At 37.9% G+C, this 57,671-nt stretch carries 61 protein-coding genes, 1 tRNA gene and 2 pseudogenes (2 of these 64 cut by a window edge); 23 read left to right on the plus strand and 41 right to left on the minus strand.

Going from position 1 to position 57,671, the window contains the following annotated elements; translation table 11 throughout:
* Window positions 1-384 carry the 5' end (the start) of a DUF3336 domain-containing protein gene (locus tag IO68_RS17555; protein WP_023012346.1) on the minus strand. The gene continues 1,125 nt to the left of window position 1, outside the view, so only the first 384 of its 1,509 coding nucleotides appear in the window; it begins with the start codon at window positions 382-384; the stop codon falls past the left edge of the window.
* Window positions 385-562: 178 nt separating this feature from the next.
* On the opposite strand from IO68_RS17555, the gene IO68_RS17560 reads away from it, so the two are divergent.
* Both IO68_RS17560 and IO68_RS17565 read left to right on the plus strand, forming a co-directional pair.
* A complete protein-coding gene (locus tag IO68_RS17560; protein ID WP_023012347.1) occupies window positions 563-1,453 on the plus strand; it encodes an ATP-binding protein in 891 nt (296 codons plus the stop codon).
* 99 nt (window positions 1,454-1,552) lie between these two features.
* Window positions 1,553-2,653 (plus strand): DUF6670 family protein, encoded by a 1,101-nt coding sequence (locus IO68_RS17565; RefSeq protein WP_023012348.1) that lies wholly within the window; start codon window positions 1,553-1,555, stop codon window positions 2,651-2,653.
* 67 nt (window positions 2,654-2,720) lie between these two features.
* Here IO68_RS17565 and IO68_RS17570 read toward each other — a convergent pair whose 3' ends face one another.
* Window positions 2,721-3,272 (minus strand): TetR/AcrR family transcriptional regulator, encoded by a 552-nt coding sequence (locus tag IO68_RS17570; RefSeq protein WP_023012349.1) that lies wholly within the window; start codon window positions 3,270-3,272, stop codon window positions 2,721-2,723.
* 92 nt (window positions 3,273-3,364) lie between these two features.
* Between IO68_RS17570 and IO68_RS17575 the strand changes: the two genes are divergently transcribed.
* The 4 genes from IO68_RS17575 (at window position 3,365) to IO68_RS17590 (ending at window position 5,973) form a co-directional block, all read left to right on the plus strand.
* A complete protein-coding gene (locus tag IO68_RS17575) occupies window positions 3,365-3,904 on the plus strand; it encodes an HPP family protein (RefSeq protein ID WP_023012350.1) in 540 nt (179 codons plus the stop codon).
* A gap of 145 nt (window positions 3,905-4,049) precedes the next feature.
* The gene (locus IO68_RS17580) at window positions 4,050-4,628 is read left to right on the plus strand and encodes a TetR/AcrR family transcriptional regulator (protein ID WP_023012351.1); all 579 of its coding nucleotides are present in this window, start codon (window positions 4,050-4,052) and stop codon (window positions 4,626-4,628) included.
* Window positions 4,625-5,539, plus strand: a complete 915-nt coding sequence (locus IO68_RS17585; protein ID WP_023012352.1) for a DMT family transporter — start codon at window positions 4,625-4,627, stop codon at window positions 5,537-5,539. The genes IO68_RS17580 and IO68_RS17585 overlap by 4 nt, the downstream gene beginning before the upstream one ends.
* Before the next feature lie 26 nt (window positions 5,540-5,565).
* Window positions 5,566-5,973, plus strand: a complete 408-nt coding sequence (locus tag IO68_RS17590; protein WP_023012353.1) for a hypothetical protein — start codon at window positions 5,566-5,568, stop codon at window positions 5,971-5,973.
* A gap of 82 nt (window positions 5,974-6,055) precedes the next feature.
* Here IO68_RS17590 and IO68_RS17595 read toward each other — a convergent pair whose 3' ends face one another.
* The 4 genes from IO68_RS17595 to tsaD are packed head-to-tail and all read right to left on the minus strand — an operon-like array spanning window position 6,056 to window position 8,813.
* Window positions 6,056-6,556, minus strand: a complete 501-nt coding sequence (locus tag IO68_RS17595; protein ID WP_023012354.1) for a hypothetical protein — start codon at window positions 6,554-6,556, stop codon at window positions 6,056-6,058.
* A gap of 40 nt (window positions 6,557-6,596) precedes the next feature.
* Window positions 6,597-7,352: a tRNA(His) guanylyltransferase Thg1 family protein gene (locus IO68_RS17600; protein WP_023012355.1), complete on the minus strand. Its 756-nt coding sequence runs from the start codon at window positions 7,350-7,352 to the stop codon at window positions 6,597-6,599.
* 2 nt (window positions 7,353-7,354) lie between these two features.
* Window positions 7,355-7,804: an AAA family ATPase gene (locus IO68_RS17605; protein ID WP_004880593.1), complete on the minus strand. Its 450-nt coding sequence runs from the start codon at window positions 7,802-7,804 to the stop codon at window positions 7,355-7,357.
* 1 nt (window position 7,805) lies between these two features.
* The gene (gene tsaD, locus IO68_RS17610) at window positions 7,806-8,813 is read right to left on the minus strand and encodes a tRNA (adenosine(37)-N6)-threonylcarbamoyltransferase complex transferase subunit TsaD (protein ID WP_023012356.1); all 1,008 of its coding nucleotides are present in this window, start codon (window positions 8,811-8,813) and stop codon (window positions 7,806-7,808) included.
* A gap of 145 nt (window positions 8,814-8,958) precedes the next feature.
* Between tsaD and rpsU the strand changes: the two genes are divergently transcribed.
* Complete coding sequence (gene rpsU, locus IO68_RS17615; protein ID WP_004652785.1) at window positions 8,959-9,174, plus strand: 30S ribosomal protein S21; 216 nt, start codon at window positions 8,959-8,961, stop codon at window positions 9,172-9,174.
* A gap of 29 nt (window positions 9,175-9,203) precedes the next feature.
* Window positions 9,204-9,650 carry a GatB/YqeY domain-containing protein gene (locus tag IO68_RS17620; protein ID WP_023012357.1) on the plus strand — a complete coding sequence of 149 codons (447 nt, stop codon included), beginning with the start codon at window positions 9,204-9,206 and terminating at the stop codon, window positions 9,648-9,650.
* A 51-nt stretch (window positions 9,651-9,701) separates the two neighbouring features.
* Here the strand turns inward: IO68_RS17620 and IO68_RS17625 are convergent, their stop codons facing one another.
* The 8 genes and pseudogenes from IO68_RS17625 to IO68_RS34345 all read right to left on the minus strand — a co-directional run.
* The gene (locus IO68_RS17625) at window positions 9,702-10,424 is read right to left on the minus strand and encodes a hypothetical protein (RefSeq protein WP_023012358.1); all 723 of its coding nucleotides are present in this window, start codon (window positions 10,422-10,424) and stop codon (window positions 9,702-9,704) included.
* A gap of 171 nt (window positions 10,425-10,595) precedes the next feature.
* Window positions 10,596-10,955: a hypothetical protein gene (locus IO68_RS17630; RefSeq protein ID WP_023012359.1), complete on the minus strand. Its 360-nt coding sequence runs from the start codon at window positions 10,953-10,955 to the stop codon at window positions 10,596-10,598.
* A 40-nt stretch (window positions 10,956-10,995) separates the two neighbouring features.
* Entirely contained in the window at window positions 10,996-11,361 is a 366-nt protein-coding gene (locus IO68_RS17635) for a GFA family protein (protein ID WP_023012360.1), read from the minus strand.
* A gap of 62 nt (window positions 11,362-11,423) precedes the next feature.
* Window positions 11,424-11,918, minus strand: coding sequence for a GNAT family N-acetyltransferase (locus IO68_RS17640; RefSeq protein WP_023012361.1), 495 nt, complete (start codon window positions 11,916-11,918; stop codon window positions 11,424-11,426).
* Window positions 11,919-11,982: 64 nt separating this feature from the next.
* Window positions 11,983-13,359 carry a M48 family metalloprotease gene (locus IO68_RS17645; protein WP_413540704.1) on the minus strand — a complete coding sequence of 459 codons (1,377 nt, stop codon included), beginning with the start codon at window positions 13,357-13,359 and terminating at the stop codon, window positions 11,983-11,985.
* Window positions 13,360-13,550: 191 nt separating this feature from the next.
* Window positions 13,551-14,138 carry a 1-acyl-sn-glycerol-3-phosphate acyltransferase gene (locus IO68_RS17650; protein WP_023012363.1) on the minus strand — a complete coding sequence of 196 codons (588 nt, stop codon included), beginning with the start codon at window positions 14,136-14,138 and terminating at the stop codon, window positions 13,551-13,553.
* A gap of 101 nt (window positions 14,139-14,239) precedes the next feature.
* A complete protein-coding gene (locus tag IO68_RS17655) occupies window positions 14,240-15,202 on the minus strand; it encodes a 2-hydroxyacid dehydrogenase (protein ID WP_023012364.1) in 963 nt (320 codons plus the stop codon).
* A 17-nt stretch (window positions 15,203-15,219) separates the two neighbouring features.
* A pseudogene (locus tag IO68_RS34345) lies at window positions 15,220-15,606 on the minus strand (hypothetical protein); the annotation flags it as partial.
* Between the two features lie 540 nt (window positions 15,607-16,146).
* On the opposite strand from IO68_RS34345, the gene IO68_RS17665 reads away from it, so the two are divergent.
* The gene (locus IO68_RS17665) at window positions 16,147-17,247 is read left to right on the plus strand and encodes an MBL fold metallo-hydrolase (protein ID WP_023012365.1); all 1,101 of its coding nucleotides are present in this window, start codon (window positions 16,147-16,149) and stop codon (window positions 17,245-17,247) included.
* Window positions 17,248-17,344: 97 nt separating this feature from the next.
* Here the strand turns inward: IO68_RS17665 and IO68_RS17670 are convergent, their stop codons facing one another.
* On the minus strand, window positions 17,345-17,941 hold the full coding sequence (locus IO68_RS17670; protein ID WP_031234634.1) for an FMN-dependent NADH-azoreductase: 597 nt from the start codon (window positions 17,939-17,941) through the stop codon (window positions 17,345-17,347).
* Between the two features lie 99 nt (window positions 17,942-18,040).
* Between IO68_RS17670 and IO68_RS17675 the strand changes: the two genes are divergently transcribed.
* The 3 genes from IO68_RS17675 to IO68_RS17685 all read left to right on the plus strand — a co-directional run bounded on the left by IO68_RS17675 (window position 18,041) and on the right by IO68_RS17685 (window position 19,849).
* Entirely contained in the window at window positions 18,041-18,958 is a 918-nt protein-coding gene (locus IO68_RS17675; protein WP_023012367.1) for a LysR family transcriptional regulator, read from the plus strand.
* 89 nt (window positions 18,959-19,047) lie between these two features.
* Window positions 19,048-19,395 carry an ArsR/SmtB family transcription factor gene (locus IO68_RS17680; RefSeq protein WP_004880614.1) on the plus strand — a complete coding sequence of 116 codons (348 nt, stop codon included), beginning with the start codon at window positions 19,048-19,050 and terminating at the stop codon, window positions 19,393-19,395.
* Complete coding sequence (locus IO68_RS17685) at window positions 19,385-19,849, plus strand: SRPBCC family protein (RefSeq protein ID WP_023012368.1); 465 nt, start codon at window positions 19,385-19,387, stop codon at window positions 19,847-19,849. The genes IO68_RS17680 and IO68_RS17685 overlap by 11 nt, the downstream gene beginning before the upstream one ends.
* 69 nt (window positions 19,850-19,918) lie before the next feature.
* Here the strand turns inward: IO68_RS17685 and IO68_RS17690 are convergent, their stop codons facing one another.
* Both IO68_RS17690 and IO68_RS17695 read right to left on the minus strand, forming a co-directional pair.
* Complete coding sequence (locus IO68_RS17690) at window positions 19,919-21,217, minus strand: Y-family DNA polymerase (RefSeq protein WP_023012369.1); 1,299 nt, start codon at window positions 21,215-21,217, stop codon at window positions 19,919-19,921.
* Window positions 21,218-21,222: 5 nt separating this feature from the next.
* Window positions 21,223-21,834 carry a LexA family protein gene (locus IO68_RS17695; RefSeq protein ID WP_023012370.1) on the minus strand — a complete coding sequence of 204 codons (612 nt, stop codon included), beginning with the start codon at window positions 21,832-21,834 and terminating at the stop codon, window positions 21,223-21,225.
* 291 nt (window positions 21,835-22,125) lie between these two features.
* Between IO68_RS17695 and IO68_RS17700 the strand changes: the two genes are divergently transcribed.
* Entirely contained in the window at window positions 22,126-22,356 is a 231-nt protein-coding gene (locus IO68_RS17700; protein ID WP_004880619.1) for a hypothetical protein, read from the plus strand.
* Window positions 22,357-22,556: 200 nt separating this feature from the next.
* Here IO68_RS17700 and IO68_RS17705 read toward each other — a convergent pair whose 3' ends face one another.
* The 9 genes and pseudogenes from IO68_RS17705 to IO68_RS17740 form a co-directional block, all read right to left on the minus strand.
* Window positions 22,557-22,784: a hypothetical protein gene (locus IO68_RS17705; protein ID WP_004880620.1), complete on the minus strand. Its 228-nt coding sequence runs from the start codon at window positions 22,782-22,784 to the stop codon at window positions 22,557-22,559.
* Window positions 22,785-23,309: 525 nt separating this feature from the next.
* Window positions 23,310-23,924, minus strand: a complete 615-nt coding sequence (locus IO68_RS17710; protein WP_031234635.1) for a MarC family protein — start codon at window positions 23,922-23,924, stop codon at window positions 23,310-23,312.
* Between the two features lie 87 nt (window positions 23,925-24,011).
* Entirely contained in the window at window positions 24,012-25,190 is a 1,179-nt protein-coding gene (locus IO68_RS17715; RefSeq protein ID WP_023012373.1) for a hypothetical protein, read from the minus strand.
* A 176-nt stretch (window positions 25,191-25,366) separates the two neighbouring features.
* Complete coding sequence (locus tag IO68_RS17720; RefSeq protein WP_004880623.1) at window positions 25,367-25,720, minus strand: hypothetical protein; 354 nt, start codon at window positions 25,718-25,720, stop codon at window positions 25,367-25,369.
* Between the two features lie 13 nt (window positions 25,721-25,733).
* Window positions 25,734-27,050, minus strand: a complete 1,317-nt coding sequence (locus IO68_RS17725) for an NAD(P)/FAD-dependent oxidoreductase (RefSeq protein WP_023012374.1) — start codon at window positions 27,048-27,050, stop codon at window positions 25,734-25,736.
* Window positions 27,051-27,062: 12 nt separating this feature from the next.
* Complete coding sequence (locus tag IO68_RS17730; protein ID WP_319802585.1) at window positions 27,063-28,271, minus strand: FAD-dependent oxidoreductase; 1,209 nt, start codon at window positions 28,269-28,271, stop codon at window positions 27,063-27,065.
* Window positions 28,260-28,421 (minus strand): annotated as a pseudogene (locus IO68_RS34080) (rubredoxin); the annotation flags it as partial. The gene IO68_RS17730 and the pseudogene IO68_RS34080, both read right to left, overlap by 12 nt.
* 24 nt (window positions 28,422-28,445) lie before the next feature.
* Window positions 28,446-29,876, minus strand: a complete 1,431-nt coding sequence (locus IO68_RS17735) for an aldehyde dehydrogenase family protein (RefSeq protein ID WP_023012376.1) — start codon at window positions 29,874-29,876, stop codon at window positions 28,446-28,448.
* Window position 29,877: 1 nt separating this feature from the next.
* Complete coding sequence (locus IO68_RS17740) at window positions 29,878-31,068, minus strand: aromatic ring-hydroxylating oxygenase subunit alpha (protein WP_023012377.1); 1,191 nt, start codon at window positions 31,066-31,068, stop codon at window positions 29,878-29,880.
* Window positions 31,069-31,395: 327 nt separating this feature from the next.
* On the opposite strand from IO68_RS17740, the gene IO68_RS17745 reads away from it, so the two are divergent.
* Window positions 31,396-33,036 (plus strand): BCCT family transporter, encoded by a 1,641-nt coding sequence (locus tag IO68_RS17745; protein WP_023012378.1) that lies wholly within the window; start codon window positions 31,396-31,398, stop codon window positions 33,034-33,036.
* Window positions 33,037-33,107: 71 nt separating this feature from the next.
* Here IO68_RS17745 and IO68_RS17750 read toward each other — a convergent pair whose 3' ends face one another.
* A complete protein-coding gene (locus tag IO68_RS17750; RefSeq protein ID WP_023012379.1) occupies window positions 33,108-34,031 on the minus strand; it encodes a LysR substrate-binding domain-containing protein in 924 nt (307 codons plus the stop codon).
* A 439-nt stretch (window positions 34,032-34,470) separates the two neighbouring features.
* On the opposite strand from IO68_RS17750, the gene mutS reads away from it, so the two are divergent.
* The 5 genes from mutS to IO68_RS17770 all read left to right on the plus strand — a co-directional run bounded on the left by mutS (window position 34,471) and on the right by IO68_RS17770 (window position 40,075).
* Window positions 34,471-37,110: a DNA mismatch repair protein MutS gene (mutS, locus tag IO68_RS17755; protein WP_023012380.1), complete on the plus strand. Its 2,640-nt coding sequence runs from the start codon at window positions 34,471-34,473 to the stop codon at window positions 37,108-37,110.
* A 116-nt stretch (window positions 37,111-37,226) separates the two neighbouring features.
* Window positions 37,227-37,763, plus strand: coding sequence for a GNAT family N-acetyltransferase (locus IO68_RS0116790; protein WP_081401457.1), 537 nt, complete (start codon window positions 37,227-37,229; stop codon window positions 37,761-37,763).
* 322 nt (window positions 37,764-38,085) lie between these two features.
* On the plus strand, window positions 38,086-38,415 hold the full coding sequence (gene fdxA, locus IO68_RS17760; RefSeq protein ID WP_004639922.1) for a ferredoxin FdxA: 330 nt from the start codon (window positions 38,086-38,088) through the stop codon (window positions 38,413-38,415).
* Between the two features lie 132 nt (window positions 38,416-38,547).
* Window positions 38,548-39,261, plus strand: coding sequence for a D-Ala-D-Ala carboxypeptidase family metallohydrolase (locus tag IO68_RS17765; RefSeq protein ID WP_007479999.1), 714 nt, complete (start codon window positions 38,548-38,550; stop codon window positions 39,259-39,261).
* Window positions 39,262-39,406: 145 nt separating this feature from the next.
* Window positions 39,407-40,075 carry an O-methyltransferase gene (locus tag IO68_RS17770; RefSeq protein ID WP_004880636.1) on the plus strand — a complete coding sequence of 223 codons (669 nt, stop codon included), beginning with the start codon at window positions 39,407-39,409 and terminating at the stop codon, window positions 40,073-40,075.
* Window positions 40,076-40,194: 119 nt separating this feature from the next.
* Here the strand turns inward: IO68_RS17770 and IO68_RS17775 are convergent, their stop codons facing one another.
* The 12 genes from IO68_RS17775 to IO68_RS33775 all read right to left on the minus strand — a co-directional run bounded on the left by IO68_RS17775 (window position 40,195) and on the right by IO68_RS33775 (window position 51,708).
* On the minus strand, window positions 40,195-41,037 hold the full coding sequence (locus IO68_RS17775) for a universal stress protein (RefSeq protein WP_004880638.1): 843 nt from the start codon (window positions 41,035-41,037) through the stop codon (window positions 40,195-40,197).
* A gap of 121 nt (window positions 41,038-41,158) precedes the next feature.
* Window positions 41,159-41,773, minus strand: a complete 615-nt coding sequence (locus tag IO68_RS17780) for a chloramphenicol acetyltransferase CAT (RefSeq protein WP_023012382.1) — start codon at window positions 41,771-41,773, stop codon at window positions 41,159-41,161.
* On the minus strand, window positions 41,763-42,365 hold the full coding sequence (locus IO68_RS17785) for an IMPACT family protein (RefSeq protein WP_023012383.1): 603 nt from the start codon (window positions 42,363-42,365) through the stop codon (window positions 41,763-41,765). The genes IO68_RS17780 and IO68_RS17785 overlap by 11 nt, the downstream gene beginning before the upstream one ends.
* Before the next feature lie 92 nt (window positions 42,366-42,457).
* On the minus strand, window positions 42,458-43,645 hold the full coding sequence (locus tag IO68_RS17790) for an HlyD family type I secretion periplasmic adaptor subunit (protein ID WP_019384905.1): 1,188 nt from the start codon (window positions 43,643-43,645) through the stop codon (window positions 42,458-42,460).
* The gene (locus tag IO68_RS17795; protein WP_023012384.1) at window positions 43,642-45,783 is read right to left on the minus strand and encodes a type I secretion system permease/ATPase; all 2,142 of its coding nucleotides are present in this window, start codon (window positions 45,781-45,783) and stop codon (window positions 43,642-43,644) included. The genes IO68_RS17790 and IO68_RS17795 overlap by 4 nt, the downstream gene beginning before the upstream one ends.
* Window positions 45,780-47,315 carry a TolC family protein gene (locus IO68_RS17800; RefSeq protein WP_023012385.1) on the minus strand — a complete coding sequence of 512 codons (1,536 nt, stop codon included), beginning with the start codon at window positions 47,313-47,315 and terminating at the stop codon, window positions 45,780-45,782. Before IO68_RS17800 ends, IO68_RS17795 begins: the two co-directional genes overlap by 4 nt.
* Before the next feature lie 307 nt (window positions 47,316-47,622).
* Window positions 47,623-48,369 (minus strand): LPS export ABC transporter ATP-binding protein, encoded by a 747-nt coding sequence (gene lptB, locus IO68_RS17805; RefSeq protein WP_004880651.1) that lies wholly within the window; start codon window positions 48,367-48,369, stop codon window positions 47,623-47,625.
* On the minus strand, window positions 48,369-48,917 hold the full coding sequence (gene lptA, locus IO68_RS17810) for a lipopolysaccharide transport periplasmic protein LptA (protein WP_023012386.1): 549 nt from the start codon (window positions 48,915-48,917) through the stop codon (window positions 48,369-48,371). The genes lptB and lptA overlap by 1 nt, the downstream gene beginning before the upstream one ends.
* Entirely contained in the window at window positions 48,901-49,452 is a 552-nt protein-coding gene (lptC, locus tag IO68_RS17815) for an LPS export ABC transporter periplasmic protein LptC (RefSeq protein ID WP_007479989.1), read from the minus strand. Before lptC ends, lptA begins: the two co-directional genes overlap by 17 nt.
* A gap of 38 nt (window positions 49,453-49,490) precedes the next feature.
* Window positions 49,491-50,030 (minus strand): KdsC family phosphatase, encoded by a 540-nt coding sequence (locus tag IO68_RS17820; protein WP_004880658.1) that lies wholly within the window; start codon window positions 50,028-50,030, stop codon window positions 49,491-49,493.
* Window positions 50,031-50,033: 3 nt separating this feature from the next.
* Window positions 50,034-51,011 carry a KpsF/GutQ family sugar-phosphate isomerase gene (locus IO68_RS17825; protein ID WP_023012387.1) on the minus strand — a complete coding sequence of 326 codons (978 nt, stop codon included), beginning with the start codon at window positions 51,009-51,011 and terminating at the stop codon, window positions 50,034-50,036.
* Window positions 51,012-51,249: 238 nt separating this feature from the next.
* Window positions 51,250-51,708, minus strand: a complete 459-nt coding sequence (locus tag IO68_RS33775; RefSeq protein ID WP_152514788.1) for a hypothetical protein — start codon at window positions 51,706-51,708, stop codon at window positions 51,250-51,252.
* Window positions 51,709-52,018: 310 nt separating this feature from the next.
* On the opposite strand from IO68_RS33775, the gene cysS reads away from it, so the two are divergent.
* Window positions 52,019-53,440 carry a cysteine--tRNA ligase gene (gene cysS, locus IO68_RS17835; RefSeq protein ID WP_023012390.1) on the plus strand — a complete coding sequence of 474 codons (1,422 nt, stop codon included), beginning with the start codon at window positions 52,019-52,021 and terminating at the stop codon, window positions 53,438-53,440.
* A gap of 65 nt (window positions 53,441-53,505) precedes the next feature.
* Window positions 53,506-53,581: transfer RNA gene (locus IO68_RS17840), tRNA-Gly, on the plus strand.
* A 61-nt stretch (window positions 53,582-53,642) separates the two neighbouring features.
* On the opposite strand, the gene IO68_RS17845 is transcribed toward IO68_RS17840, so the two are convergent.
* Window positions 53,643-54,692 carry a glycerophosphodiester phosphodiesterase family protein gene (locus IO68_RS17845; RefSeq protein ID WP_023012391.1) on the minus strand — a complete coding sequence of 350 codons (1,050 nt, stop codon included), beginning with the start codon at window positions 54,690-54,692 and terminating at the stop codon, window positions 53,643-53,645.
* 240 nt (window positions 54,693-54,932) lie between these two features.
* Between IO68_RS17845 and IO68_RS17850 the strand changes: the two genes are divergently transcribed.
* Window positions 54,933-55,397, plus strand: coding sequence for a copper resistance protein NlpE (locus tag IO68_RS17850; protein WP_004880667.1), 465 nt, complete (start codon window positions 54,933-54,935; stop codon window positions 55,395-55,397).
* A gap of 98 nt (window positions 55,398-55,495) precedes the next feature.
* Here the strand turns inward: IO68_RS17850 and IO68_RS17855 are convergent, their stop codons facing one another.
* On the minus strand, window positions 55,496-57,100 hold the full coding sequence (locus IO68_RS17855; RefSeq protein ID WP_004880670.1) for an isocitrate lyase: 1,605 nt from the start codon (window positions 57,098-57,100) through the stop codon (window positions 55,496-55,498).
* A gap of 542 nt (window positions 57,101-57,642) precedes the next feature.
* Between IO68_RS17855 and IO68_RS17860 the strand changes: the two genes are divergently transcribed.
* A protein-coding gene (locus tag IO68_RS17860) for a LysR family transcriptional regulator (protein WP_004880674.1) crosses the window boundary here: on the plus strand, window positions 57,643-57,671 show its 5' portion. Its footprint extends 961 nt past the window's final position; only the first 29 of its 990 coding nucleotides appear in the window; the start codon lies at window positions 57,643-57,645; its stop codon lies off the right edge, out of view.

Genomic DNA, 57,671 nt, shown 5'->3' on the forward strand with positions numbered 1-57,671 from the left:
GAGGTATTGCAAACAGTTACTGACTTCTTCTACATAGTTTTCAATGATTTTTTTTGTACCAATATAGGTTTCTGCAAACAACATCGGATGACCAATGTTAGCAAAGTCGTAAGACAAACCTTCACGCAGAACATAAATCAGATCCAATATACGGCGTTGTGTGCGGTATTTTTTTAATAAGTTATAGCGTTTTGAAAGCACTTCTGCATCAAAATAAGGCGACTGATTATCGTACTTCCACTCTTCTTTTCCTGACTCTTCATCTAATTTAAGTGCGATCTCTTTCCATTCTGCATAATTGCTTGCATGCTTTAAACTTTCATGTAGGACATCAATTCTATGTTTTTGATATGTATTCTTTTTCTCTTGAACTTTAACTAACATGATTGATCCTAATTTGTCTTCATATTTTTTATATTCTTGCACCTATACAATGCAAAAAGCTCGGACAACAATCAAGTATAAAATCTATTTATTGCATTCTTTTGATGATATTTCCTTTATTTTAGTGATAGCAGTGATAGTATCCATATTCATTGATCACTGAGTTTGGTTTGTATTTATGGCTATATTGGAATTACCTGAATCTATTCTCCAATCGTTATCCAGTGTTTTAACACAGTTGCAGCAAGTCCTCCCAGCACCCAAACAAGCAACAGATTTTTCAGCGATTGCATTTCGTTGGGAAAATCAACAATTACTCGCAGTACAACAACCTAAAAAAATGCATTTGGAAGACTTAAAAGGGATTGAACGCCAAAAAGAAAAGATTATTCAAAATACTTTACAGTTCCTGAATGGCTTACCTGCAAATGACATTTTATTGACTGGATCACGTGGAACGGGAAAATCTTCTATCGTTCGTGCCCTGCTAACCGAATACTCTCATCAAGGTCTACGTTTGATTGAGATCGAGCGTGATGATTTATCCGACCTTCCTAAAATTCAAAAACTGATTGAACATCGTCCTGAGAAATTTATTGTCTACTGTGATGATTTGGCCTTTAACGCTGAAGATGAAAACTATCGCAGTCTCAAAAGTGTCTTAGATGGTTCACTGCAATCTGGTTCAAGCAATTTTATTATTTATGCGACCAGTAACCGTCGTCACTTACTGCCTGAATTTATGCATGAAAATACCCCTGTGCGTAAAGTAGATGTGCCGCAATATACAGAGTTACACCCTCAAGAAGCGATTGAAGAGAAAATTTCACTTTCAGATCGTTTTGGGATGTGGCTTTCATTCTATCCAATGGATCAACAGCTTTACCTCACCATCGTCGAGCACTATATTCATAAAGCACATTTAGAATATAACGACGAAGTTCGTGCTGAAGCCTTGAGATGGTGTCAAGCACGCGGGCAACGTTCGGGTCGTGCAGCCTATCAGTTTTCAAAGCATTGGATTGGTTCGCAAAAGTTAGAAAAATTGTCTAACAATCAAAAAGGATAATGTCCTGAAAAGCCGTAGCGTTGTCCTTATTTCCGCTTAGCAAACGCAATTGTTTCTCATACCCTACTTTTCGATAAGGAAAGAATTAAGGAAACAAAGATGAAAAAACAATTGCCACCGACTTCCCTGACCAGCAAATTTTTAGGTAAAAGCCTGTTGTTGGCACAGGGAGCTTTAGATCAAGCCGTAAAATTCTCTACCATTCCATTTTCAGAACCCGATATTATTCGTCCAAGAACTCAAGAAAAATTCTACACTTGGACACACTATGGCATTTTCTTTCCTTTACTGCCTGAGCCACATCGTTATTTAAATATCATGATCCTATTGGGCACGCCTGGCGCACTCGCTTTTGACCATGATGACATCACGCTCGGAGATCCTAGACAAACTGCAACATTATTTTCCAGTACCGCTGCTGTTGATGAACATCTGTTAAAAGCCTACATCATTCCTGAACAAAGCAATATTCAAGAAAATGGCAGTTTGATTGAACTCGGTGAAGAAGTTTCAATCAGTGGAACATTACCAAATATTCATCTACAAGGTGCATATCATGGTTTGAGTTTTGATTTTGAACTTGATGTCAGTAAGCAAATCTCATGGTTTATTAAAACACCTATTTACGATCATTTTAGTTTATTGGCAAATTTCAAAGGTCAACTTGAATACAAAGGACAAGTGACTCCAGCTGAAGGCTTATGTACCTATGAATACGCACGAGCGACGGGCGCGCATGGCGTCGTTAAAAAGCTGCTACCTGTAGCATATAAATTGCCGTTAGATTTCTTTACTTATCAGATCATTAACTTAAACGAGACAACGCAGCTACTCCTCACCAAAGCAGATATCCTAGGTCAACCCGCTGCTTATAGTTTACATGTTCGTCATACGGATAAAGCTGCTGAAATCTATACCAATGTTGAATTTAAAGTCATTGCTCATCAAGTAGATGACTATGTTTCGCCAAGCGGTAAAAAGATGCGTCTACCACAGCTATTCTCTTGGTCTGTAAAAGATGCTTCAAATCAAAAAGTCTTAGAAATTACTGCGGAGATTGATAGTCCTTATCGTTATGGTCACGGTATTGGCTATGCAAGTGCTTATACTTTTACAGGTAAATACCGCAACAATCCGATTGAAGGTCGCGGTTATATTGAATATATTGATGTAGAAAACCAAAAAGTGTTTAAGGAATAAATTCATCCAAATTTTGCAATAAGATCGTCTTGTTCTAAACGAGACGATCATTCAAAGCATCACTAGATTAAGAACTATAAATATCAATCATTTGGTTAATTGAATTCTTTATATTCTCAGCAATTTTTGCATCATACCCTTCAACCAAAAAGCGACTGATTAGACCTTCAATTAAGGTATAAATCATCTCAACTAAACTGTCAGTTTTTGGATCACTTTGAAGATAACTGGTGATAAGATTTCGAATCCAAATCTTATGAGCTTTAGACACACCAATAATATCTTGGTCACTATGATGTGACTCTGCTACTGCTCGAACAAATAAGCAACCTTTAAAGTTATCCTCTTGAAACCACGACAAATGCCAATCAATTAATTTATTCAAAGCATCTCGTCCTTTTGCATCAGCCACATAACTAAGCAAACTTTGTCGAAATTTTTCGTCTCTAGCTTCAAGAACAGATTTCACCAACTGATTCTTATTTTTAAAATAGGTGTACATCGTTGTTTTAGAACAGCCTGATTCATCTCGAATTAAGTCAACACCAACCCCGACGAAATTATTTTCATAAAATAATTTTTCCGCAGTATTTAAAATTTTAGTTGCTGATTTAGACATAAAATTTTACCCAATTAAAAATAGTACAGATCTGTACTATTTTTAATTTTAGTTTTATTATCACTGGAAATCAAGACATCAGTGAGGAAACCATGTTGGCTTTATTCAAAGGTAAAGAACATCTAGCACCACTACCCCAATATATTGATATCATTAGAAGTTTAATCGGCGGGACATTAAGTATTTTGATCTTAATTCTGCTCAGCAAATTAACAAATAACTTATTTATCATGGCACCGTTTGGCGCGACTTGTGTCATTTTATACGCAGTATCTCAGTCGCCCTTAGCTCAACCACGTAACGTTATTTTAGGGCATTTTGTCTCGGCTTTTATTGGCTTATTATTTTTAAAGACCTTTGGTGTTTCAGCATTAAGTATTGCATTATCAGTTGGTTGTGCAATTTCTGCCATGCAAATTCTTCGCTGCGTGCATCCACCTGCTGGTGCAAATCCATTGGTGATATTACTCACTGCACATACCATTCAGTACCAGTGGAGTTTTCTATTTTTCCCAGTTCTTTTAGGTTCAATTGCTTTGGTACTCGTCGCTTGGCTGGTCAATAACATCAAAGCTGAAAAGAAATGGCCAATTTATGGGTTAGCAATCATTCACAGTAAAAAACAATCATAAATAAATTTTTGAGTTGATTAAGAAGATACACGTTTTCTTAATCAACCGCTTATTCCCTTTCCTTCCATCAATTCAATTTTATCTTGCTAATTCATTTACTCTTGCATAATATTAGGTAGATCGGTATACCTAATAAAATTTTATTATGAACACGAAATCAGCAAAACAAAAAATCTTGGATGCAGCAGCAACATTGTTCTATAACGATGGAATCGCAAACACAGGTATCAACAGCATTACAGACAAAGCTCAAGTGGCAAAAATGTCGCTATATAACAACTTCCCCACCAAAGCTGATTTGATTAGTTGTTATATCGAAGCTCGTCATCAAGAGTGGCTAGATTTATACGAACAAAGAAAGCATCAGATCAAAACACCTATTGATGGAGTTTTGGCAATTTTTGATGCTTATCAAGACCATGCCGAATTTGCCTATGAAAAAGGCTTTCGTGGTTGTGGTTTATTAAATGCAGCAGCCGAATTTCCAGCACACAGTCCTGAGCGCTTAGCAGTAAAAAATCATAAAGATGAAATCGAAAGCATCGTTGCCAATCATTTAAATCAAATGATTTCTAATCCACAACGAGTACAGGAATTGGCTTTGCTTATTTCATTTATCTTAGAAGGTTCAATTGCTCGTGCTGGCTTAGAAAGTACCAGCACTAAAGTATTTGCAGCGAAGAAAATGGTTCAAACCATGTTAGAACAAGAGATTTCAAATTGAATAACTCCCTTAACCTCAACTCATATTATGGATTTATTGCTGTTTTAGTTGCTTCAATTTTATGGGGAACGACTGGAACAGCTGCATCTTATGCTCCCAATCTCAGTCCTTTAGCTATTGGGGCAATTGCCATGGGTGGCGGTGGTTTACTGCAAGCCCTATTAGCCCATAAAACGATTCTGAATCATTTACCGCAAATTCGTTCATATTATCCTTTACTGCTGATTGGAATGATTTCAGTTGCGATTTATCCACTCGCCTTTTATACATCTATGCGAATGGCAGGTATTACCATTGGTACTGTTGTTTCGATTGGATCAGCCCCTTTATTTGCAGCATTATTAGAAAAATTTTTCGATAAAAAAGCACTTTCTGGAAAATGGTTCATAAGCTTTGTCTTTGGCGTTGCAGGCGTACTTTTATTATCGCTTGGAGAATCTCATTCATACGGAACAACGCAAACGATTGCAACGGATCAGAAAACCATAGGCATCATTCTTGGGCTAATTGCCGCACTCACTTATTCTTTATATTCGTGGGCAGCTAAAAAAATGATTGATCGTGGAGTCGACTCTAGAGCATCAATGGGTCTTATTTTTGGTTTTGGCGCATTAATCTTATTACCTACTCTATTTTTTACAGGCTCAAATTTATTTGATGAGCCAGTTAATCTTTATGTTGTTGGTTATATGATGCTGATCCCAATGTTCTTAGGCTATTTACTTTTCGGCTATGCCCTAAAAACAATTTCTGCTAGCACAGCAACTACACTTACTTTATTCGAACCACTGGTTGCTGCTTTATTTGCTGTGTTATTGGTTGGCGAGCAACTGGCACCAATTGGTTGGTTAGGTATGGCTTTGATTTTTGTTTGTTTAGCCGTGTTGTCTAAAGCAGACAAGCCAAAGTAATTAACCGCCTGATAAGAGCCATTAAAATGTGTGAATGTCGAAAAATAAAATCTTTTTTTGCTTGCCCAGATGATTTTAATAACCTTTTTAGTTTTAATTTTGATGTAGTTGAGAACTTTCCCAAATACTTCAGAGAAGATGCTCCTACGGATGAAGTCATACCTGAGTTTGACTATTCCATAACATCTTATCGATGTTTAGAGTGTCAACAATGGTGGTATTTTGAATGTTCTCCGACGGAAAGTCCTTACCCGATGTTAGGTATTAAGTTAAAAGCTCAAGAACATTCGTTATCAAAAGCAGAAGTGAAAGCGATAAAACAATTTCTTATAATTTTAGCTCATGAAGGATTCTCAGCAGAAGAATGTGTTCATTATGGATGCTCAAATTTGGCACTTAAAAATATTAAAATTTGTGTCAGCCACTTTCTTTAAAACAAGCTCAGCTATCAAATAGTTGATACAGAAAAATCAGCTTTTTCTGCACCTTACTTTTATGCGTACTAACGTACCAATATCAATATTCTTCCGCTAATTTTTCCAATGTAATGAGCATTTTTTTCACGATCGCTCTTTTATGTTGCAACATATTCTTGATATTCGCTGGATTGAAACCTGTCAGTTTTGCAACACCTCGACTCGTCATGTATTCACCAGTTTTCTCAAAATGCTTTTCACTCAAAAGTGTTTTTGCATTAGAGAATCGAACTACTAACTTATAATCATTGAATTCAGACCATGCACCTGTCTTATATTCTTGAAAATCAAAATCTTTCTTCTGTTGAACAGGTTTATCTCGAAGAATATTATTCAAACGATTGATCACGATTTTTTCTTCACTTTGTTCAATCAATTGATAAAGTTCAGTTTCCTCAAATGACCGTCCCACAGAAAGATCTTTTTTATATTGTTCAATGACTTTCTCTTTTGATGCCGTCTCCTCACCTTGTTGAGTGAGGCATAGAATCTTATATAAAGACTCTAATCGACCACATGTAAAAATATAAGAAATTTTCAACTTACAACTCCATTATGAACGGATGTTCATAAAAATATTTTCAAAAAAAATTTTGACGTATAAATTCGCTATAGAATTCATTTAAAGGCAAATCAAAATCAGCAACTAACTGCCTTCTTGTCGTTTGTGTAATTTCACCAGATTTCGGATTTAGACCCGATTTTTCAATTTCTTTCCAATAAACACCTGTACCACGCTTTTGCCAAGTGGGAAGTTCATTAAAATTAATTTGCTGTGAACAGAGTAAATCATGCTTTTCTTGACGATTTAGCCCTTTAACTTTTTCTGTTGCTTCACCTGCTGCATGACCTGACTTTCTTAACATCCAATAGCAATGTGCATTTAATGCATTTCGATGAGCATCCTCTTGTCTCCATCGGAAATAGTCATCTACTAACTGTACATTGGGTAAAATACAAACTCGGGCATCAAATGTAGCAATTTGACCATGCATAACAGAGAATTTTGCACTAGCTTCACTTGCTAATATAGAAAGAATTTTACGTTCTTTACGATTAAAACTTTCTTCTTTGTAATGAAATAAAAGAGAAATCTCATCACTTTGGGTATAACCGTAGACAATATTAAAACCACACTGTAATAAATGGTTTGTTGTTTCTACCATTAAATCTCTAAAGCGCACATCAAATGGCGCCTCAAATTGCCAAATGTCTTTGGTTAAACGAGTGAAGCCACGCCCATCTAAACGAACGACAATATAATTTGCAGCTGGAACACAAAAATCATTTGCAGTTTCATATTGTCTTAATCTTGTATCTAAATCTTCAAAGCGCATCTTTATTCTCTTTGTCCAATCAACCGAACATTAAAGTCATTTTCTTGATCAATTGAAACTCTGTAAATTTCATCAAATCCCTCATCGAGTTCTGGCTGTTCAAGTTTTTTGAAAGTAGAAATTACGCCAACTCGAGGAATTTTTGCTTTACCCTTACGTTGTTCATTACGTAAAAGCGCATCATCTAAAAAACTCTCAAAATAGTAAGCAATCACTTTAAAATCAGCATTTTTTGCTTGTTGAATATAGATTTTCCGATCTAGTTTACTTGGATTGGTATTATCAACAACAAACTTTTGTTTCGCCTCTAAACAAGCCTGAAAAAATATCTTTTCACGGTGACGCGTTTTCAACATGTCCAAATTTAAGCGAATATGGGTATCTGAAAAGTATTGCTTAAAAAAAGTGGATTTACCTGAAGCCTGACAACCAACAAATATTATGAGTTCCATCTTAGGTTGGCTTTAACTCAGTCATCGGCCATCTTGGTGTCGTTGTTACAGCTAAACCATCATGCTGACCAGCTTTCAAACGCTGATAGCCTGCAAAGGCAATCATTGCCCCATTATCTGTGCATAATGCAGGTTCAGCATAATAAACTTGCGCTTTGATCTTTTTCAAAGAGGTTTCTAATTGCTCACGTAAGCGAACATTCGCACTCACACCACCCGCAATCACTAATCTTTTTAGACCTGTTTGCTTAAGCGCTTTGACAGATTTTTTAACTAAAGTATCCACAATTGCTTCTTGGAAAGATGCTGCAACATCAGCATCACGATTTTCCTCACCCAATTTTTTCAATTGAACAGAAACAGCTGTTTTTAAGCCACTGAAAGAAAAATCCAAGCCCTGATGTAAGATCGGACGTGGAAATTCAAAAGCTTGTGCATCGCCTTGTAAAGCAAGTTTTGCAATATTTGGCCCACCTGGATAAGGCAGCTTCATCATTTTAGCAACTTTATCAAAAGCTTCACCTGCTGCATCATCAATAGATTCACCAAGCAACTCATATTGACCAATACCATATGCAGCCATGAGTTGAGTGTGACCGCCCGAAACCAATAATGCGACAAACGGAAATTCCGGTGGAGTTTCTGAAAGTAATGGTGCAAGCATATGACCTTCCATATGATGTACACCGATCGCAGGTTTATTAAACGCAAAAGCTAAAGTGCGACCAAATAAAGCACCTGTCATCAATGCGCCCATGAGTCCAGGGCCACGCGTATAAGCAACAGCATCAATCTCTTGCTTCTTAACACCACTTTTCTCAAGCAATTGATTTATCAATGGAATCATTTTACGAACATGATCACGTGAAGCCAATTCAGGCACAACACCGCCATATTCCGCATGCAGTTTGATCTGGCTATAGAGAACCTGTCCACGTAAGCCGAGCTCGCTATCATAGAGTGCTAACCCAGTTTCATCACACGAAGTTTCCAAGCCCAAAACAATCATTAAACTGCCTTTACAACGATCAAAAATAATATCGGAGCTATTATAGACTTGTGATCTGAGTTGTAAATGAGTAAAATACTGACCTTCACTTGCGATCTAGTGCAATAGTGCGTTAGATCTTATCCATAATCTTAGAGGATTTTACATGCCACAAGTTAAGTTGAAAGAAGGCGAACCAGTAGACGTAGCTATCCGTCGTTTCAAGCGTTCATGCGAAAAAGCTGGTGTTTTAGCAGACGTTCGTAAGCGCGAATTCTATGAGAAACCAACTCAAGAACGTAAGCGTAAAAAAGCTGCTGCAGTTAAGCGTTATCAAAAGAAATTGACTCGCGAATCTGTACGTACTACTCGCCTTTACTAATTAATTTGTGATTGACTGCTGAAAAGACTATGACGACTTTAAAAAACCAAATTACTGACGTGTTAAAAACTTCAATGCGTGCCAAAGATATGGCAACAGTAACGGTTATTCGCGGTCTACAGGCAGCAATTAAGCAAATCGAAGTCGATGAGCGCATTGAGCTTGACGATGCTCAGGTTCTTGCGGTCATTGAAAAGCAAATTAAACAACGTAAAGAATCGATTAAGGCCTTTCAAGGTGCTGGTCGAGAAGATTTAGCTAGTAAAGAACAAGCCGAAGTTGAGGTTATTTCTCAATTTCTACCAGAAGCTATGACTGAGGAAGAGCTTGATTCTATCATTGAGCAAACGATTGCTGCTCAAGAAGCTACTAGCATGAAAGATATGGGTAAGGTGATGAATTCTCTACGTCCGATCATAGCCGGGCGTGCCGATCCTGCACAAGTATCTGCCAAAATTAAAGCGAAATTAGCCTAATTTCTAAAACAGCAACTTAATTATTTTCTCTAAATTAAATTGGATTCATTTTTAACAATGAACCCATATACCATCATATCCGACAAAATAGGTATGATGATCCTCAACTTCAAGATTATAAACTGACCTTGTATAAGGTTGAGGGCATGTGCGTACTTCAAAAAAATCAAAATATTCTTTTACAACTTTAATATTATAGTTCCCCACCATTATAGATATTTTATCAGAAAAATTATGTTCTATATGACTATGATATTCATACCTATAACTTTCATTTGTTCTAAAAAGATGTTCAATGTAATAGTATTCCAGTTTATCATGACTAAAATCCACTAAGATTTCTGGTCTATCATTCAAAATATCAAAAATATCTCCAACATTCTTATTATTCGTTCTCAATACTTCCTGTATACCATCAACCTCAGCTAAATCTCCATTATTTAATACGACTTGTGATCCGCCAATAATATTCTCTACTGGAAGCCATTTGTCGATGATGTTTCCATCTTCATCTTTTACGACCCAAATTAAATTACCACCTGCCAAATATAATATTTGGGCTTGAAGATCCGACATAGGATTTTTAATATTGTAATAACAAAGTTGAAAAATAATACTATCAAATGAAGAAGAAATATTTAAAACAGATTTATATACCGTTTCTTCTTCATTATTCTCAGAACGAGACAAAACCCGATCCCCAACATTAATTTCCTGAATTGGAACTAATCCCTTTTCAGTATGTACCAATGTCCCTGCAACAAATCCTGTCATTTTTTATGCTCTTATTAAATTACGCCAATCCTGATAAGTAGGGTTCGATGGCAATCAAACCATCAATCTTCAAATATTTCAATGAGCTGATTACCATCAGCCCCTACAAAAATCTTAATTTAATTTCGGACTGTAATAGACTCGATTCCTTATAAACCTAAAGCCTTTCTATTATTTAAAATCACACTGCACATTATATTTGGCAAGCATTTGCATCTCTTTAGACTCAACTACTTGTTTAATTAAATCCTGCTTGGTCATACTTGCATATTGCGGTGGTAATGATGAACGATTTTTTTCAATCGCATCTGACATATCCTGAATATAACGCTGGTTAATGCCACAATATTTAGCTTGTTGCTCAGGTGTAAATTGTGTTGTTTGAGGATTTAAACTTCGTAAAAAACCCCGAATATCCTGTGCGTAGACCCCGCGAATTTTCTCAACTGAATTTACATATTGCTCAACTGATGCTGCAATACTCATCCCCGCCGCATTGAATGCGAAAATAAAACAAAAAAATTTCTTCATAAATATTGTAACTTCTCAGCTTTTCTTTACGCCAAATATCTTAGCTTAATTCAATAAAATTTGGCTTATGCTCGGTAAAAAATTCTTCAGTCGGCGCAGGGATATTTCCTGCTGTCACCGTACCTAAACGTAAGCGAATGATATTGGGTAAATCCTTACGATAAGAATAAATTGGACTAGCACAGTTTTGACAGAATACTCGTGCTTTATTCGGTGTATGAAAATATTCTTTCAACTGTTCCTGCCCAGAAATGAACTCAAACTGAGTTTGATCAAGTGGACTATTCCATCCGCCTAATGCACCTTGAGCTTGTTGGCAATCCGCGCAATAGCATAGGATACTATTTTCAATCTCTCCCTGATATTGATATTGTACAGCCCCACACAAACACTGCCCTTTGATCATAATAATTTCCTCCTCAATTTTATAACTATAAGTTATCTTTAAGCTTTATAATTTAATGTAAGTCAAATAAGGCATTGCTTTAGTTCAAGTATTTCACCTGGAAGCCCATCATAATCTTTAAACTCTTTATGAATAAAGCCCTGACTAGTTAATATTTTACGTGAGGCTATATTTTTAGGATCAATAATCGCAAATATTTTATTAATCAAATTTTGGCTTTTGGCATCTTCAAGTAAATGCTGACTAACTTTACGAGCGATACCTTTTCCCCAAAAACTTGGTAAAAGCATATATCCCAACTCAGCTTCTCTGTTACACAAACTCTTAATTTCTAATTTAGCTAAGCCCATATATTCATTAGTACTAGCATCTAAAATCTTAAAATGACCAAAATTTGGATGTAACTGATTATTTGCTAGAAGTAATTGAAAATCCTGCTCAGCCTCATCTATAGGTATCGCTCTTTCAGTGATCATAGCCATTACTTCTTCATTACCAACTAGTTGAAAATAATCATCAAAATCTTGAGCGTGAAACTTTTCTAATTTGATATTCATAAAGCTGTTCTGTTCTCTAACCTAAGTATGTTCTGAGTGAAGTAATTCAGTTTAATATTTTCATTTAAAGTCTCATCCGACGTTCATCTTGCATCTGTTTTAAACGAGATTCAATCTTTGCTGACATCGCGATATTACCTTTTGCTAACCGTTGTGCATGTAGCATCGACTTAATCGCATTTTCTTCATAACCAGACCAATATTCTGCTTCAGCACGATATCCCAAAACATTAATAGCTTGTAACGATGAACTTTTATCTAGATTCGCAGCTTGTTGCAACAACTGCCAACCTTGTATGTCTCTTTGATTTTTATGGATAAAACGCTGCACTAATGTTTGAGCTTCCATAATTTGCCCTTGTCTAATCAGAACCTCAGCCAACTTATAAGACAACGCTCTATTTTCAGGCATTGTTTTTTGAACAGAATTAATACTATTAAATGCCTGACTTAATTTATTTTGCCCAAGATAAATATCAGTTTGAATCAAAGGTACAAGCACATGATTCTTGAGTTTAACCTTTACTAAATCCAAATTCGCTTGTGCTTGAGTATAGTCACCTTGCTCAAGATAGAACTTACTCAGCGCTAATTGTGCTGCGGTATTTTTCTGATTCGCCAGCGACTGTAATTGAATTTCAGTGGCCTGATTTGAAACCACCAAGGTATAGAGTTTTAGGATTTCAAAATCGAGATCATAAATTTTAGATCTGACTTTAGGTAGTTGATTAGCGCGTAAACGAGCTTCGCTCATTCGCTCAGTCGTTAAAGGATGAGTAAACCAAAAGTCAGGTAAGAAACTGACACGACTAGTGGCTCGATGCATGGTTTCAAAATAATCCGCCATACTCTGAGGGTTATAACCTGCGGCATACATAAATTGCATCCCGATACGATCCGCTTCACGTTCTTGATTACGGCTATAACTCAATTGCTTATCCATTAGTGCCGCTTGAGTCCCCATCATTACAGCTGCACCCGCATTACCATCGGCCTGAGATGCAATAGCAGCACCGACAAGAATTCCAGCCAATGCAAGTAAACCTTGCCCCTTAAATGCTTCTTGAGAGCGACTATAGTGTCTTTGTGCAACGTGTGCAATTTCATGTGCCATTACACCCGCAATTTCATCAAGATTTTTTGCTGAAGTAATTAAACCTGTATTCAATGCAAATAAACCACCAGGAACAGCAAAGGCATTAATTTGAGGGTCTTTAATAATGACGAGACCAATGGGTTGCCCCAATTGCGTTTGGCTTAAAATACCTGAAAATACTTGTAGGAATTGATCTTCCAACCATGCATCTTGCACCGTTGGCATTTGACGATGAACTTCACGATAAATTTTTTCACCGATATATTTTTCTTTTTGTTGATCGAGTAAACCTATACCGCTTCCAATCTCAGGTACTTCTGTTTGCCCAGCCGCCACCGTTGGCAAAAAGACCTGAGTATGACTAAGTTGAGTCGTGGCAAATAAGCCACATGCAAGCAGCAACGATCTCAAAGGGTTTCTCTATGATTTTAATAAAGAAATTTAATATAACATTGAAAAAAGGAGAAATTTGCAACAATGTGTTATAAAAGGCAGGAAAATCCCGCCTTATTTTATGAGTTTTGAAATCGGCGTAATTATTTAGCCGAAGTATAGCGCTGATCTACGCTGAATTTTTCAGGAAATTTAGCATGAATTTCAGCATAAAAAGCCATGATTTCGGTCATGTCTTTTTCATAATCCCCTGTAGGATAAATGATTTTTCCTACTCCTGTTTTTTTCTTAGCATAATCCATATAAGCCAATGCAATCGGCACACCTGCTGTCATCGCAACATGATAAAAACCTGTTTTCCATTGTTCCTGTTTCGCACGAGTTCCCTCTGGCGTAACTAACATGACAAGCTTTGGATGAGTCTTGAAAAGATCACTCATTAACTGAACCATACTTGGTCGTTCTTGGCCTTGTTGTTTGATGCTTCGATCGATTCCAATTCCGCCCATTGCACGTACAAAAGGACCAAATGGAAACTTCATATAACTGTCTTTAATCGTTAAACGAACATTTACACCTAAAGCTTTTAGCGCCAAACGTGCATACAGTGCATCCCAATTGCTTGTATGAGGAGCTGCGATCATGACACATTGGTCGATATTTAAATCCCAATGATTGTCGATTTCCCATCCCATTAATCCTAAACTTTGTTCAGCTAATTTCTCAAACACAGACGCCCCAAGATAAAGTCATCAAAGGGCGCAAGTGTATCAATATTGATTTTTTTAAATAGATAGCATCGCTGATTAATTCAGCAATTAAATCGGTTTTATCAGAACTGAGGATTCACTAGGTAACGAGGTGTTCGATCCTCTAAGGCATCTACTAAATTTTGATAAGCGAGATTTACCATTTTCTGACGTGTTTCAGCTGTCGCTGAGCCAATATGCGGAGCGGTGACAACGTTTGCTAATTCAAATAATGGTGATGTTTGTAATGGTTCTTTGGCATAAACATCTAAACCAGCTGCAAAGATTTTCTGTTGTTGCAAAGCTTCAATCAAAGCATTTTCATCAACCACTGAACCACGAGCAATGTTGATAAATACCGCGTGTTTCTGCATGAGGTTAAACTGTTCAGCACCGATCAAGGCTTTTGATTCGGCATTTAAATCAACGGCAACCACGACAAAATCAGATTGTTGTAGCAATTGATCTAACTCTCGGTACTCTGCATTAAATGCCTGCGCAACTTCGATCTTTTCACGGCGGTTATGATACAAAATGTTCATATTGAACCCATGAAATCCGCGTCGTGCTATTGCAGCACCAATATGACCTAAACCAATGATCCCAAGGGTTTTACCAAAAACATCTACACCAAATTGCTCAGTAGAAACGGTACGTTTCCATTCCCCCTGTTTAGTCCAAGCATCAAGTTGCGGAATTTTACGCGCAGCGCTGAGTAATATGCTAAAAGCTAAATCAGCAGTCGTTTCCGTAAGAACATGAGGCGTATTTGCAAGCCAAATTTTCTTTTGATTTAGATAGTTCACATCATAATTGTCATATCCAACAGAAACCGTTGAAATGATTTTTAGTTTTTGCGCAGGCGCTAAATTACTTTCATTGAGTAAACGTCCTGCTCCAATCATCGCATCAGCATCCACGACTTCGTTACGAATCTGTTCATTGATGTCACCAAGCTTGGGATTTAATACAACAACTTGATAGTTCTGCTGTAGTTTTGCTAATACTTCTCGATCAATTTGGCTAAATACAACGACTTTCTTCATGATTGGATTTCCGAACCTTATTGCATAAGTTGCCACAACCGTTTTTTCAATAATGGTTGTGCGATCATTTCTTCTAAACTCGCTAAATATAAGAGATTTGAATGTTGTAGAAAATCAAGTTGGCCTAGGCAGAGTATTTTTTTGTTATTTGCCGATGCATCTAAGAACCCTTGGATGTAAGAAGATAAACCTCTACTCTCTTGGAAACCAGCCAATGGAAATGGCCATTTCAGCTCAGCATATTGTCCAAGTTTTGCTTTTTGAATATTACGCCAAAGTTGTCGTTGTTCATCATTTAACTGGCTACTTTCTACCAAAATGGCAGTATTTTCTAGCACATACATCTGCAACTCAAATGCTTGCACAGATGCACTAACGACAACCTGTTCTTTTTCAGAAATCGCCTTTTGAACAGATGCTTGTTCTGTAATTTCAACTTGAGGAGATTCAGCTTGTTTTATTTTTTGTGGCTGTACTTCATTTGTTTGAATTTCTGGTTTGAGTGTTTCAGTCTCAAAACTCATTTGTGGTATTTGCGGAGTTTCTTCAACTGCTTGATCTCGCCAAATGCTTGAGGCAGTATTTTTTTGGCACACTACATCTCTAGGAATCCAAACATCTATTCCCAAAGCTGCCAATACATTTCTTTGCTGCCCAATCATCTCGCCTACTCATTTCGTTAACTTACAGTATTTTGAATGACTGTAATGTCGAATAGTCTAACATAAACCGATCACCTCTAAATGGCTTCGTTTTGTTCAATCACAACACCCACCAAAAATCCTAAAAGCCATTTCTCATATCTCGTTAGATTAGGCAAATATTAAATAAGAATAGGCAATCTTTCATTCGTCGATTTTTAGACAATATTTCATCATTTTGTCGCTTTGACTTTTTATTAATGTTGTTAATCGAATGCTCAAATGAAAAGGTTAATTCTATCTATGCTAATTCTTTTTGCTATCGTTGTTGTCTTGCTACTAGGTAGCAGCATTTTGTACACACAGCACCCATTGTTTGGTAAAAATCCAACAGGTGAACGATTACAATTGATTGAAAACTCTCCCAACTATCGCCAAGGTCAATTTAGAAATTTAATGGAGAAATCTGGTATCGCTGAAGATACAAGTATTTTCGTTGAACTGTATAGAACTTTCATTAAAACCATCCCACACCGTAATCCCAAAGACCCCATCCCCTCTATTCAAACCAATCTCAAAACATTAAATCCCAAACAAGATGTGATTGTATGGTTTGGGCACTCTTCTGTGTTTATGCAATTACATGGCAAAACCTTTCTAATCGATCCTGTCATGAGCGGTAAAGCAACACCTTTCCCATGGGGAACTCGAGCATATAAAGGCACAGATATTTATAGCGTTGAGGATTTGCCTGCAATTGATTACTTACTCATCTCACATGATCACTACGACCATTTAGATTATGAAACAGCACTCAAGCTCAAAGACAAAGTTCGATATGTCATTACAGGATTGGGAGTCGGTGAACATTTTGAATATTGGGGTTATCCCAAAGATAAACTGATTGAAAAAGATTGGGGCGACCGAATCGAATTTGATGACGGGATTACTATTATTACCGAAACCACACATCATGATTCTCGACGTGCGTTCAATGGTGGCAAAAATCTTTGGGTCTCATTTATTATTCAATCCCCTAAAAGAAAAGTTTTCTATACAGGTGATGGGGGCTATGACAAACACTTTGTAGAGATCGGAAAAAAATATGGGCCTTTCGATTGGGCATTAATGGAAAATGGTCAATATGATGCTGCTTGGCGCTCAGTACATTGTCATCCCGATGAGGTTGCTCAAGCAACTGAAGAACTCAAAGCACGTAATATGATTCCAGTACACCACTCTAAATTTAGCTTAGCCAAACATCCTTGGAAAGAGCCAATCACACGTATCGTTCAATACTCACAAAGAAGAAATTATCGACTTGCCACCCCAATGATTGGGGAGTTAGTTGAGCTCGATAATGATCAACAAAACTTCAAACAATGGTGGAAAAATATTCACTAACCTTGTTCTAACATCCATTAGAAAGACTTTTATTCACATTAAAAGAATTAGATAAATGCTCTAATTCTTTTAATACTTGAAATATTTGTTCAAAAAATCAGACTGCGAGTTTTAGTATCTGCGTATGTGCGGCTTTTAAAGCATTTTCACGTAATGGTGGAATATCCATACCCTCAGCATAAACAAACTCAACATTATGAATACCAATCAAACCTAACACTGATGTTAAATAAGGACTTACAGCATCTGTCGGCTGTCCTAAATGTACTCCGCCACGGCTACTGACCACAATTGCATTTACGCCGTCTACCAACCCTTGCGGATAAGTTTCGGTATATCTGAAGGTATGACGAGCACGTACAACCAAATCAAACCAGTTTTTCAATTGCGTCGGTACATTCAAGTTATACATCGGCGCACCGTTCAACAACAAGTCAGCCTGCTTTAATTCTGCAATCAATTGATCAGACAATTGCACAATCTTTTGGATTTGCTGTGAATCATTTTCGGCACCACGTAGCGCATGAAAAATATCAGCATTTAATACAGGTAAATTCAGCGTTGTTAAGTCATGTGTAATCACATCATCTTGAAAGCCATGTTCAGCTCTTTGCTTTAAAAGCTGCTCAATGAGCTGATTCGTCTGAGATTGCTCACCCATCATGCTTGATTTAAGTACTAACACCTTTGTCATATCTATGCCCTATTAAGTGGATAGCACCATATTACGATCACAATATTTTCAACAAAAGTGATATTATTTCCTAAAATTGATTCCAAAAACTCCACAATTATGCATGCTGAACTGAATACTATTGCGATTTTTGTCACTGTTGTTGAGGCGGGTAGTTTTACAAATGCTGCTGAACAATTGCATCTCACTCGATCTGCGATTAGCAAAAGTATTGCTCGTTTAGAAGAACGGTTAGGTGTGACCTTATTTAAACGTACAACACGATTACTGAGCTTGACTGATGAAGGTGCACTTTTTTATGAACATAGCCGTAAAGCTATCGCTGAAATTCATACTGCTGAACATTTACTGGATCAAGGCAAAATCTCAGCCACAGGTTTATTACGAATTTCTGCACCCGTTTTAGTCGGCCAGCTATTTATTACGCCGTTAATTGTTGAATTTGCTCAACAACATCCTGACCTTCAAATTGAACTTTCCTTCAATGATCGAACTATCGATCTTATTGAGGATGGTTTTGACCTCGCCATACGGATTGGTAACTTAGCTGATACCCACCAACTGATCGCTAGAAAGTTAGGTGATCATCGTATGCTGCTGTGTGCTACCCCTGATTATCTTGCAAAACATGGTGAAATTAAGCATTTAGATGATCTGAAAAATCACACCACGATCACCTATCCACACACGGGTTATTTACAAAAATGGCATTTGCAGACAGAAGATCAGCAACTTATTTCGATTAAACCGAAAGCCAAATTTATGCTGAATGACATGCAAGCAATCAAAAATACAGTTTTATTGGGCGCTGGTGTTGCATGGCTACCAGACTGGCTCATTCAAGATGAACTGCAACAAGGAAAGCTGATACAAACACTGTCTGATGTTACAACCATCAACTTTCCTATACATGTAGTTTGGTCATCACAATCATTTATGCCGTTAAAAACACGCTTGGCTATTGATCACTTAGTCAAACATTTATCTAAACAATTTAGATCAGAATCAACATCTTAATTTTTTAATCTAAAATACGCCAAACAAAACTTAGCTATTTGGATAAGTTTTTCTTGACTTGAATATTTTTTAGCACAATACTTACCCTTATGGCTAAGTATGATTCACAACTCGATCTGTTATTTAATGCTTTAAGTGATCCAACACGCAGAGCAATATTGACTCGTCTGTCGCATGGCGATGCAACCACAACATCATTGGCAGAAGAACATGCAATGGCTCTTCCTTCTTTTCTTAAACATTTAAGAAAACTAGAAGAAGCTGGGCTCATTACAACCCTAAAAAATGGCCGAGTCAGAACATATGCACTTAGCCCCAATGCGTTAAACCCTGTGCAACACTGGTTACATGAACAACAAGCCATGTGGGAAACGCGCTTAAATCAATTAGAAGACTATGCACTCAATTTACAAAGGAAAAGAAAAAATGAATCTTGATCCCCAAACAGATCTAAAACTAGAAAGAACTGTTGCTGTACCCCGCGCATTACTTTGGGAATGTTGGACGACTCCAGAACATATTAAACATTTCTTTATCCCTAAACCGCACTCAATTGAATCATGTGAAATTGATTTAAAAGTGGGTGGAAAATTTAACACCTTATTTAATGTTGATGGCAATCTGATTCCAAATAACGGCGTATTTTTAGAAATTATTGAGGGTGAAAAATTAGTTTTCACCGATGCTTATACTGAAGATTGGAAACCGAGTGAAAATCCATTTATGACAGCGATGATTATTTTTGAAGACCTTGATGATGGATCTACAAAATATACGGCGATTGCACGCCATCGTACTCCTGAGGCAAGACAACAACATGAAGACATGGGTTTCTTTCATGGTTGGGGTACTGTCGTAGATCAATTAGAAGCCTATGCTCAAAAGCTCTAAATCACGATATCCCAAAATATAAAAAGACAGGATAAAACCTGTCTTTTTATTGAGAGCAATTCATACATGCTAAGAAACTTTTAAAATATCACTCCATTTCGTAAGATAACTTGGAGATTTAAAGCTTTGCGTCATCGCCCATGTGCGCCCATGCGGTGTAATCAGTCTTCCGAGCGTCATCACATCACGTCCAAATTTTTGATTGATATAATCAAATGTCACTGAAAGATTTTGTCGCTCGATCATTTCCTCAGTGTTATGAAACAAATCAACGGCATGAGCGTGTTGTGGAATAATATCAAGCAAAATTACCTCCGCTTTCTTATAACGATGTCCTGCTTGATAAATACGATCAAGTCCTTGTTGAACTGCCTTGATAATTTCTAGGCGATCATCACTATAGTCTGACAAATAAACGGTTGTATAAGGACGATAATATTCATTTTTATTAAAGCGATTGGTGCGAATACTTATCCCAACAGCCTTGCACAATAATTTTTGTTGTCGCAAACGCTCGACTGCTCGCAGGGTAAATTCAGTTAAAGCACCACTCAGGCTATTCTTATCTTCAATTGGTTGCCCAAAGGAGCGACTACTCAGCACTTGACGACGATCTGGAATTACATCCTCTATTTCTAAACAAGCAATTCCCCTTAATTCTTTGACTGTATTTTCCAGTACAACCGAAAAGTGCTGTCCAATCATCTTTGGATCAGCTTCGACCAAATCCATCACCGAATAGATATGCATTTTTTCTAAACGCTGTCGAATCTTTCGTCCAACACCCCAAACCTCACCTACAGGCAAATGTGTTAATAAATCCTCGATGATACAAGGATCCTCATCCACCATGTTACAAACACTTTGGAAACATGAATTATTTTTTGCTAAATGATTCGCAAGTTTTGCTTGAGTCTTGGAATACCCTATTCCAATACAACATGGTAAACCTAACCAATTCTTCACAGTCGATAAAATCTGCTGCGCATAACTAGTTAAATCATATTGATCGTGATAAGCGGTGAACTCTAAAAAGCATTCGTCTATCGAATATACTTCTTGCTCACATGGATCAACAAAACTCCCTAAAATGTTCATAAAACGGCGAGACATTTCCGCATACAACGCATAATTACTGGAAAAGACTTGTACTTGATGCTGTCGAACCAAATCTTCGATCTGAAAAAATGGCACTGCCATTTTTATGCCGAGCTTTTTCGCTTCATAAGAACGAGAAACCACACAGCCATCGTTATTCGACAAAACCACCACAGGACGCTGTTCTAGCTTTGGATTAAACACACGCTCACAACTGACATAGCAGTTATTCACATCGATCAAAGCAAAAATTCGTTGTGGCAAACTCATCTAGTTCACCTCATCGGTTTTAGGTTATAAGTGACAACACCCCAAATCACCAGTTCTTGACCCTCAGTGATATAAATATTTTGATAATCAGGGTTTTCGGCTTTGAGCCATACTTTCGGGGGGCTGAAATGGTGATCAATCATTAAACGTTTGACAGTAAAATCATTATCAATCAAGGCAATCACAATATCACCTGACTTAGCAGGGATACTTCGATCAACCACGAGTGGATCATCAATATCAATTCCTACATCCAACATCGAAAGTGAATTTGCTTTTACGATAAACGTTGAATTTTCATTACGAATTAAAAATTCATTTAAATCCAAAGCTTGTTCAACATGATCCTGTGCAGGCGATGGAAAACCAGCAGCAACACGTTCCGTTGCGAGTGGAATATGGTAAATTCGATCATTCTTAGCTTGAACAGTTTGTATTTTTAGCGAAGTACTTAGATCGCTACGTGCACCCGTTTTGACATTATTCAGTAACCAACTTTTGATGAAATCAACTTGAGACTCAGGAACACGAATCACTTTGGTGGGTTCACTGAATTGCGCTTTACGTCCCGCATTTGCTCTGGCACCACCATGCTCTGATTCAGTTTTTTTAGCCATAAATCCCCCTTACCCAAGTTTTAATTGCTTGAAAATAATTTAACTTGAAAAAGTTACAAATTCAAGTTGACGAATAATATTTTTTGCATAAGAATAAATTTCATAGATCAGATTTTAGCTTGTTTGATTTAAACAAGGATGTAAACAAACTAAAATTAATGCTTTAAAATTAATTACTTACAGAGTTTAACTCAACATTAATCCTGCTAAGTAATTGATCTAAAAAGTAATATATCTGGTCTCTCAGCAGTTAGGTTTTATTCAAATATTTTTGATGTGGAGACATGAAAAATGAACAATCGACGTGATGCTATTCTTGGCTATGCTGATGAACAACATGCTTACTTTATCCGTCTGATCGAAGACAACAATGTTCTTGGTAATAGCTATGGTTTATTTTGTGAAAGTCCAAATAGTGAAGCAGCAGAAAGTATTATGACGACGCTCTTCTTAAAAAAATCTTTTTGGTTAAATGGCTCAGAATTTAACGATATTGTTAAAGGACTTAATCTGATTAGTTAGTCAAAATTTAATTTATTGCTCTAGTAAAAGCACTGGTTTTAATTCTGTAAGGATTCAGATTATTTTATCATCCATTAAAATAAATCAAGAAAATCTTGATAAAAATACTGAACAATACCTTTAAAATAATAATTATATTCAGTTATAAAAAATCCACCTATTAAACAATAGGTGGATTTTATTTTCAAATTCAACATTTTTTAAATAAACCTTTTATCATCCACAGCTGAGACCAACCGATAAACCTTGCCATCTTCTTCATTTTCAAATAGTAAATCCATATTCGGGAAAAGAACTTCACCTTCAACTTCAATATGCTCTACTCTTTTGAAAAATGGCAGATCATGATCCTCAAAATCATTTAGCTGTGCCATCACAATAGATTCATTCTCTTCTTGATCCTTAATAATTACCGTGACTCTTTCCATAATATCCTCGCAAAGTGCCTTTTATAAGACTATGGGAAAATTTATGAAGATTGTCGACCTAATCGTTGTAACAAGAGTTATAAGTATTATACTTTTATTAATTATGCTGCTAACACATTGAAATTAGCTAAGCAAAGTGTTTTTTAACTTACCTCCTAGTTACAATTAATTTGTAAAAATTAAAATATTTCAATAGTGATCAGTTAAAGTAAAAATCAAAGTTCAGCAACTTGTACAAAATTGAGCACATGCAAACCGTACCAATTTGACAGGGAAATCCATACGCCAAGAGAAAAATGCCCAATCTTTAACCACCACATATTAGCCATTAGTCTTGGTACACTCATCAAGTACTCAATTTATTGATAAAGTTAGCGCACGGTTTGATACACCTACTATGGTGCCGCATATGAGTTCAACTTGTGTGCGGCATTTTAATTTGATCACAGTCAATTGTTCGTTAAAAAAGCATAAGTCTCATAGCAAATAAAGCACAACTATTTCATCAACTAATTTTGAATTGTCTCATTGCTGCTCGATTAACCTGACAACCCCTGTAACAATCATATCTATGGCAATTGTGCCGATCAGCAAAGCTGCCAATCGACCAGCAATATCAAAATAGCGATCAATATGCTTTGCATGTTTATATCTCAAATGATCATGCGAAAACTTCATTAAAATTAATATACTGCATGACACAAATAGCGTAAGCCCAATGACTGCTGCCGCCTCTAAAAGATTCATTTTCATACCAGTGACAACGGCTGCACTAATCGTTCCTGGACCAATCATAAACGGCATCGCAATTGTGCCAGCTAAATGTTCAGGTGCTCCTCTCATTTCACCAATCGTGTCTGCACCTTGAAATACGAATCGGTAACCAATCACTAAAAAGATGAGTCCACCAAAAATTTGAAATGATTCAAATCTTACATTCAAATATTTATTAAAGATTGCCTCCCCACCCCAAGCAAAAAGAATGAAAGCAAGATAAGCAATCAAAGCACCTTGTATTAACCCTTTATTGAAGCTCTTTGTCTCCGTATGGCGAATAAGACCAATCATGTAGACACTCATGAGAAAAGGATTCAATAATGAGAAAAATAAAATAAAAGTATGAATATATGGAGAAGTCACTGCTTTCATTACCTAAAATTTTTCAAGAGGCGGTGAAACCTCTTGAAAATTGTTGATGGAACAAGGTTAAAAAATTAAAAGCGCCCTTTAAAACGTATAGGTAAAAATGAGATTCGCTAGCTTATTCCATTTATTGTCATCACCTGCTGCAAATGAATCAGCATTACCGCCAATAAATACATCATTTTTACTCATGACATATTCTGTATAAACAGCAATATTCTTATAGTTCCAAGCCGCACCTATGATATTACGTTGTGAATCTTTATATCCTTTTTGGTCTTTATTGAAACCACTTAGCACGAGATAAGGTGTAATGTTCAAGTTATCTCTCACATTTTTAAAGGCATAATTGACATCAACTGAGTAAAACAGACCTTTATTGGCAATATTGTATTCAGTATCAAATGAACCAAAGGTTGAGTAGTTCGAAATTGGATCTTTATTATCAATCTTGAGCTGCCCACCAGTAAGTGTAATCCCTAAATTCTGATAATTAATGGTATTGAATAAAGACCATGCTTTTCGACTACCATCTTGATTGTTCCGCTTGTTATCAATAGATGAATACCAATAGCTTCCCCCAACTGCCATTTTTAAATCATCATTGTTTATAAAATCGAGATCTTGTATTACTCGCGCTACAAACATATTTTTTTCTTTAAGGCTCGTCATCGTTGGATCATCTGTTTTCACAGTATTTGCTGAATAACGCGCTGTATCGTTATCTGCTGTCCCAGTATAGTTGCCGCCATCTCGTGCAAAATAGGCTAAATCAAACTTGGTAGCCGATGGTAATTCCGCGTGATAATTAACACCAAGATTAAGCGTATCTTGCAAACCTAGTGTGTAATTCATACCTGCATAGAAACTACTATCCCAAAAACGGCTGGGACCAAATGGAACGGGTTGTAAACCTAGCGTGATATTGTCTGTTTCATTTAAGCGATAGCCTGCATAAGCCGAAACCAAGGTTGAAAAATCACAAAGGTCTGACCATTGATAACAGCGCCATTGAGCACTACCAAAAACTTTAGGTGACTCATACCCAAAATTTAAAATAGCAGCATCAAACTTAATACTATTATCTGGATCAATATCTTTTCCATAATCTTTATAATTATATTTAGCACGTAAAGTTGCCGAAACGGTTAATGCTCCTGTATCTGCTTTTGGATTCCCAAATGTAATTCCAGCAAATGAAGGCGCCGCTAAACTGAAGATAAATAAGCCCGTTGCAACATCACGATAAAATTTTGTATTCATTTACAATTCCTTGTTTAAATAAAAGTATTAAGAAACTTCGCCCTGTTTCTTATTGCACTGTTGTATCAAAAACTTTTCCAGCAGATTTTTGACTCGTGTTTGTTGTTGTTTATGTGCAAATTTCTATTTAATTCAACGCAAAACTTGCACACTGCATCAATTTATGATTAAAAAAATTAAGAAATACCGTGAATTTCTTTCCAATTACCAGGATGTACGACATAACCAAATAATGCATGACCGCCATAAATGAGTTCTGTACCTTCAGGTATCCATAGCATTTGACCTGGATGAACTTCATATTTTTGACCATTTGCAGTTAATTCAAAGCAGCCTTCAATTACAAAAACCACTTCGTCATAAAGCAAAGTCCAAGAAACTTCTGCACCTTCCCAACGAGCAAAACCAATCCCCATATTTGGAGAAACGTCAGCACCTATCGCTCTCGCCACATAAGCAGTTCCTGTCGGCGTCTCACCTCGTAAATTAAAAATAAGCTCTTTATTATCAACTAACTTAACTTCTTTCATATTTGTATCCTACTTACAACTCACTACGGCTTTGCCATTTTGCTAAGGCAATACGGAACTTAACGCCCATTCCTAGAAAAGGCTCAGGCGGATTTAAACTTGGCATGCCAGTCACATATTGAATGTCTCTTAATGATTGAGAGTCAGCTCCGACAGCTAAATCAGCAAGTAAAGTCCCTGAAATCGTGCCCCATGCAGCACCAACACCGTTATCGCAAGCACTGGCATAGACACCATCCTCTAGCTCACCAAAGAAGTTGGTAAAGTTACGTGAAATCGCATAGACCCCGCCCCAAGTATGGGTAAACGGTACACTCTCGAATTCCGGGTAACGTTCAAGAAATGCTTTTCGGTGTTCATCATGTATTCCACGGCGAATATCATCTGAAATATTGGCACCATATTTTGGAACATGCTTATAAGTGTTGCGAATCAGAATTCTTCGATCTGCTGTCATACGTAAAGTTGTTCCAGCATGATCTGCTGGAGTCAGTCCCCAATTCAGCTGACCTGTATAATGTTTCATTTCAAGATCTGAAAGTGGACGCGTCCAACTGGCAAAAGTCATCACGGGTAATAAACGATTTTTGAGATAACCAAATTCTTTGGTGAAAATACTGGTACCTAATAATAATTTTGGTGTTTGGATAGTACCTTCATCACCTTTTAGCAGCCATTTCCCATCTTGTTTTTCTAAATGTCGAATTGGAGACTGCTCCAGTAACTCTACATTTTCAGGTAAATTTTCTCCCATACCTCTTACCAATGCAGCAGGCTGCATGAGATAAGAACCCGGCGTAAAAATTGCCCGACTGTAATAATCTGTCCCAAGTACGCCTTTGAGTTCGTCTTTTTCAACCCAACGATACGGTTCACCTAAGTCTTTCATGAGATGTTCAAAGTGTTGAAGATGCGCCTCACCTCTTTCACCAACTGCACCTTGATATTTACCGACAGCAGACCATTGGCAATCGATATTGAAACGTTCAACTAAACCTTGTAATTGTGAAATTGCCGCACGATTCAAACTCAATAGTTTTTGTTTATGTGCTGCATCTGGATGCTCTAGTGAAAACTTATGTGGTAAATCAATCACAAACCCTGAGTTACGACCCGATGCACCTTCAGCAACTCGTTGAGCATCAATCAAAATAATACGTGCATCAGGTTTTAATTCTGCCAATCTCCGCGCTGCTGCTAGACCTGCAAACCCAGCACCGATAATTGCATAATCCGCTGTTTGAGAACCTTTTAACTTTTTAACAGGTGCTGCTGGAGCTAAAGCAGCATACCAACCACAGCTGTTATCATCATTTGGTAAAGCAATCATATTCTTCATCCCTTAAACTATAGCTGGCGTGATATTTAGCTTATCAACCCATTGACTACGCTGATGCTGTAACTGTTTGCCTAGTAAAGCAAAACCAGATAATTTCCCAGCAGCGTCGTAAAAAGCTGCTGCCCACTCATCGTCAGATTGTTCGATACGCCATTCACCCGCTCCAACTGCTGGTAATACGGATAACGGTAAGATTGGTGTTTTTACCAACACAGGCGTTGCTTTTAATGCCGCATCTGTTGGTTTACCTAATAGGCTATTTGCTAAAGCAGGAAGTGCTTGATTGATTGGATTGATATACGGTGCCCAAATACCATCAACTTCTGCACAATCACCCAGTGCAAAAATTGCAGGGTCACTTGTTCGATGATCAAGTCCAGTACAGATGCCTTGTTTGACTTCAAGACCAGCGGATTGAGCTAAGGCAGTGTTTGGTCGTAAACCTACAGCACTCAAAATTAAATCCGTTTCTAACTGCTGACCGTCTTGTAAAATCAACTGATAACGATCACCTCTTGCATGAATAGAACGAATACTGTTTTGTAATTTCCATTCAACGCCAATCTCAGTGAGTGCATTTTGTAATGCTTGACCAAGTTGTGGTGGAATCAAACGTCCCATCACGGATTGACCTAGACCAACCACTGTCACTCGAGTTCCATGAGCAGCAAGATCATTTGCAAACTCACAACCAATCAGCCCATCACCTAAGATCGTAACATGCTGTTTATCTTTTAATTTCTCTCGAAATAAACGATAGTCTGCGAGATCATTCACACTGTGAACCTGTGCAGTGTCACCATCTATAGGAATATTGATCGGGTTCGCACCTGTTGCAAGCACCAAATGACCATAAGAATATTCCCCTATAGAGGTTTGAATTTTTTTATGATCACGATCAATTGCGAGAACCTGAGTGTGTGGATAAACACGAATATTAAGACGTTGTTCCCAGCTCAATGCCGATTCGCGCACCAAGCCCTCACTGTCTTTACCCAAAGCTAATGCATTTGATAAAGCAGGTTTGCTATATAAAGCTCCATCATCAGCCGTAAATACGGTAATAGACAAATCTGAAGATTGAGCACGTAATGTCGAAGCAAGCTGATATCCAGCGTGTCCACTGCCAATAATCACCACGGGTTGAACAGCATATTCCTCTGAATTCTCTTGCGCTGCTGTTTCAATATCCATATCGGTGATATCGAGCATCTCAAAGTCAGCTTTACCGACCTGACAATCTGGACACATCCAATCCTCAGGAACATCTTCCCACTTCGTTCCCGGAGCAATTCCATCAGCTGGCCAGCCTTTCGCTTCATCATAAATCCAGCCACAGACAATGCATAACCACTTCTTCATCTTGTCTATTCCCTTTTGATATGACTAGCCGTTATATTTCAAACGAATCCCGATATTTCGGGTTTGAACATAACTATAAATGGCTTCCTGCCCTTTCTCTCGACCAAAGCCAGACAAACCAACACCACCAAATGGCGTTTCGATTCCACCAGCAAACCACTCATTAATAAAAACTTGCCCTGCGATCAATCGCTGAGCTACACGCAAACTTTGGTTAAGATTTTCACCAAATACACCTGCAACTAGACCGAAATCCGTTCCATTAGCAATCGCTACAGCCTGATCCTCATCTTCGAATGGCATAATTACCATGACAGGCCCAAATACTTCTTGTTGAGCAATCGACATGTGTGGTTGTGCTTCAATAATTGTCGGTAGTACAAAATATCCATCGTGTTCGGCAGCTTGACCACCTGTTAAGATTTGAGCACCTTCTTCACGCGCTGTTTCAATCATTGCAAGAATTTGTAGCTGCTGATCTTTCGAAACGACAGGTGTAAGTTCAGCATTTTCTTCGCCAATGCCAACATTTAAACCTTCAGCTAAAGCAACGACTGCATTTTTAACTTCGTCATATCGGCTACGATGTACCAATAAACGAGACATTGCTGAACAAACTTGACCCGCGTTATAGAAAATACCGACTTTTACACTGCGCAATAACTGTTCAATGTCAACATCAGCAAATGCAATTGCAGCAGACTTACCACCTAATTCCATCACAGAAGGCGTCGCACGCTCAGCGGCGTCTCGTAAAATTCGCTGTCCAGTCGGAACAGAACCTGTAAACACAATTTGATTCGTATCAGCGTGTTTGACTAAATGGCTTCCCACCTCAGAACCTTTGCCGCAAAGCAAGTTCACTGCACCTTTTGGAAAACCTGCTTTCTCGATCGCTTGAATTAATAAAATCATGCCTAATGGAGAAACTTCTGGCGATTTAATAACAACCGCATTACCAGCAGCCAAAGCAGGTGCAAGCGAACGAGCACAGATAGAAACTGGGAAATTCCACGGAACAATTTGAACTGAAACACCCATTGGAATATATGAAGTGAAATCTACATAGTCCTTTCCTAAAGGAACGGAGATCCCTTCGATCTTGTCCGCCATACCAGCGTAATATTCAAAATAGCGAGCGGCTTCATCGAATTCCTCTCGCGCAGTTGCTAAATTTTTTCCATTTTCTCGACAAAGAATTAAAGCGCCCTCTTCAGCAATTTCACGAATTGCTTCTGCGGCTTTTAACATCCAAGTGGTACGCTGAGCTGGGCGAACGTCCGTTAATAGACCACTGTTTACACAGCATCGCGCAGCATGCATCGCTGCATCAGCATCTTCAATACTCGCTTGAGCCACTGTTGCAAATACACTTGCCGTTGCTGGATTGATGACTTCCAATTGGCGGGAAGAGTCCCGCCACTGACCATCAACATAGTTGAGGTAATGTTGCATGTTACGCCTCCAAAGCTACTTTAGCCTGTGTTGCGAGCCACTTTTGGAAGAAGTGCGTTGGTAAATCCATTTCTGGAGAGAACACACCACCTCCAAATCCTGGAGAGTGACGACCTTTCTGCATACCCTCTACTGCACCAATATCTTCACTAAATACAACACGCCACGATTCAAGCGTTGCAGTACGGCAGGCTGCATACAAGTCTTTAGTTGACTCGTCACCTACAAAATAAAGACGCAATCTTTCAATGGTTTTTTCAGGGGCAATTGGGTCAATCATCATTGCAAACACATGATCAGCCTGAATCCCTAACAACACATTTGGAAATAACGCAACATATTCTGCATGGCGTAATTTATCTTCAGGCCAATTTGGGAATTTTGGCAAATGTGTGCCTGCTGTATCCGAAAGGTTATATTTATAACTGCCTTGCCCTGCGAAACAATCTTCAAACATGATGTTGTAATGATCTTCAAGTTTCGAATAAGTATTTAATGCTGGATGTACCCACGGTAAGTGATACGCCTCACAGTAATTCTCTACTGTAAGCTTCCAGTTACTTTTCACTTCAATTTCAAGATGTCCACCCATATTTACACGGCGGATTTGATCTAAGCCATTTTCACCCCAAAAAGGTTTCCAACGTTCCACTAATGGCGCGATGTGCTCTTCAAAAGATGGGGCATCGCCAGAAATATTGACAAAGACCATATCCATCCAAATTGCTGAACGTAAGGCACGTAAACCATGCTTCTCGCATTTGAAGCGCTCGTCTTTATGCTGACCAATACCACCTACATGGGGCGTGCCTTTTAAATTACCGTTGAGATCATAACTCCATGAATGGTATGGGCAGCGGATAACCCCCTCAACCACACCTTCTTCATGTACAAGTTGCATACCTCTATGGCTACAAACATTATGAAATACTTGAACTTGTCCCTCGCGGTTACGCATCATCAATAATGGCAAACCCATAAACTCAATAGGCTTGATATAACCGTTTTTGACTAGGTCTGAAAAGAAACCCACACACACCCATGTTTTACTTAGAATATTGTCACGTTCAAAATTAAAATACTCAGCACTGGTATAAGCAATATTTGGCATACCATTTGATTCTGTAATCGGGTTTAATACATTATCGACTTGCTGGATGGTAATTAATTGCTGGCTAACTCGACTATTCATCTTATGATCTCCATGTATCTAAATGACGCAGCACTCCCTGCGTAACGATTGGCATTCAACGCTATTTCTTTAATGATTTTGTTTAATATCGATCAAGCAGACAAACGACTTTTTAGCTAGGCATCTATGAGTTTTAATCATGCATTCCAAAATGATCTGGGATGTTCTATTTTCCCAACATAGAAAATAAAAAGACCCATGACTAAAACTCACACATCAGTGAGAATAAATCAGTTGAGCAAACTTCTTAGGCATTACTACTCTGTATTATTCGCACACAGCAGCTTACTGATATAAGCCGCTTGCAACGCAATCCAAGGAGGAGTTATGCGTGCTACAACAGGGGTCTTTAAAGGACTTAATCCGACAGTGACTGTCGTTTCTAAAATATTAGTAATTTCTTTTGTTCTCTTTTGTGCTCTACAAGCCGACCAAGCTGGAAAAGCTTTTGAGATGGTTTCTGGCATTTTATTGCAAAATGTCAAATGGTTTTATCTTGGGTTATTAACCATCATTTTAGGTGTTCTCCTCTACTTAATGATGAGCCGCTTTGGTCATATCCGATTAGGTAAAGATGATGAAAAACCTGAATTTAGCTTTGTCGGATGGATCTCAATGCTCTTTTCTGGCGGTATGGGTGTTGGCTTAGTTTTTTGGTCTGCTGCTGAGCCAATGTGGCACTACGCAAGCAATCCATTTACCTCAAATTTAAGCGATGAATCTGCCAGTATGGCAATGCAAATCACTTTCTTCCATTGGGGTTTACACCCTTGGGCTATTTTCTGTATGACGGCTTTAGCACTGGCTTATTTTTCATACCGAAAAGGCTTACCATTCAGCTTACGTTCGATTCTCTATCCTATTATTGGTGATCGTATTTATGGCCCGATAGGTCATACCGTCGACATTCTTACAATCACAATTACCGCTTTCGGTGTAGCTCAATCACTGAGCATGAGTGTATTACAGATTAATTCTGGTCTAAATCAAGTCTTTGGTTTCGCCAATAGTCTCAGCTTACAATTTGTGATGCTTGCAATCTTATGCAGCATTGCAACCGTTTCGGTTGTCATTGGTATCAATCGTGGTATGCAAAGATTGTCTGAACTCAATATGATCTTGGCAATTATATTAATTGCAATTTTGTTGATCGTTGGGCCAACACGCTATTTGTTAAATACCTTACTGGAATCTACAGGTAATTATGCCCAAAACATTATCAGCATGAGCCTTTGGAGTGATACTCAAAAAGATTCTGGTTGGCAAAATTGGTGGACTGCTTTCTATTGGCCATGGTGGATGACATGGGGACCTTTTGTCGGTATGTTCATCGCACGTATTTCGCGTGGTCGTACCATTCGAGAACTGATTGCAGGTGCATTGATAGTACCCACATTGGTAACTGCAATTTGGATGTCAGTTGTTGGTGGCTCTGCGCTCAAAGTTGAACAGGATGCTCGCCATGCTTACGAAAAACAAACCGCAGCTTTAGTCGAAGCAGGTAAAACCGTTCCTAAATTTGAAGGTGGTCCTATTGTAAAAGCGACTCAACAGGATAATACACGAGCGCTATTTACGATGTTTAATAATATTGATAATGGAACTTTGGGACAGATTCTTAGTATTATCGCGTGTCTTTTACTCGCAACATTCCTGATCACCTCAACAGACTGTGGTACGCATGTTCTATGCTATATGGATGCTGAAGGTTCAACAGATACCCCAATTAAGATTCGGATTGTTTGGGGCGTTTTGATTGCAATTATTGCAGGCGTACTGCTCTATGCAGGTGGTTTAAAGGCAATTCAAGCAGCATCAATTATCGCAGGTTTCCCAATCGCAATCTTTTTAGCCATCATGAGTGTGACATTATTTAAAAGCTTACGTCGTGAACAGCAACCATGGATGATGATGCCTGAACATGTTCGTCCTGAGTTCTGCAAAGAAAAAGATAACTGCTCTGAATAACTAGTTGATACAAACAAATAAAGGGATCAATTTGATCCCTTTATTTTTATTTATAAATGATAAATGCTTTATTAGCCTAGTCCCTTTTGTCCGACTTGACCGGGTAACTGATCTAATAACCAAGTTCTGAATTGTTTTACGCTTGAAGGAATGACACCTCTATCAGATGGCTCTAGCATACAAAAATTAGCCTGTGTTCGTAACACTGTTTCAACAGGTCTCACTAAAGTTCCATTATCTAAATATTCATCTACCAGTGATCCCCAAGCAAGCGCAACACCTTGACCATTCATTGCTGCCTGAAGCAGCATCGGATAATTATTAATATTCACTCTATTCTTTGGTTTCACTTCAGGATAATTAACTGACTCAAACCATTCAGACCAAGTAATCCAATCCTTTTGAGAGTCATCTAAATACAGCAGCGTTCGACCAAAAAGCTCCTCGGCTGTTACATTCTCAGCAAACTGTGCTAAATAACTAGGACTACAGACTGGAAATACTTCTTCTGGAAATAAAGTCGTTACGTTCATCCCGACAGGTGGTACCCGACAATAAAACAAGGCAATATCACAATCCATTTTATGCAAATCAAAAATATTGTCCGTTGCTAAAATTCGTAGATCAATACCTTCTTGCTGTTGAAAGGCTGTGACTTTAGGAAGTAACCATAATGCAGCCATTGCATTTGATGTTGCTACTGTGACTTGATGTTCTCCTTGCCATTTCTTTATTTCACCAGTTGCTTTAGCCACCTCTAACAAAGCACTGTAAACCGTTTGATAATATTGCAATCCTGTCGGTGTTAAATACATGTTTCGGTTCGCTCTAACAAATAATTCCTTTCCTAAATATTCCTCTAATTGCCTGATCTGACGACTAATTGCACCTTGAGTAACGTTCAACTCATTTGCAGCTCGGGTAAAACTGAGATGGCGTGCAGCTGCCTCAAATACAATAAGACTATTCATTGGGGGCAATGGTTTGATTTTCATGGACACTCCTAATTTGTCCTACATATCCCCATCACGGGATAAGATAAAATCCTAAATAATTAAAGAGTTAACTCATTAAAAGCGCACAATTCTTCCAAGAATCAAGATGTTTTTATTTTCTCTATAAAATGTCATAAATGATCACTAATAAAAAGTGAGAAAAAGTATTAGTTGAATGAGTTTTACTCATCCAACTAGGACTGGGAAATTTTCTCATTACTTTGCTGATTATTTATTCAGCTCTATTAGGATTCCTTTTTGTGAATGAACCTTGTTTTGTTAAGATGCTACGAGTTGGGAACGCATTACAACTGCTTTCATTTTGTTGATTCACTTACGACAACCAAGGTCGTTATACTTTCCCATTGTTTTATTTGTATTGGCTTTCTAATAAACCAAATACTTTCAAGTTTCATCAATACCTAAGGATTTAACACGCATGAAAAGTGACACAGTTATGGCTGATCTTTCATCTCTTACGCCGATGATGCAGCAATACACCACGGTCAAAATGGATTATCCACATGCATTATTGTTCTATCGTATGGGTGATTTTTATGAATTATTCTTTGAAGATGCACATCAAGCAGCAAAACTTTTAGGCATTACACTCACCCATCGTGGTAAAGCAAATGGTGAGCCTATCCCTATGGCAGGTGTTCCCTATCATGCTGCCGAAGGCTACTTAGCTCGTTTAGTAAAAGCAGGTCGTACCGTTGCAATTTGTGAACAAGTGGGTGAAGTGACAGGAAAAGGTCCAGTTGAACGTAAAGTTGTTCGTATCCTAACACCCGGCACACTCACAGATGATGCTCTCTTAACAAGTTATCAATCATCAAACTTAGTTGCACTTTGCATTCAGCAAAATCAAATCGGTTTTGCACTGCTTGATCTCAGTGCAGGTATTTTTAAAGTTCAACAACAAAACTATAAACCAGAGCAACTTTCGATTGAACTGGCTCGTTTAATGCCGAGCGAAATCTTGATCGATGAAGATTTAGTTGATCAGAATATTATTGAACAAATTAAGAAAAATCTTGATTGCCCTGTAACTAAGCGTCCAAATGTTGATTTCAATTTAAATAATGCTCAAAAAACCTTATGTGATCAGCTCTCTGTGTCAACTTTATCTGGTTTTGGTTTAGCCCCTTATCCTTTGGCAAAAGCAGCCGCGGCAGCTTTAATCCATTATGCCAAAGAAACTCAAAAAACGGCATTACCACATATTCGTTCAATTCAGATTGAGCAAAGTACAGACTTTATTGCACTTGATCCAATTACCCGTCGTAATTTAGAAATTATCGAGCCTTTATTTGAACATGGAACGTCATTATTTCAATTGATTAATGATTGTCAGACTGCGATGGGTGGACGTTTGCTTAGTCGTACACTGATGCAACCTCTTCGAGATACCGCAATTTTAGATTCTCGACTTGATGCTACAGAACAATTATTAAAAGGTTATCACGAAGCACCAGTCCGTCTGGTGCTTAAAGAAATCGGTGATATAGAACGTGTACTCAGCCGAGTTGCGTTAGGTAGTGCCCGTCCGCGTGATTTAGTACAACTCCGCCAAGCCTGTGCACAAATTCCATTTTTAAGACATGCTTTAGCACCTGTCTTAAAAACGCAAAACTCTAAGCTATTGATGCAATTAGATCATGAATTAGGTGATTTTAAGAGTTTGCATCAACATCTCATGGATGCAATTGTTGAAAATCCACCTGTATTATTACGTGATGGCAATGTAATTGCAGAAGGCTATGATGACGAATTAGATGAATTAAGAAAAATTCGTGACCATGCTGGACAATTCTTGATTGATTTAGAAATTAAAGAGCGTGAACGTACAGGAATTAATACATTAAAAATCGGTTACAACCGTGTCAGTGGCTATTATATCGAACTCACTCGCGCACAGGCCGAACAAGCTCCTGCTGACTATATACGCCGTCAAACGCTTAAAAATGCTGAACGTTATATCACCCCCGAACTCAAAAGTTTTGAAGACAAAGTGCTTTCAAGTGAATCCCGTGCCCTCGCCCGTGAGAAACTTTTATTTGAATCACTTCTAGATGAGTTACGCCAAAATATTGCGCATTTACAAATGATGAGCGCCGCAATTGCAAATATCGACATCTTAGCCAACTTCGCACATCAAGCTCGACTCAACAATTGGGCACGACCTGAATTCACCCCAGAGACAGGGATTAAGATTCAAGCAGGTCGCCATCCTGTAGTTGAAGCTCTAAATAAAGCACCATTTACTCCAAATGATACGTTCTTAGATAGTCAGCATCGTATGGCGATTATTACTGGCCCCAATATGGGCGGTAAATCAACCTTTATGCGTCAAACTGCATTGATCAATTTACTTGCTTATTGCGGAAGCTTTGTTCCTGCAAAATCAGCCAAGCTTGGTTCAATTGACCGAATCTTTACCCGTATTGGCTCAGCCGATGATTTATCTACAGGTAAATCAACTTTTATGGTGGAGATGACGGAAACCTCTCAAATTCTTCATCATGCAACCAGTCAGTCTCTGGTACTGATGGATGAGGTTGGACGTGGTACCAGTACTTATGACGGTCTTTCTTTAGCTTGGGCATGCGTGGTTGATCTGACGAAACGCGTGAAGTGCTTATGTCTATTTGCTACGCATTATTTTGAGCTGACAGAGCTTGGTAGCGAAGCTGGAATTGATAACTATCATGTGACTGCACAAGAGTTAAATGGCAATCTAATTCTGCTACATAAGGTTCAACATGGGCCTGCAAGTCAAAGTCATGGTTTGCAAGTTGCTAAGTTGGCAGGTATTCCAGCCAATGTCATTAAAGAGGCGCAGAAACGGTTAAAAATTCTAGAAAAGCAGCAACACCAGCATTTACAGAGTAGTGTTCAAAATGATTTATTCAGTGCCGTTGAACATGAAATTGAAACACAAGTTGTTGAACGAATAGTTGAAATAGAGACTCAATCACCTGCTCTTGAATTATTGCAGCAAATTGATGTCGATGATTTAACACCACGCCAAGCCTTAGAACAGCTTTACTCATTAAAAGCTGCTCTAAAATCGTAAATTTGATTTTTAGGACAAGTCGATGTATTCGGCTTGTTCTGAATTCGACTAGGCTAACTCTTAGTGAACATAAATATTAATAAACTCGCTATGCTGCACATTTAAGGAATATAGACATCAAGCTCCAATTTAAAAAATTAGAAATCACAGGACTCAATTTAATTTGGCAACACATCAGTCGGCGCGAACTGATCACACAAAAGTACCTACAACAAAAACTACAATTAGAACTCATTGATTGTTTTTATGATGTCAAAAATTGGGATGCATATCATTTAGAAAATGATCCGCCATTATTAAAAATGCTGCATCAACACGGTGCTTTATGTGTCGGTGCATTTGATAGTTCACATCGGTTGGTTGCGATTCAAGTCGTCTCAAACCAATATATTGCTGATTATCCAGAAGCCAAACTACTTCAATATTTTTATGTGGATGCCAACCATCAAAACTTAGGGATTGGCATACAGCTGATGCAATCCTCAATCATTTCAGCGAAGCAACTCGGTGCTAAGCAACTGTATATTTCAGCAACACCAAGTAAACGTACTGTTGATTTTTATCTTAAACAAGGTGCGACACTTTTAGAAAAACCTGACCAGCATTTATTTGAATTAGAACCAGAGGATATCCATATGCTCTATACCTTATAGTTGCTTAGCTATCTAAAAAATTAAACATTTAAGTTTTTACCTAACCCATTCTATTCATTTCATCATATATGAATATACAGTTTTAACTGAAAATAGAAATAAGATTCACTTTCAACTATTTGCCTAATTGACGATCTAACTTATTTATTTTTCTGGCAAAATCTAACTGAGTAATACAACATCTGTTTTATTATCAATAAATTAACTTATTTTTCACATGTATAAATAAACAATATCAATAAAAGCAATTGTTTGTTTACCCCTTTTTTGCCTACAATAGCTCATTCCAAACAAAAAACCGTATTTTTAGGTAGCTGTCGCCATGACCTTCGTTGTCACTGAAAATTGTATTAAATGTAAATATCAAGATTGTGTTGAAGTTTGCCCTGTAGACTGTTTCTATGAAGGTCCTAATTTCCTTGTGATCAATCCAGATGAATGTATCGACTGTGCATTGTGTGAACCTGAATGCCCAGCAAATGCAATTTTCTCTGAAGATGAGTTACCTGAAGGCCAAGAAGTCTTTATCGAACTCAATGCTGAGTTATCTGAAAAATGGGCTGGCAACAACATTACACAAATTGGCGAACAACCTGCTGATCGTGAAGAATGGAACGGCAAGCCAAACAAATTACAATATTTAGAAAAATAATATTGTGTAAAAAAGGCCAGTTTTTACTGGTCTTTTTTATACCTGAATCACACATTTCTTTGCAATTGCATCATTATTAGTGCGTTATTTTGCATTAAAATAAGACGCCTCCAAATCAAGAACTGCCTTTTTATGATGCGAAACAAATTACAGGGTCTATTATCATTATTTATCATCCCTGTGATGATGGTGGGTTGTACCAGTTCGTCAACTAAAATGAATCAAAATCAAGGTAAAAGAATCTACATCCCACAAGAACAAGTAACCTTTACCCGCCCTATTCCAAACAAAGTAGAGCCCGCATCTTATCGTCAATGGTTAGGGCAAGGTGAAAACTACGCACGCGTCCGCGAATACGAACAATTTTTAATGCGCAATAATGTTGCACATATCATCCCAAGTTTTGAACTTTTAAGATCGGCAAGAGATTGGCAAAAATGTGGTCGGTCAGAATACATGGTGCCTAACCGTGAATTATGGGGCAATTCACTGTCTACTTTACGTGTCTTTAAATATCTAATTGCAGCAAAGATTTTGACTGATTTTGAAGTCACCTCAGTTTATCGTGACTTACCTTTGAATCAATGTGCAGGCGGCGCAAGTTCGTCAAAACACTTATTTAACTCGGCGATTGATTTTCGTATTGGGCCTGAATATCCACAACCTCAGGACTATGCATATATCGAACAAACAAAATTCAAGCTATGCCAATTCTGGATACAACATGGTCAAAGTTTAGATTTAGGTATTGGCTTATATAGTTCAGGTCAAATTCATCTAGACACTCAGGGCTATCGTACTTGGGGTCCTGATTTGACCCGTAACAGTTCAATGTGTAACTTCTAAAACGTAGCGTGTAGAAAACTTATCTAAAAAGAGATCATCGAGATCTCTTTTTTGTTTCGATGAACATGAATAATTGGTCAATCAAATTGCACTCTGATTATAAATGTTTAAAATGCAGCTAACAGATTCATAGGTAAACTTGATTATGCAACAAATGTGGACCGACATTGATGAATATATCAATTCACATTTAATTCCCACAGATCCAAGACTTCAACATGCGTTAGACAATACCGACAACCAAGGTTTTTCTAACCATCTGGCTGTTGCGCCTAATCAAGGCATGTTCTTACAAATGTTGATTCAGATGAATCAATGTAAACGTGTATTGGAACTTGGAACTTTTGGTGCTTACAGCACAATTTGGTTAGCCAAAGCACTTCCTGAAGATGGTTATCTTTTGACTGTTGAAGGTCGAGACACCCATGTGATCATTGCTCAAGAAAATATTGACTATGCCAATATGCCAACTAATATCGAGCTTAAAAAAGGTCGTGGCGCAGATATCATGAAGCAATTGATCGCAGATGGCGCTGAACCATTCGATCTGATTTTTATTGATGCGGATAAACAAAGTTATCGTGAATATTTTGAGTTGAGTTTAAAACTTACACACTCAGGCAGCATTATTGTCCTTGATAATGTGATTCGTGCTGGTGCAATTTTGGATGAAAATAATAAAAAACCAAGTATTGAAGGTATTCGCGATGCTTTCAGTGCACTTAAAGATCATCCACAACTTTTGTCATGTACTGCACTGCAAACAGTCGGCTCAAAGGGTCATGATGGCTTTGCAATTGCCATTGTAAAATAGCGATCAAAAAATAATCTTTTATTTTTAGTCTTTTAATATCAAATAATTATATATATCTGCATTGCTTTTCCATATAGTTATCCACAGTTATTGCGGATAACTATATGGAATAAAATGAATCACTTAGCGACTAATAATGGAACATTTGCATTCCTGAAGATTGTAGTCGTAATACTGCCTAAGAAAAATTGATGAATCTTACTATGGCTAAATGCACCAAGTACAATCAACTGAATATCATGTTCCCTTTGATATTCAAGAATATTTTGAGCGACATCACCGTAACGATAAATCGTCACGACCTCTAGTCCTGCATCTTTTAAGTACTTTTCTGGTTCAGTCAACATTTCAGGATGATCACCAACATAGAGCAAATGACATTGCAATTGTTTTAGCAAATCACTTTGGGCAATCCGTTGCAGCATCTTTTGGCAGGTTGGAGAATATTCATAAGCGAAGATAAATCGTCTAGGAGGAGAGAAATGCTCACCAACCGTAATCACAGTACAGTTTGCACCACGAATAAAGTTTTCTACATTACTCCCAATCGGTTTATTCTTTTCAGCAGCGCGCTCCCCTACACGCCCAATAATCACAACATCATTTTCATTTAGAATATTAAAGCTTTGTTCAAGAAAATCCCCTTTTTCTTGGATTTTGGTGCTTGTTAAACCGTACTGCTTTTCAATTTGCTCTGAAATATGCTTCAGTAAATTATTACTATAATCTAGTGCTAACTCACTTTGCTTCTGCTCTAGCTCTGCTAACTCTTTGAGTAGCATTGCATTACTCTCAAAGCCAATCACACCACTAATTTCACCTAAATGATAACTTGCAGGGTAATAGTCCAGAATTTGCAACAGTACTAATTCTCTTTGAGTTTGCCTTGCCACCCATACAGCAGCCTCGGCCACTGCATCAATACAGGGTGAAGAATCAATACATGCAATTACGCGGTTCATATTCGCCTCTCTTTAGGTTTAATACCTTAGGTCTTCTACTTATTTTTAACTTAACACAGATAAAAGCATGGTGGGTTAAATTTATGTATAGAATCTCTTGAGACTTTTTTAATGATTATTCCTATTTACGATAACGAATGAATCGTGCTGGATTTCCAGCAACAATAGAATATTCTTCAACATTTTTTGTGACCATACTATTCATTCCAACAACCGCATGATCACCAACCTTCACACCATCCTTAATGCCCACATGAGCGCCTAACCATACATCACGCCCAATCTCAATTCCTTTAGAGGTGACGGGTTGTTGGTAAATCGGGCGATCTAGTTCCACACCATGATCAAATGCATATAAATGACTATATGCAGCTATACGAACTTGATCATCTAACTTAATTCCAGTCCGTCCACCATCTAAAATACAGTGATGATTAATTGCAACTTCATTACCAATCTCTAAAGGGCCATGTAAGGTACAATCGGCAGCAATAAAGGTATTATCGCCAATCGTTATTTTCCGTCCACGTTCAGCGAAAATGTGCGCGAGCGGTGAGATAAAACAGTTCTGACCAATCTCTACAGTTTCCATTTCCATTAAATAGGCTTGGTACTCGGCTTGCCAAGCTTCTGCCCATTCACGATGTTTGGGTTTTAAGGTCCAATACAACCACGGCATATAATTCAAGCGGTGTTTATGCTGTTCACGATATTTTAAAAGTGGATCATGCATCATGTGTTTGATCCTCTACAACCTTGATTTCTTCTCGTCCGCGAGTCACATCTTGAAGTTTCAATTTCAATGGATCAATTTGATGTACCTGAACCCTTGCCTCAACCATAACACCAGTCTCTGTATAATGTTCTTGAAACTCAATTTGTTGCTGCGTAAGCTCGTATTGGATAATCGCCCACTCATTAAATAAGCAGCTAAATACAATTTCCTTTTTCTGAATCAGTTCAATTTTTTCAGCCAACATTAAACATTGACCTGCGCAACCGCCATAGGCACGAACCAGTCCACCAGTGCCGAGCTTTACACCACCATACCACCGATTAACCAACACAATTACATTAGTCAGTTCATTGCCTTCGATCGTCGCTAGAATTGGTCTTCCTGCTGTTCCAGAGGGTTCACCATCATCATTAAAACGAACATGATGGCCAATCTTCCACGCCCAACACTGATGCGTAGTCGAGATATCTTTGGTTTTTTCTAAAAAAGCTTTCACTTGTTGTTCATTTTCAACAATCTCAGCAATTGCCTGAAAACGACTCTTTTTAATTTCTTCTTCAAAAGTAACCGTGTTCGCTATGGTGAAAGGCATAAAATAAAAAATAAGTATAAAAAGATAATTATAACTTTATCGACTGAAATAAAAAATCCTCGCATGATGCGAGGATTCTTTGATAGGCAAAATTAACGCTCTCGGAGTGCCTCTTTTGCTTTATTAAATGGTTTAAGTAAATAATCCATAACTGTTTTTTCACCAGTACGAATATCTACTGTAGCGACCATACCCGGTGTAATACCGAATGCTTTACCTGATTTATTAAACAATTTATCAGAGTCGGTACGGATATATACACGGTAATAAAACTGATCTTGCTTTACTTCATCTCGAATCGTATCTGGGGATATAACCGTTACCTTTCCGTTTAAACCACCATAAATCGAATAGTCATAGGCCGTAACTTTCACTAGGGCTTCTTGACCTGGACGAATGAACGCAATATCACGCGGTGAAATTCGAGCTTCAATCAATAACTTGTCTTCTAGCGGTACAATGGTCATTAACTTACCATTTTGGGGAATTACACCACCAAGAGTAGTTACATCAATTTCCTTAATAACCCCTCTTACAGGTGCTTTGAAAACTGCACGTTGTAGACTGTCACTACGGCCCATAACCACTTGTTGTTGCGTTTGAATATCTGTATTCGCCTTGGACAATTCTTCACGAGCTTTTACATAATATTGGTTACGCGTGTCGTTCATTTTATTTTGTAAATCATTTGCTTCACGTTTTAAACGTAAAACTTCAACTTCACTCGCAGCACCTTTAGCAACAAGAGGTTCTGTCATCACTAACTCTTGTTGAACCAATTGCAGAGCTTGTCGATAACCTTCTAATGATTGCTCTAAATTCTCGCGGCGTGAATGATAAAGTGCCGTTTCTTCTTTAACCAATTTTGGTTCTTTTAATACATCATCAGGAAAGAGCAAAGGCGTTCCATTCACTTCTGCACGTAACCGAGCTGCTGTAGCTTGTGCTGAAACCAATAAAGACTTCGACTCGCCGACATTTGAAGCAAAACGCGTTTGATCGAGTTGAGCTAGGACTTGACCTTTCTGGACAATATCACCTTCTTGTACATCGAGCTTAGTTAAAATACCACCTTCTAAAGACTGAATAATCTGTTCTTTTGAAGAGGGAATCACCTTCCCTGTACCCGTAGAAACTTCTTCTAAATTAAAAAACCATGCCCATGCCAAGAAAATTGCTAACCCAATACACACAATCCAAATAACAAGTGTTGCACGCGGTAAAGCAGGTTCTCTATAGGTCACATTCATTGAACGGTTATTGACTGGTTGTTCGCTCATGAATCTTCCCCTTTAATAATTTGTTTTTGTTGACCTGCTGATTGATTTAATACTTGTTCACGCGGTCCATCCATAACGACTTTTCCGTCATTCATTACAATAATGCGATCAACTAACTCTAAAACAGCACGGCGATGCGTTGCCACAACCAATGTACGATGAGCTAACCAACCTTTTAAATGATCAATTAATTGTTTTTCAGCAATATCATCAATTGCCGCAGTAGGTTCATCCAATAACAAAATATTTGGTTGACGAATTAAAAGACGTGCTAACAGCAATGCTTGCTTTTGACCACCAGAGAAACCCACACCACCCTCCAGCACCAAATGGTCTAGACCCTCTTTTTTCTCCTGCACAAATCCTAAAGCACCTGTCACTTTTAACGCTTTTAAAATATCTTCATCACGTGCGAGCGGAGCGCCTAAAGTTAAGTTTTCACGAATTGTGCCATAGAACATATGGGCATTTTGGTTTAACAATGCTGCATCACGACGTACATCCGCAGGATCAATTAAGCTAATATCTAAATTATCTAAATGTACAGAACCACTTGCTGGTGATTGCATACCAGCCAAGAGTTGCAACAAGGTCGATTTACCTGCCCCATTTCGACCTAAGATTGCTATTTTCTCACCAGCTTTAATTTTCAGCTGACGAATTGCCAAGATCGGACGAGAGTCCTCCTCCGTATATTGGAACATCACATTTTTGAGTTCATAGTCGCCATTGAGGACTTCTTTATGTACGAGATGTGCTTGATCGGGTTGATCAACTGGCTTTTGCATTAACTCATCAAGACTTTTCTTCGCGACCTTCGCTTGCTGTAAACGTCCTAAAATCCCAGTGATTTGAGAAATCGGCGATAACATACGTGATGACAAAATCGAACAAGCAACTAAAGCACCCGTTGTCATTTCACCTTCCATTACCGCAAAACACCCAACCAAAACGACTGCTGCATAAGTCAAACCTTGAATTTTTTGTGTCCATGCTGTCAATATGCCAACGATCTTACGTTGCTGCATACTAATATCAGCAGATACTTCATTCATGTGATTCCATTGGTTTTGGAAACGAGATTCAGCTCTTAATAACTTAATATCTTCAATACCTTGAACAGCTTCAACCAAGATCGCATTACGAATCGAAGATTCGCGCATCCCTTCTTGTGCAAGTTCTGCTAGTTTCTTCTGTACCAAAATACCCGGCAAAATCATGAGTGGTACAACCAGTAACATTACCCAAAATAAGTTACCGCCAATAATGGCGAATATGACTAAGAACAGAAAGAAGAATGGTAAATCTGCAATTGCGCCCATCGTAGTTGAGGTTACAAGATCACGTACGCCTTCTAACTCACGGATCTGAGAAATAAAGGTTCCTGTAGACTTTGAACGTTCACTATTTTTAATTCTTAACGCATGACCAAAAACCCGATCTGAAATTCTTAGATCAGCACGTTTACCAATAATATCTGAAAGATAAACACGGGCAACACGCAACACGAACTCAAATACAGCTGCAATTAATACACCACCAGCCAGAACCCAAAGCGTCGGTACTGATTGTGAAGGTACAACTCGGTCATACACTTGCATTGAGAAAATAATCGTTGCCAGAGCTAAAATATTTGCCATTAATGAGGCAAACATAATATCGACATATCGCTTCCAATCTTGTAACACAATTGACCAGAACCAACTCGGTTCATACGGTTTGATGTATTCATCAATACGTGCATCTGGAACTGACTTTTCAGGACGCAGAATATATACATCTTTAACAATATGCTTGAGTGCACCAACCGCAAATTTCTGTGATAAACCCTGATCACCACTTAATTGGACACTAACATTTCCATCTGAGTCAGCTTTATCAATAACACCGACTTGCCCATCTTTAAGCTCGATAATGACTGGCAAACGCCAAGGATTAATCACGTCATTTGTAAACCGAACCTTACAAACATTCAAACCTACCTGCTTGCTCATTAGCAGCAAGATGTCGTCTAAATTTTGATTTTGATTCCAATCCAACTGTAATCGAACACGTTCTTCTGAAGGTTCTATTCGATAATGTTTGGCAATAGTTAATACCGCTTGTAACCACGGCTGATAGTTTATTTTTGTCATCATGGCTGAACTTCAAACCCCTGAATTGAAATATTATTTAAGTCGTAGGCTTGACGCGAACGTCCTGTGGTCGCAATGTATTGAGCAATACTGTTGTAAATATCATAACGTGCTGATTCTAATTCTGAATTTGCACCGTGAATTGCTTGTTCCGCATTTAATAAATCAACAAGTGAGCGTGTTCCTAATTTATATTGTTCCTGATAAAGCTCTCTCGTTCTTACAGTTGTAGCTTGGCGGCTAATCAGCACCTGCATTTGTCGTTGTTTATTTTCGATCTGTTCCCGACTAGTCCGAATCTGATCGAGTACTTGTAAATACACCGCATTTACCTGTGCTTTAGCAGCTTCTTCAGCAAAACTAGCGGCACGAATTTGGGATGATGTTGCTCCTCCTTGATAAAATTGGCTACTTGCTTCAAGCATAATGGCACTATCAAATCCGCCATCTTTATTGTTGTTTGGATTTACACCATGCAATGCCTGACTTAACTCACCTTTAACAGATAATGTTGGATATCGGCTTAATTGAGTCTGTTGTTTTTGTGAACGTGCAACAATGATACCAGCCTGTGCTGCTATCATTTGAGGAATGATATTGAATTGTGGTGCAGCGTAAAGATCTGATTGCTGAACTAAATCCTCAGGAATTGTCCATTTCACATTGCTGGCATCGAACCCAAGCAACGTCGTTAAATGCTGCTGATATTGACCCAGTAAAGATTGTTGGGCAATTAATGCGGATTGTGCAGATTGTAAATAAGATTGAGCTTGTACTGGATCGGCTTGGCTACTAATCCCAGCATTGGCTCGTAAATTGGCCATTTCTTGAATGCGTTTAATCCCAATAATTTGCTGATCTGCAATTTGAATGAGCTTTTTATAACGTTGAATATTAATGATAGTCTGAGCAACATCTAAGGAAATATCATCAATCTTGACTAAAACATTGGCTTGCTCAACTGCCAATTTGGCTTGCTCTGTATTTACCCCAGATTTAACTTTACCAAAATCATAAAGCATTTGGGTGGCATTTAAGGCGAGAACTTGTTGTCCCCTTGAGGTTTTCTGAGTTAGATCGCCAGTATTTACACCCCCTGTTATTTGAGGATAATACCCTGCTTTGGCAACATCGATATTGGCATTTTGAGCAGCTAAAGTTGCAAGGGTTTGAGAGATTTCTGGGTTGCGTTGTACAGCAATTTGTACAGCATCTTTCAACAACTTGCGCTGGCTCTGCCATAGTGCAGCAGGAACAACCTCAACTGGACGACCACTTCCAACAACAGGTAAGGCATTGGTTGATGGATTGACCGAAAAATTGCTTAATTGCTGCATATTCGCAGTTTTAAAATCATCACTACTTTTCGGAGCAATCAGCTGAGATAAGTTGTTTTTTAAGGCATGGTATTTTTCACTTGGTGTTGCAGCATGTGTGATCGGGACTGAAAACGTTACCGCACATATCACCCATTTGAAATCTATACATAACTTACGTGTTCCATCATCTATATCTAAATCTTTTTTAATGCTCATATTCTTTTCAGATTGTTATGTTTTAAAAGCCCATTCATTCTACTCATTTTTAAAAGAAAAACACTATGCTCTAAGGACTAATTCCCACTTACTTAACTGTTTGTTTTTTGTAAAATAGTTCACACTTTCAAGTTTTCTTTTTATTCAAAACTCAACTACTTTTCATGATCAATTAAATTAAAATCAAATAGATATGTTAAAATCCACCAGTTAAAAAGAATTATAAATCATGTATCTATACGATATCCCATTCATTTGTATAAATAAAAAAAGAACCCAAAGGTTCTTTTAAAAATCATGTCAAAGTTTAGACAACGAAATCATCACCAAGATAAACCTTACGTACTTGCTCATTATCCAAGATTTCTTGAGGCGTACCTTCTGCAATCACAGAACCTTCACTCACGATGTAAGCCTTTTCACAGATTGCTAAAGTTTCACGGACATTGTGATCTGTAATCAAAACACCAATTCCACGATCTTTTAAGGTCTGGATAATATCTTTAATATCGCCGACTGAAATCGGATCGACACCAGCAAAAGGCTCATCAAGCAACATAAACTTAGGGTCTGCCGCTAAAGCGCGTGCAATCTCTGCACGACGACGCTCACCACCAGAAACACTCATGCCTAATGAATCTTTAATATGATTAATTTTAAAATCATTTAATAATTCAGTCAGTCGATCCTGACGTTGTTGCTTATTTAAATCTTTGCGTGTTTCCAAAATCGCCATGATATTTTCAGAAATCGTTAACTTTCTAAAAATAGAAGCTTCTTGGGGTAAATAACCAATCCCCTTGCGTGCACGCTCATGCATCGCAAGGTCAGATAAATCTAAGTTATCTAAATGAATCTCACCCTTGTCCATGCGAACCAGTCCAACGACCATATAGAAACTTGTCGTTTTCCCCGCACCATTAGGACCAAGTAATCCTACAATTTGACCACTTTGCATCGTAAACGAAACGTCTTTAACAACCCAACGTTTACTATAGTTTTTCGCTAAATGTTTAATACATAGCGTTTGAGGTTGCTGCGCTGATTGATCCATTAATCACGTGCCCCTGGGAAACTTTTCGAGCTTGATGGTGGAATAATAATTTGCACACGATTTGATGAAGAACCTTGAGCTTCTACATCACCTTTATTCATACTGTATTTCAAACTATTACCACGAATGCTTGATCCATCTTGGGATAAATAAGCTTTCCCAGTCAATGTAATAATGCCTGAGTCAGCGTTATAAACGATAGTTTGGGCCTCGCCACGCGCTAAACCCTTATTCGAATCAACTTGTTGCTGGAATTTAGCAAGCTGACCTTTAGCCGTAATCGTCTGAATTTCTTTTTTGCTATTCAACGTTGCAACAATCGAGTCAGCCTGTAGCTTCATCGTCCCTTGTTCAATCACAACATTACCCGTATAAGTCGTTATACCAGTCCGATCATTATATGTTGCACGATCTGCGACTAAAGAAAGCTGTTGGTTACGATCAGATGGTAAAGCGAAACTAGAAGCAGAAGATAATACAATCGCTGCAATACATGTTGCTTGTTTTAGGAAAGTTGAACGATTTTTAGAATTAAGAATTTGGCGCATACTTTCCTCGAACTTTGAAAAATTCATATTGACCATTATTTAAATTTGCTTTGAGACCTTGGCTCACAAACTCAGAGTTTGGAGACTGAACAGTGACTTGATGCTGTGTTTCGAGTTGACCAGTTTTCGGATAACCCGTTAATTCATCAGTACGAAACTCTAATTTGTTGCCCTGTTCAGATAACTTAGTTGCAATCACATCGCCTAAAAGCACAATCTTTGAATTGTCATCAAAACCATTTGCTTGCTTAGAATAAAAAGTCGCATCTGGTTTACCTTGCTTATACATCACAGCATTTAATTGATCTAAACGCGAAGTCTTTTGCTGCATGTCTTGCTGTAATTGTTTTATCTCAGCACGGATATATAAATTACCCTGCTCATCAGTTTGTGTAAGATGAACACCCTGAGCCGAATAAGTCATATTTTTTGCTGAATCTACATCCAGTTTTTTTGCTTTGCCACTGTAATAATAATAGCCGCCACTCAAAGCAGCGACTAATACAGCGACAACATATAAAACTTTGGTATCCATAAACAGGGTTACCTAACCTTTGGGCAATTCATTCTATATTAATGTGGTGCAGCAACGTATTTTGCAAGTAGCTCTTGGTAAACACCTTTTGCCATTAACAACATATCGCATACTTCGCGGACCGCGCCACGACCACCCATTGCTTGAGTCACTAAATGCGCACGACGACGAACTTCTTCGTGTCCATTTGGTACGGTAATACTCATACCCGCAATTGCAAAAGCTGAAAGATCAGGCCAATCATCACCCATATATAGGCAGTCTTCAGGCAAGATATTCAACTGTGCACATGCTTCTTTCAAAGCGACGCCTTTGTCTTCACGACCTTGGAAAACGAGATCTACACCTAAGTCTGACATACGTTTTTCAACAATATTACTTTTACGCCCAGTGATAATAATCACCTTCATACCAGCTCGTTGAGCCAACTTCATGCCCAAACCATCACGAATATCAAATGATTTAATTTCATCACCAGAGTTCGTTAGTGTTACAAAGCCATCGCTTAAGATTCCATCCACATCAAGCACTAAAGCTTGTAAATGACGTGCTTGTTCTTGTAAAGCATATGATGCCATGGCTTAATTTACTCCCGCCTGAATTAGATCATGCATACTAATGACACCAATGACTCTATTGGTCTCATCAACAACAACGAATTGATTAATTTTTCTCTCATGCATTTTTTCCAATGCTTCAACCGCACGGGCTTCAGGAGAAATCGTCAATGGATTTTTAGTCATCACCTCAGAAACAGGCAAGTTCACATCAAAACCTTGCTGATGATCAATCATTCGGCGTAAATCACCATCAGTAAAAATACCTAATAACTGATCTTCATCATTCACAATCGTCGTTAAACCGAGACGTTTATCGGAAATTTCATATAACACCTTATTCATCGGTGTTTCAGGTTTTACTTTAGGTAACTCTGCCCCTGTATGCATTAAATGCTTCACATGTAAAAGCAAGCGTTTCCCTAATGCACCAGCAGGATGCGAACGAGCAAAATCATCAGCAGTAAATCCACGAGCTTCCAACAATGAAACAGCAAGTGCATCGCCCAGAACTAATGTGGCCGTGGTACTAGAAGTCGGTGCTAAACCTAAAGGGCAAGCTTCATCTGCCGAGCCCAATGTTAATGCAACATCCGCGTTTTGTGGCATTGGCCCTTTATCATCACGACTAATCGTAATTAATGGCACACCTAAATGCTTAATAAGTGGCATCAACATCATGATTTCATCACTCTTACCTGAGTTTGAAATTGCAATCAGGACGTCTCCACGCACTAGCATACCTAAATCACCATGCCCTGCTTCACCAGGATGCATGAAAAAAGATGGTGTTCCAGTTGAAGCAAATGTAGCCGCCATTTTACGGCCAATATGACCAGATTTGCCCATGCCTGTTATAACGACACGACCTTTGCACTGCAATAAAATTTCACATGCATGATCAAACCGCTCATCAATCTGTGTTGCAAGCACTTCTATAGCTTGTTGCTCAATACGCAAAGTTTCCAATGCACTTTTCTGAAAATTTATAGCTTGTGACATGTGAGTTTGACTCAAAATAATGCTCAACATACTTAAGCGTAGATGATTTTAATCAAAAGAATTGCGGAGATTCTAGCATAAGTGTGCGTTATCCACGTTTCTAAATGTATAAGATTTCGTAGAAAATGGAGAGAGATTGAACTCACAATAAACAGAGCTATAGGAACAGTAATAGCCATTGATACTCTGTGAAAATAATTTCTTTCTTATCCATATATACCTCAGCAAAATGAGATAATTATTCAGTTTCTCTCGTTGTTTCCACAATAGTTAGATTTTCTGTTTTTTGAACTTTTTGCTGTTCTTCAAACTGCTTGTAATCATCTTCTGTAGGAATATAGGCATGAGCTGCTTGTTCAGAATGCTCTATCTCAACAGCATCCTCTACATCTTCAATATGAGTTTGCTCAAATGATGAATTTTCCTCAGAGTGTTCAATCATCTGTGGCTCCTCAGACTCATTTTTAGTTATTGCTAAAAAGATTGATATTCCAATGACAAAAATAAAAGTAAGGGTTACAACTTTCAAAATAGAACCCAAACACCCTCTTTTATTTCTTTGTACTTCAGTTGCAATAATAAAACCTTGACCACAATTCTTGCAGTTAAATCTTGCCACACCGATGTCTGATTTACTTGGGGTATAGCGAGTCTGTTTACTATTGCAATTTGGGCATATTGGTCTTGAGTCACTCATTATTTTTCTCTACTAGATAACCTTAAACAAATGTATTAATTCGTTTAATTTCACTCCTACATAGTAATTCATGTCAATAAGTATTAGTCATGGATGATAAACTTAACAACATGTTATTTTACTCGAACCAAAAGTTTTAAGGCTCATTTATAAAAAAAGTATACCTTCATCTTTCCCCCATAAAATACCCATTCAAATCAATCAATTAAAAAATATATTCCACCATCATCTTTTTTTTACTGATAACTTTATGAAATATGGTGCATACGTTATGATATAACGCTAATTTTGTAGAGTGTTTAAAACCCTTATGCAACCTTTTGTTCTATATAACTCTGAGCAACGAAAAAAAGTTGAATTTGTCCCACGTAAAGAAGGTCAAATCGATATCTATGTCTGTGGTATGACCGTATACGATTACTGTCACATTGGACATGCTCGCGTTATGGTTGCATTTGACTACATTATTCGTTTTTTACGTAGCCAAGGCTGGAAAGTACGTTACATCCGCAACATCACAGATATTGATGACAAAATCATCGCACGTGCAAATGAAAATGGTGAAACGATTCAACAACTCACTGCACGCTTCATTGATGCTATGAATGAAGATGCCTCTAATTTAGGCTGTGTTGCACCAGATGAAGCCCCAAAAGCAACTGAATATATTGATCAAATGCAAAATATGATCAGCACTTTAGTTGATAAAGGCGCTGCATACCCTGCAACAAATGGCGATGTATATTTTGAAGTGACTAAATTTGATAAATATGGTCGCTTATCTGGTCGTAAACTTGATGATATGCAAGCAGGCGCATCTGAGCGTGTTGATGTCGAAGTAGAAAAGAAACATCCTTTTGACTTTGTACTTTGGAAACATGCAAAAGAAAATGAACCAGCGTGGGCTTCACCTTGGGGTAATGGTCGCCCAGGTTGGCATATTGAATGTTCTGCGATGTCAACTTGCTGCTTAGGTAATCACTTTGACATTCATGGCGGTGGCTCAGATCTTATGTTCCCTCACCATGAAAATGAAATTGCACAAAGTGAGGCATCGACTGGTGAACAGTATGTAAATTACTGGATGCATGTTGGTTTCATCAATGTAGATGGTGAGAAAATGTCTAAATCACTAGGCAACTTCTTCACTATTCGTGATGTGATGGAAAAATTCCATCCTGAAGTCATCCGCTACTTTATTGTTTCATCGCATTACCGTAGTCCTGTGAACTTTTCTGATGTCGCTTTAAAAGAAGCTAAAACTGCATTGAGCCGCTTCTATCATTCATTTAAAGCCTATCAGCAAGTGTACGGACAAAAAACTGTTGAAACTTTAGAGCAGAGTTTTGTTGAACGTTTCAATAACGCAATGCGCGATGATTTTAATACGGCTGAAGCAATGGCTGTGTTATTTGAATTGAACAAAGAATTAAATCGTGCAGTAAAAGAAGAACAAGTTGAGCAGGCAACTGCTCTCTATTCAACTTTACGCCAACTGACTAACATTCTAGGTTTGGTTCAACATGATGTAGATGAGTTTCTCAAATCAGATATTGGTCAAGAGGCACTCACACTTTCTGATACGGAAATTGAAGATTTCATTCAACAACGTGTTGATGCAAAAAAAGCTAAAGACTTTGCAAAGGCAGATGGTATTCGTCAATCTTTGTTAGACCAAGGTGTGGTTTTAGAAGATACTCGCCAAGGAACAATTTGGAGACGTGCTGATTAATTCAGCATTTAGCATATTAGAGAGTTGACAGTTTTATGAAACTCTCTATAATGCACATCCATATTGCGGGAATAGCTCAGTTGGTAGAGCATAACCTTGCCAAGGTTGGGGTCGCGAGTTCGAGTCTCGTTTCCCGCTCCAAAATTTTAAAAAGCCACTTAAGAAATTAAGTGGCTTTTTATTTTCAAATATTTATAGATCTCTAGTATTCAGCTAGCGCCTCTTTTGCTGTTGCAGGATCATCTACAAACACACCATCTATACCAGCATCAAAAAACATTTTAAGCTGTTTTTTCAATCCCGATGGGCATCTCTCTGAAAGTACGCTGCTACATCTAAATGCAGTAGGTAAATTATTATTTTCAGGTGCAAATGACCACGGCTGCACTTCAAGTCCAACCCCATGCGCTATACTGACAAAGTTGCTCGCCTTCGTTGAATTGTCTCTAAAAATAGCATTCTTGTTCGGCCCAACCACATCAGCATATACTGCATAGGCAGGCAAACTTGCAAGATTTACAGCATCATACAGCGGGCCTAAATCATTAAGTAATTGTAATAACTTCACTCTCTTGAGTGAGCTATGCGTTGTATTTAGTTTAGTACGTACCAATTTCAAACTGATTGGATCAAACGCCTCAATATAAATAGGTGCAATGTCTCTGGTATATTTGTACCTTGCAAGAGTATTTAAAACTTTACTCTCTACTGGAAGCCCCACTGCTGTAAAATACGCAGGAGTTTTCATTTCAATATAAATCCCGGTGATTTTCCCCGTTCTATTATAGTTTTGCTCGGCTATATTAATCACTTCATCCAGTGTAGGTACGTTATATAAGTCATCATAAGCTGTATTTTCAGGCCGTGTATTTGGGCCACGTTCATGTACTTTTAACATTTTGATTTCACTGAGCGTAAAATCCTCACTAAACCAACCTGTGTAATACTTTGCACCAACGAGCTTACTGGTTTTTCTATTTGCAAATTGGCTAAAACTGCTCACATTGGTTGTTAAACTTAGCTCATTTTCATGTATGGAAATCAGTGCTCCGTCCTTAGTGGGAACAATATCAGTTTCGATGAAATCAGCCCCATCCTTAATGGCTCTTTGATATGAAGGCAATGTATTTGCAATAGCAAATGAAGGCGCACCTGCATGACCGATCACCGCAATTTCCTTGGCTTGGCTAAATACGCTATAACCACAGAGTGCACCTATTAAAAATAGTCGATTTAAAACATTAATACTCATAATTTACCTTCTTTATTTTCTTTATTGAATGCGTGGCTTTTGTTTGTTTACGTTGAATACCCTTACAACCTGAAACTAACAATAAAAAATTACAAATCAATGAACATTATTAAGAAAATATTTATATTGATTTTTTCACGATTTACCAAAGGTTAAATAACGCTTACATTCCTTCACTACCCTTTTCTTTTTAAATTTCATAACTTAGGACACAAGTATTTTTAATAGGTTAAATCTAAAATGAAAAAATCAATTATTGCACTCTCTCTTGCTTCTATATTTTTAGTGGCTTGTAGCAAGACAGACAACAAAAATAATCAAGAGCAAGCTCCAACCGCAACGAGTGAAGCAGTTGCCGTTGATAGCGCTCACACTGCCGAAAACTCTTTAGACTGGAATGGCACTTATAAAGGTGTTCTACCATGTGCAGATTGTGAAGGTATTGAAACAGAGCTTGAACTTAACGCTGATAAAACCTATGAGTTAAAAGAAACATACCTTGGCAAAGGTGACGGTAAAGCATTTGAAAGTAAAGGTAGCTTCCAATTCGATGCGAACAACACATCTGTTATCGAGCTAGATAAAACTGGCGATAACCGCAAATATTTCGTTGCTGAAGGTTATTTAAAAGCACTTGATATGGAAGGAAATGAAATTACAGGTGATTTAGCAGAAAAATATGAGCTTAAAAAAGAAGCTGAATAAAGTTTAATAGAAAGCTCACCTAAATAAAGGTGAGCTTTTTTATTTCTAATAAGCCAATAAAAAACCCTGCATAAGCAGGGTTTTTTTGAATCAATCGCTTAGTGAGCAGCGAATTGGTTCATTGTGTTTTTAGCATCATCGTGCGCTTTAAGAGCGTTGTCACCAGAGAAGATTTCTTTGTGATCATCACCGATGTCAGAACCAGCCATTGCTTGGTGTTTAACACAAGCGATACCACCGCGGATTTCTTTACGTTGTACGCCAGCAACATAAGCCAACATACCTTCAGAACCGAAGTAACCTTGTGCAAGCTCATGAGTAGAAAGAGCAGCAGTGTGGTAAGTAGGAAGTGTGATCAAGTGATGGAACACACCCGCTTCACGAGAAGCATCTGCTTGGAATGTACGTACTTTCTCATCAGCATCAGCAGCTAATTCAGTGTTGTCATACTCAGCGCTCATTAATTTAGCACGGTCATAAGCAGAAACATCTTTACCTTCAGCAACCCAACGATCGTAAGCTTGTTGACGGAAGTTTAACGTCCAGTTGAATGATGGGCTATTGTTGTAAACTAGCTTAGCATTTGGAACTGTTTCACGTACACGGTTAACCATGTGAGCGATTTCTTCAACGTTTGGAGTTGCAGTTTCGATCCAAAGAAGATCAGCACCATTTTGAAGGCTAGATACACAGTCAAGTACAACACGGTCAATTTGAGTGTCTGGACGGAACTGATATAAACCAGAAGCTAAACGCTTAGGACGGTGTAATTTACCATTACGTTTGATCAAGATTTCATCTTCTTGAGCATCAGCAATGTCAATTTCAACTGTGTCTAAGTAGCTGATGTATTGAGAAGCGATGTCGCCTGGCTCTTTAACCACTGGGATTTTTTGAGTCAAGTCAGCGCCTTCAGAGTCAGTACGTGCAACGATGATACCGTCGTCAAGACCCATTTCTAAGAATGCATAACGTAATGCATGGATTTTAGCGATGAAGTCTTCGTGTGGAACAGTTACTTTACCAGCTTGGTGACCACATTGTTTCGCGTCAGATACTTGGTTTTCGATTTGAAGCGCACAAGCACCAGCTTCGATCATTTTCTTAGCAAGTAAGTAAGTCGCTTCTTCGTTACCGAAACCAGCGTCGATGTCAGCAATAATTGGCACAACGTGAGTTTGGAAACCATCGATTTGAGCAGTGATTTCAGCAGCTTTAGCAGTATCACCAGCTTCTTGAGCTTTTTTAAGAGCACGGAATAAATCGTTTAATTCTTTCGCGTCAGCTTGACGTAAGAAAGTGTAGATTTCTTCGATTAATGCAGGAACAGAAGTTTTTTCATGCATAGATTGGTCAGGAAGTGGACCAAATTCTGAACGAAGTGCAGCAACCATCCAACCTGAAAGGTAGATATAACGACGTTCAGTAGTACCGAAGTATTTTTTGTTCGCAATCATTTTTTGTTGTGCGATGAAACCGTGCCAGCAACCTAATGATTGAGTATATTTGCTAGAGTCAGCATCATAAGCAGCCATATCACGACGCATAATCGCAGCTGTATATTTAGCAATATCTAAACCAGTTTTGAAACGGTTTTGCATTTGCATACGAGCAGCATCTTCTGGGCTAATATCGCGCCAAGTGTTGCCGAATTTTGCTTTTAATTCGCGAATTGCATCAATCGCTGTTAAATATGTAGACATGATATATTCCTTTTGAGGATTGGCATCGAACGATCGCAATAAAACCATGCTTTTTTATAGGCTAGATTTCAAGCACTTCATCAATATGTTGCACAGCTTAGTCTTTGCCAAGAGATTAATCCAATATCCTAAGGTAATTTTCAGTATTTTTTTTTGAAATACATATAAAAAGATGATGTTATATAAAAAATAAATACCCATAAGATATTGTTACTTATAAATTATTATTAAAAATAAAATCACAACACAGAATCATCCATCAAAGATTTTGTATTAATTTTAAACAGTAAATTCTTTTGTCAGCATCGATGTTAACGATCTAAATTGACACTTTTTGCCATATTCTCACTCATTATTTTTATTGTTTACTGCTGTTCAGATTACGGTTAAGTGCATTCAAAACCAAACGAGTTAGCACAAAACGGAATAGCTTTATTGGTCGGTGTTTTAGGGCTTATTTAATAGGATTTAAGTTATACAAATGCCTTGAGATATGTCATAATTCAACACAATTTAAATATTTTATTTTCGGTATTTTTTTTATGAATCTGGAGCGGGTTGATCTCAATTT

Source organism: Acinetobacter sp. COS3 (genome assembly GCF_000475335.1).
Classification (GTDB): domain Bacteria; phylum Pseudomonadota; class Gammaproteobacteria; order Pseudomonadales; family Moraxellaceae; genus Acinetobacter; species Acinetobacter venetianus.

Coding starts and splice junctions, on each gene's coding strand:
- IO68_RS17560 (WP_023012347.1), top strand. CDS start 563: ATGGCTATATTGGAATTACCTGAATCTATTCTCCAATCGTTATCCAGT.
- IO68_RS17565 (WP_023012348.1), top strand. CDS start 1,553: ATGAAAAAACAATTGCCACCGACTTCCCTGACCAGCAAATTTTTAGGT.
- IO68_RS17570 (WP_023012349.1), bottom strand. CDS start 3,272: ATGTCTAAATCAGCAACTAAAATTTTAAATACTGCGGAAAAATTATTT.
- IO68_RS17575 (WP_023012350.1), top strand. CDS start 3,365: ATGTTGGCTTTATTCAAAGGTAAAGAACATCTAGCACCACTACCCCAA.
- IO68_RS17580 (WP_023012351.1), top strand. CDS start 4,050: ATGAACACGAAATCAGCAAAACAAAAAATCTTGGATGCAGCAGCAACA.
- IO68_RS17590 (WP_023012353.1), top strand. CDS start 5,566: ATGTGTGAATGTCGAAAAATAAAATCTTTTTTTGCTTGCCCAGATGAT.
- IO68_RS17600 (WP_023012355.1), bottom strand. CDS start 7,352: ATGCGCTTTGAAGATTTAGATACAAGATTAAGACAATATGAAACTGCA.
- IO68_RS17605 (WP_004880593.1), bottom strand. CDS start 7,804: ATGGAACTCATAATATTTGTTGGTTGTCAGGCTTCAGGTAAATCCACT.
- tsaD (WP_023012356.1), bottom strand. CDS start 8,813: ATGATTGTTTTGGGCTTGGAAACTTCGTGTGATGAAACTGGGTTAGCA.
- rpsU (WP_004652785.1), top strand. CDS start 8,959: ATGCCACAAGTTAAGTTGAAAGAAGGCGAACCAGTAGACGTAGCTATC.
- IO68_RS17620 (WP_023012357.1), top strand. CDS start 9,204: ATGACGACTTTAAAAAACCAAATTACTGACGTGTTAAAAACTTCAATG.
- IO68_RS17625 (WP_023012358.1), bottom strand. CDS start 10,424: ATGACAGGATTTGTTGCAGGGACATTGGTACATACTGAAAAGGGATTA.
- IO68_RS17630 (WP_023012359.1), bottom strand. CDS start 10,955: ATGAAGAAATTTTTTTGTTTTATTTTCGCATTCAATGCGGCGGGGATG.
- IO68_RS17635 (WP_023012360.1), bottom strand. CDS start 11,361: ATGATCAAAGGGCAGTGTTTGTGTGGGGCTGTACAATATCAATATCAG.
- IO68_RS17640 (WP_023012361.1), bottom strand. CDS start 11,918: ATGAATATCAAATTAGAAAAGTTTCACGCTCAAGATTTTGATGATTAT.
- IO68_RS17655 (WP_023012364.1), bottom strand. CDS start 15,202: ATGAAGAAAGTCGTTGTATTTAGCCAAATTGATCGAGAAGTATTAGCA.
- IO68_RS17665 (WP_023012365.1), top strand. CDS start 16,147: ATGCTAATTCTTTTTGCTATCGTTGTTGTCTTGCTACTAGGTAGCAGC.
- IO68_RS17670 (WP_031234634.1), bottom strand. CDS start 17,941: ATGACAAAGGTGTTAGTACTTAAATCAAGCATGATGGGTGAGCAATCT.
- IO68_RS17675 (WP_023012367.1), top strand. CDS start 18,041: ATGCATGCTGAACTGAATACTATTGCGATTTTTGTCACTGTTGTTGAG.
- IO68_RS17680 (WP_004880614.1), top strand. CDS start 19,048: ATGGCTAAGTATGATTCACAACTCGATCTGTTATTTAATGCTTTAAGT.
- IO68_RS17685 (WP_023012368.1), top strand. CDS start 19,385: ATGAATCTTGATCCCCAAACAGATCTAAAACTAGAAAGAACTGTTGCT.
- IO68_RS17690 (WP_023012369.1), bottom strand. CDS start 21,217: ATGAGTTTGCCACAACGAATTTTTGCTTTGATCGATGTGAATAACTGC.
- IO68_RS17695 (WP_023012370.1), bottom strand. CDS start 21,834: ATGGCTAAAAAAACTGAATCAGAGCATGGTGGTGCCAGAGCAAATGCG.
- IO68_RS17700 (WP_004880619.1), top strand. CDS start 22,126: ATGAACAATCGACGTGATGCTATTCTTGGCTATGCTGATGAACAACAT.
- IO68_RS17705 (WP_004880620.1), bottom strand. CDS start 22,784: ATGGAAAGAGTCACGGTAATTATTAAGGATCAAGAAGAGAATGAATCT.
- IO68_RS17715 (WP_023012373.1), bottom strand. CDS start 25,190: ATGAATACAAAATTTTATCGTGATGTTGCAACGGGCTTATTTATCTTC.
- IO68_RS17720 (WP_004880623.1), bottom strand. CDS start 25,720: ATGAAAGAAGTTAAGTTAGTTGATAATAAAGAGCTTATTTTTAATTTA.
- IO68_RS17725 (WP_023012374.1), bottom strand. CDS start 27,050: ATGATTGCTTTACCAAATGATGATAACAGCTGTGGTTGGTATGCTGCT.
- IO68_RS17730 (WP_319802585.1), bottom strand. CDS start 28,271: ATGCTCGATATCACCGATATGGATATTGAAACAGCAGCGCAAGAGAAT.
- IO68_RS17735 (WP_023012376.1), bottom strand. CDS start 29,876: ATGCAACATTACCTCAACTATGTTGATGGTCAGTGGCGGGACTCTTCC.
- IO68_RS17740 (WP_023012377.1), bottom strand. CDS start 31,068: ATGAATAGTCGAGTTAGCCAGCAATTAATTACCATCCAGCAAGTCGAT.
- IO68_RS17745 (WP_023012378.1), top strand. CDS start 31,396: ATGCGTGCTACAACAGGGGTCTTTAAAGGACTTAATCCGACAGTGACT.
- IO68_RS17750 (WP_023012379.1), bottom strand. CDS start 34,031: ATGAAAATCAAACCATTGCCCCCAATGAATAGTCTTATTGTATTTGAG.
- mutS (WP_023012380.1), top strand. CDS start 34,471: ATGAAAAGTGACACAGTTATGGCTGATCTTTCATCTCTTACGCCGATG.
- fdxA (WP_004639922.1), top strand. CDS start 38,086: ATGACCTTCGTTGTCACTGAAAATTGTATTAAATGTAAATATCAAGAT.
- IO68_RS17765 (WP_007479999.1), top strand. CDS start 38,548: ATGATGCGAAACAAATTACAGGGTCTATTATCATTATTTATCATCCCT.
- IO68_RS17770 (WP_004880636.1), top strand. CDS start 39,407: ATGCAACAAATGTGGACCGACATTGATGAATATATCAATTCACATTTA.
- IO68_RS17775 (WP_004880638.1), bottom strand. CDS start 41,037: ATGAACCGCGTAATTGCATGTATTGATTCTTCACCCTGTATTGATGCA.
- IO68_RS17780 (WP_023012382.1), bottom strand. CDS start 41,773: ATGATGCATGATCCACTTTTAAAATATCGTGAACAGCATAAACACCGC.
- IO68_RS17785 (WP_023012383.1), bottom strand. CDS start 42,365: ATGCCTTTCACCATAGCGAACACGGTTACTTTTGAAGAAGAAATTAAA.
- IO68_RS17790 (WP_019384905.1), bottom strand. CDS start 43,645: ATGAGCGAACAACCAGTCAATAACCGTTCAATGAATGTGACCTATAGA.
- IO68_RS17795 (WP_023012384.1), bottom strand. CDS start 45,783: ATGATGACAAAAATAAACTATCAGCCGTGGTTACAAGCGGTATTAACT.
- IO68_RS17800 (WP_023012385.1), bottom strand. CDS start 47,315: ATGAGCATTAAAAAAGATTTAGATATAGATGATGGAACACGTAAGTTA.
- lptB (WP_004880651.1), bottom strand. CDS start 48,369: ATGGATCAATCAGCGCAGCAACCTCAAACGCTATGTATTAAACATTTA.
- lptA (WP_023012386.1), bottom strand. CDS start 48,917: ATGCGCCAAATTCTTAATTCTAAAAATCGTTCAACTTTCCTAAAACAA.
- lptC (WP_007479989.1), bottom strand. CDS start 49,452: ATGGATACCAAAGTTTTATATGTTGTCGCTGTATTAGTCGCTGCTTTG.
- IO68_RS17820 (WP_004880658.1), bottom strand. CDS start 50,030: ATGGCATCATATGCTTTACAAGAACAAGCACGTCATTTACAAGCTTTA.
- IO68_RS17825 (WP_023012387.1), bottom strand. CDS start 51,011: ATGTCACAAGCTATAAATTTTCAGAAAAGTGCATTGGAAACTTTGCGT.
- IO68_RS33775 (WP_152514788.1), bottom strand. CDS start 51,708: ATGAGTGACTCAAGACCAATATGCCCAAATTGCAATAGTAAACAGACT.
- cysS (WP_023012390.1), top strand. CDS start 52,019: ATGCAACCTTTTGTTCTATATAACTCTGAGCAACGAAAAAAAGTTGAA.
- IO68_RS17845 (WP_023012391.1), bottom strand. CDS start 54,692: ATGAGTATTAATGTTTTAAATCGACTATTTTTAATAGGTGCACTCTGT.
- IO68_RS17850 (WP_004880667.1), top strand. CDS start 54,933: ATGAAAAAATCAATTATTGCACTCTCTCTTGCTTCTATATTTTTAGTG.
- IO68_RS17855 (WP_004880670.1), bottom strand. CDS start 57,100: ATGTCTACATATTTAACAGCGATTGATGCAATTCGCGAATTAAAAGCA.